Annotated in this window: 31 protein-coding genes and 3 pseudogenes; 23 read left to right on the top strand and 11 right to left on the bottom strand. The window is 72.5% G+C overall.

What is annotated here, in order from left to right:
• Positions 1-141: 141 nt before the first annotated feature.
• Positions 142-729, top strand: a pseudogene (locus ACLQ27_RS27355) (murein hydrolase activator EnvC family protein); the annotation flags it as partial.
• Positions 730-837: 108 nt separating this feature from the next.
• Here the strand turns inward: ACLQ27_RS27355 and ACLQ27_RS27350 are convergent.
• The 5 genes and pseudogenes from ACLQ27_RS27350 to ACLQ27_RS27330 all read right to left on the bottom strand — a co-directional run bounded on the left by ACLQ27_RS27350 (position 838) and on the right by ACLQ27_RS27330 (position 6,450).
• Entirely contained in the window at positions 838-2,019 is a 1,182-nt protein-coding gene (locus ACLQ27_RS27350) for an aminotransferase class V-fold PLP-dependent enzyme (protein ID WP_425869344.1), read from the bottom strand.
• 44 nt (positions 2,020-2,063) lie between these two features.
• On the bottom strand, positions 2,064-3,203 hold the full coding sequence (locus ACLQ27_RS27345) for a tyrosine-type recombinase/integrase (RefSeq protein WP_425869342.1): 1,140 nt from the start codon (positions 3,201-3,203) through the stop codon (positions 2,064-2,066).
• A 153-nt stretch (positions 3,204-3,356) separates the two neighbouring features.
• A complete protein-coding gene (gene dprA / locus ACLQ27_RS27340) occupies positions 3,357-4,544 on the bottom strand; it encodes a DNA-processing protein DprA (RefSeq protein WP_425869340.1) in 1,188 nt (395 codons plus the stop codon).
• Positions 4,541-6,060 (bottom strand): annotated as a pseudogene (locus tag ACLQ27_RS27335) (YifB family Mg chelatase-like AAA ATPase). Before ACLQ27_RS27335 ends, dprA begins: the two are co-directional and overlap by 4 nt.
• Before the next feature lie 30 nt (positions 6,061-6,090).
• Positions 6,091-6,450, bottom strand: coding sequence for a YraN family protein (locus tag ACLQ27_RS27330; protein ID WP_234584233.1), 360 nt, complete (start codon positions 6,448-6,450; stop codon positions 6,091-6,093).
• Positions 6,451-6,646: 196 nt separating this feature from the next.
• Between ACLQ27_RS27330 and ACLQ27_RS27325 the strand changes: the two genes are divergently transcribed.
• From ACLQ27_RS27325 to frr, 5 genes are all read left to right on the top strand, one after another.
• Positions 6,647-7,831, top strand: a complete 1,185-nt coding sequence (locus ACLQ27_RS27325) for a hypothetical protein (RefSeq protein ID WP_425869338.1) — start codon at positions 6,647-6,649, stop codon at positions 7,829-7,831.
• A 311-nt stretch (positions 7,832-8,142) separates the two neighbouring features.
• Complete coding sequence (rpsB, locus tag ACLQ27_RS27320; protein ID WP_234584235.1) at positions 8,143-9,042, top strand: 30S ribosomal protein S2; 900 nt, start codon at positions 8,143-8,145, stop codon at positions 9,040-9,042.
• Positions 9,043-9,179: 137 nt separating this feature from the next.
• Positions 9,180-10,007 (top strand): translation elongation factor Ts, encoded by an 828-nt coding sequence (gene tsf, locus ACLQ27_RS27315; protein ID WP_234584236.1) that lies wholly within the window; start codon positions 9,180-9,182, stop codon positions 10,005-10,007.
• Positions 10,008-10,169: 162 nt separating this feature from the next.
• Positions 10,170-10,937, top strand: a complete 768-nt coding sequence (pyrH, locus tag ACLQ27_RS27310; protein WP_151490294.1) for a UMP kinase — start codon at positions 10,170-10,172, stop codon at positions 10,935-10,937.
• Between the two features lie 71 nt (positions 10,938-11,008).
• Positions 11,009-11,566 carry a ribosome recycling factor gene (gene frr, locus ACLQ27_RS27305; protein ID WP_204943784.1) on the top strand — a complete coding sequence of 186 codons (558 nt, stop codon included), beginning with the start codon at positions 11,009-11,011 and terminating at the stop codon, positions 11,564-11,566.
• An 82-nt stretch (positions 11,567-11,648) separates the two neighbouring features.
• On the opposite strand, the gene ACLQ27_RS27300 is transcribed toward frr, so the two are convergent.
• A complete protein-coding gene (locus ACLQ27_RS27300) occupies positions 11,649-12,092 on the bottom strand; it encodes a hypothetical protein (protein WP_357498015.1) in 444 nt (147 codons plus the stop codon).
• Positions 12,093-12,538: 446 nt separating this feature from the next.
• Between ACLQ27_RS27300 and ACLQ27_RS27295 the strand changes: the two genes are divergently transcribed.
• The 3 genes from ACLQ27_RS27295 (at position 12,539) to ACLQ27_RS27285 (ending at position 16,483) form a co-directional block, all read left to right on the top strand.
• Positions 12,539-13,999 carry a phosphatidate cytidylyltransferase gene (locus ACLQ27_RS27295; protein WP_425869336.1) on the top strand — a complete coding sequence of 487 codons (1,461 nt, stop codon included), beginning with the start codon at positions 12,539-12,541 and terminating at the stop codon, positions 13,997-13,999.
• A 104-nt stretch (positions 14,000-14,103) separates the two neighbouring features.
• On the top strand, positions 14,104-15,261 hold the full coding sequence (gene rlmN, locus ACLQ27_RS27290) for a 23S rRNA (adenine(2503)-C(2))-methyltransferase RlmN (RefSeq protein ID WP_234584239.1): 1,158 nt from the start codon (positions 14,104-14,106) through the stop codon (positions 15,259-15,261).
• 31 nt (positions 15,262-15,292) lie between these two features.
• Positions 15,293-16,483 (top strand): DivIVA domain-containing protein, encoded by a 1,191-nt coding sequence (locus ACLQ27_RS27285; RefSeq protein WP_357498011.1) that lies wholly within the window; start codon positions 15,293-15,295, stop codon positions 16,481-16,483.
• 87 nt (positions 16,484-16,570) lie between these two features.
• On the opposite strand, the gene ACLQ27_RS27280 is transcribed toward ACLQ27_RS27285, so the two are convergent.
• Positions 16,571-16,795 carry a DUF2631 domain-containing protein gene (locus ACLQ27_RS27280; protein ID WP_234584241.1) on the bottom strand — a complete coding sequence of 75 codons (225 nt, stop codon included), beginning with the start codon at positions 16,793-16,795 and terminating at the stop codon, positions 16,571-16,573.
• Between the two features lie 197 nt (positions 16,796-16,992).
• On the opposite strand from ACLQ27_RS27280, the gene ACLQ27_RS27275 reads away from it, so the two are divergent.
• Both ACLQ27_RS27275 and ACLQ27_RS27270 read left to right on the top strand, forming a co-directional pair.
• Complete coding sequence (locus ACLQ27_RS27275) at positions 16,993-18,573, top strand: Rieske 2Fe-2S domain-containing protein (protein ID WP_234584242.1); 1,581 nt, start codon at positions 16,993-16,995, stop codon at positions 18,571-18,573.
• A gap of 127 nt (positions 18,574-18,700) precedes the next feature.
• A complete protein-coding gene (locus tag ACLQ27_RS27270) occupies positions 18,701-19,399 on the top strand; it encodes a TMEM175 family protein (RefSeq protein WP_425869332.1) in 699 nt (232 codons plus the stop codon).
• Positions 19,400-19,465: 66 nt separating this feature from the next.
• Here ACLQ27_RS27270 and ACLQ27_RS27265 read toward each other — a convergent pair whose 3' ends face one another.
• A complete protein-coding gene (locus ACLQ27_RS27265; RefSeq protein WP_425869330.1) occupies positions 19,466-21,067 on the bottom strand; it encodes a phytoene desaturase family protein in 1,602 nt (533 codons plus the stop codon).
• Positions 21,068-21,119: 52 nt separating this feature from the next.
• On the bottom strand, positions 21,120-21,959 hold the full coding sequence (locus ACLQ27_RS27260; RefSeq protein WP_357573091.1) for a YhjD/YihY/BrkB family envelope integrity protein: 840 nt from the start codon (positions 21,957-21,959) through the stop codon (positions 21,120-21,122).
• Between the two features lie 51 nt (positions 21,960-22,010).
• Here ACLQ27_RS27260 and ACLQ27_RS27255 point away from each other — a divergent pair, with 51 nt between their 5' ends.
• From ACLQ27_RS27255 to ispG, 5 genes are all read left to right on the top strand, one after another.
• Positions 22,011-22,562 (top strand): GNAT family N-acetyltransferase, encoded by a 552-nt coding sequence (locus tag ACLQ27_RS27255; RefSeq protein ID WP_425869327.1) that lies wholly within the window; start codon positions 22,011-22,013, stop codon positions 22,560-22,562.
• 395 nt (positions 22,563-22,957) lie between these two features.
• The gene (locus tag ACLQ27_RS27250) at positions 22,958-26,920 is read left to right on the top strand and encodes a CARDB domain-containing protein (RefSeq protein WP_425869325.1); all 3,963 of its coding nucleotides are present in this window, start codon (positions 22,958-22,960) and stop codon (positions 26,918-26,920) included.
• A 517-nt stretch (positions 26,921-27,437) separates the two neighbouring features.
• Positions 27,438-28,649 (top strand): 1-deoxy-D-xylulose-5-phosphate reductoisomerase, encoded by a 1,212-nt coding sequence (gene dxr, locus ACLQ27_RS27245; RefSeq protein ID WP_234584249.1) that lies wholly within the window; start codon positions 27,438-27,440, stop codon positions 28,647-28,649.
• Entirely contained in the window at positions 28,649-29,899 is a 1,251-nt protein-coding gene (locus ACLQ27_RS27240) for a M50 family metallopeptidase (protein ID WP_234584250.1), read from the top strand. The genes dxr and ACLQ27_RS27240 overlap by 1 nt, the downstream gene beginning before the upstream one ends.
• 9 nt (positions 29,900-29,908) lie before the next feature.
• Positions 29,909-31,081 carry a flavodoxin-dependent (E)-4-hydroxy-3-methylbut-2-enyl-diphosphate synthase gene (gene ispG / locus ACLQ27_RS27235; protein WP_130408231.1) on the top strand — a complete coding sequence of 391 codons (1,173 nt, stop codon included), beginning with the start codon at positions 29,909-29,911 and terminating at the stop codon, positions 31,079-31,081.
• A gap of 63 nt (positions 31,082-31,144) precedes the next feature.
• Here the strand turns inward: ispG and ACLQ27_RS27230 are convergent, their stop codons facing one another.
• A complete protein-coding gene (locus ACLQ27_RS27230) occupies positions 31,145-31,732 on the bottom strand; it encodes a PadR family transcriptional regulator (protein ID WP_234584251.1) in 588 nt (195 codons plus the stop codon).
• Positions 31,733-31,844: 112 nt separating this feature from the next.
• Between ACLQ27_RS27230 and ACLQ27_RS27225 the strand changes: the two genes are divergently transcribed.
• Complete coding sequence (locus ACLQ27_RS27225) at positions 31,845-33,068, top strand: MFS transporter (protein WP_357497996.1); 1,224 nt, start codon at positions 31,845-31,847, stop codon at positions 33,066-33,068.
• A gap of 57 nt (positions 33,069-33,125) precedes the next feature.
• Positions 33,126-33,965, top strand: coding sequence for a GNAT family N-acetyltransferase (locus ACLQ27_RS27220; RefSeq protein WP_425869322.1), 840 nt, complete (start codon positions 33,126-33,128; stop codon positions 33,963-33,965).
• 128 nt (positions 33,966-34,093) lie between these two features.
• On the opposite strand, the gene ACLQ27_RS27215 is transcribed toward ACLQ27_RS27220, so the two are convergent.
• Complete coding sequence (locus ACLQ27_RS27215; RefSeq protein WP_425869320.1) at positions 34,094-34,657, bottom strand: hypothetical protein; 564 nt, start codon at positions 34,655-34,657, stop codon at positions 34,094-34,096.
• Positions 34,658-35,759: 1,102 nt separating this feature from the next.
• Between ACLQ27_RS27215 and ACLQ27_RS27210 the strand changes: the two are divergent.
• From ACLQ27_RS27210 to ACLQ27_RS27190, 5 genes and pseudogenes are all read left to right on the top strand, one after another.
• Positions 35,760-36,068: pseudogene (locus tag ACLQ27_RS27210) on the top strand (ATP-binding cassette domain-containing protein); the annotation flags it as partial.
• A 456-nt stretch (positions 36,069-36,524) separates the two neighbouring features.
• Positions 36,525-36,866, top strand: a complete 342-nt coding sequence (locus tag ACLQ27_RS27205) for an ABC transporter ATP-binding protein (RefSeq protein ID WP_425869356.1) — start codon at positions 36,525-36,527, stop codon at positions 36,864-36,866.
• A complete protein-coding gene (locus ACLQ27_RS27200; RefSeq protein ID WP_425869318.1) occupies positions 36,863-39,097 on the top strand; it encodes a YhgE/Pip family protein in 2,235 nt (744 codons plus the stop codon). Before ACLQ27_RS27205 ends, ACLQ27_RS27200 begins: the two co-directional genes overlap by 4 nt.
• Before the next feature lie 10 nt (positions 39,098-39,107).
• Positions 39,108-39,701: a TetR/AcrR family transcriptional regulator gene (locus ACLQ27_RS27195; protein WP_234584256.1), complete on the top strand. Its 594-nt coding sequence runs from the start codon at positions 39,108-39,110 to the stop codon at positions 39,699-39,701.
• 95 nt (positions 39,702-39,796) lie between these two features.
• A complete protein-coding gene (locus ACLQ27_RS27190) occupies positions 39,797-43,378 on the top strand; it encodes an ATP-binding cassette domain-containing protein (RefSeq protein WP_425869315.1) in 3,582 nt (1,193 codons plus the stop codon).
• The last annotated feature ends 82 nt before the right edge of the window (positions 43,379-43,460 follow it).

Raw genomic sequence — 43,460 nt, 5'->3', positions numbered from 1 at the left:
GGTCCGCTGTGCGTCGGGTCGGGACAGCGTTCCCATAACAGATCATCGGGCGGTTCGGTGGTCGTCCACAGGACCCCTGGTTGTCCACAGCTTCGTCAGCCGGGCTGGCGGACGGCCCAGCCTTCGCCGGAGGCTGCCGTCATGCGACCGCCACCCGACGATCGGATCCGCCGCACGCTGCTGCTCTGCGCCGCGCTCCCGCTCGCACTGACCGTCCAGCTCTGCGGGCTGGCGGTGCTGGTCGCGGCGGTGCCCGGCCAACCACCGACGCCAACCGTGCCGGTCGCGGCCGTGACCGACCCGGCGCCTGGACCAGTGCCTGCCGGGCGGTTCCGCTGGCCCCTCGACGGGCCACCTCGTCCGGTGCGCCGGTTCGACCCGCCGCCCCGACCGTGGCTGCCCGGCCACCGTGGCGTCGACCTGGCCGCCCCGCCCGGAGCGGCGGTCCGCAGCGCCGGGCCGGGCACCGTGCTCTTCGCCGGCCTGGTGGCCGGCCGACCGGTCGTCACCGTCGGGCACGCCGACGGGCTGCGGACCACCTACGAGCCGGTCCAACCCGCCGTACGCCCCGGCCAGCCGGTCACCGCCGGCACGCCGCTGGGCGAACTGCTGCCCGGGCACCCGGGTTGCCCGTCGCAGGCGTGCCTGCACTGGGGCCTGCGGCGGGGCGAGGAGTATCTCGACCCCCTCTCCCTGCTCGGCCTCGGCCCGGTGCGGCTGCTCCCGGTGCGCCCGCTCCCAGCGGACCCGCTTCCGGCGCACCTACTTCCGGCGCACCTGCTTCCCGGCGCCCCGATTTCGGTGCGTCCGCTCCCGCTCGGTCCGGGCGGGAGCGGGTCAGCGCTGGGCGAGCAACGCCGGCAGCCGAACGGCCAGCCGTTCGTACTCGTCGGCGGCGTTGTAGACCTGACCGGTGAGCCGCAGCCATCCGCGGCCGTTCCAACTCATCACCGCGACCTCGGCGGCGAGCCGCTCGCCGATCCGGGTCTGCAACGCCCGAGCCGCGTCGATCGTGGTGCCCGTGCCGGGCGGCAGCGGAATGAGGCGGAGAGCCACAGCCGGCCCGCCGGGGTCGGGCAGATCAGCGGGGGCCACCCCCAGCGCGTCCCCCACCACCCGCTGGCCGTACGCGGCGAGCGCGGCGTTGTGCGCCCGTACCCGGTCGACGCCGAGGCTGCGCAGCGTGAACAGTCCCGCCGGGGCGGCCAGCCAGGAGGTGTAGTCGAGCGTGGCCTGCCATTCGAGCCGGGCCGGGAAGCCGGCTTCCTGCTCCCACGAGACCACCAGCGGCTCGATCCGCTCCCGCCACTGGGGGGCGACCACCAGCAGGGCGGTGCCACGCGGGGCGTACCCCCACTTGTGCAGGTTGCCCGCCCAGAAGTCCGCGCCGATGCTCGCGACGGTGGTGGCCAGCATCCCGGGGGCGTGTGCCGCGTCCACCAGAACGGGCACCCCGCTCTCGTGGGCCGCCCCGACGATGGCGGCGATCGGGAAGAGCCGGGCGGTGGCGGAGGTGAGCTGGTCGACGACGAGCAGCCGCGTCCGCCCCGGGCGCAGGCCGGCCCGGATGATCTGCACGATCTCTTCGTCGGTGGCGGCCAGCGGGATCGGCAGGACGCGGCTCTCCGCGCCGGTGCGCCGGCACTCCCGCTGGATGGCCAGGCTCACCGCCCCGTACCCGTGGTCGGTGCTGAGCACCTCGTCACCGGGTCGCAGGCCCACCGACTGCAGCACCACGGCGACGCCGGTGGTGGTGTTCCCGATCAGCGCGCTGCCGTCCGGGTCGGCACCCAGGAACCCGGCGAGGTGCCGGCGGGTGTGCGTGATCCGGTCGGCGAGCCCCTGGGTGAAGAAGCGCAGCGGGTTGGCCTCCATCTCGTCGCGCAGCCGCTGCTGGACTCGCTGCACGCCGATCGGCACCGCGCCGAACGATCCGTGGTTGAGATGGCTGACCGCCGGGTCCAGGGAGAAGAGCAGGCGGGCGCCCGGGATCGGCTCGGGTGGCTGCGGGACGCTCACTCGATGATCGTAACCGTCGACCGGTCCGGCCCCTGGGCCCTTGATCAGGCGCGGGGATGTGCCTGCCGGTAGGCGGCGCGCAGCCGCTCCACCGAGACGTGGGTGTAGATCTGCGTGCTGGCCAGCGACGAGTGGCCGAGCAACTCCTGCACGGCGCGCAGGTCGGCCCCGCCCTCCAGCAGATGGGTGGCGGCGGAGTGGCGCAGCCCGTGCGGGCTGGTCCGCGGAAGGCCGGCCGTCTCGGCGTACCCGCCGACGATCTGTCGCGCCGTCGTCGGGTTGAGCCGGCCACCGCGCGCCCCGAGCAGCAGCGCGTCGCCGGAGCGGGCGCCCGCCACCAGCGGTCGGCCCCGGCGTAACCACTCGTCCAACGCCCGCTGCGCGGGCACCCCGTACGGCACCGAGCGCTCCCGGCCGCCCTTGCCGAACACCCGGATCACCCGGCGGCCGTGGTCGACGTCCCCGACGTCCAGTCCGCACGCCTCGCTGACCCGCACGCCGGTGGCGTAGAGCAGCTCCAGCAGAACCCGGTCGCGCAACAGCACCGCCTCGGCGGCTGCGGCATCCGGCGCCTCGCCGACGGCTCCCGTCGCAGTCGTGCTGTGGGCAGGCGTTGCCGTCGTGGCAGGGTCGTGCGCGGGCGTTGCCGTCGTGGCCGCGTCCGGCGCGGGCGTTGCCGTCGTGGTCCCGCTGTGCGCGGCTGCTTCCGTCGCGGTCGTGCCGTGCGCGGGCGTCGGTTGCCGGGACGGCGCCTCCACCAGGGCGGCGGCCTGGTCGGCGCGCAGGACGCTGGGCAACTCCCGGTGAGCACGAGGGCTGGCCAGTGCCGCGCCCACGTCGGTCGGGAGCAACCCGGCGCGGTGCGCCCAGGCGCTGAACGCCCGCGCTGAGGCGGCCCGACGGGCCAACGACGTACGGGCGGCACCTGTGGTCCGCTGCCGGGCCAGCCAGCTCCGCAGCACCGACAGGTCCAGCTCGGCCAGCTCCAGGCAGCCCATCCGCACGGCGTGGTCGAGCAACGTGACCACATCGGTGACGTACGCGCGGACGGTGTGCGCCGACCGGTTGCGGACCCGGGCGAGGTGCTCGGCGAAGTCGTCGACCGCGTCCCGCAGCGCCGGCGGCAGCGCCTGGTGGGTGGCCCGGGTGCCCCGGCTGGACCGGCTCACGGCAGTCGCGCCCATGGCGGCGTCGCGGTTGCTGCCCGCCGCGCGGCGTGTGCACCCCCACTGACAGCTGGCACGGCACCAGCGTACGGCCGCGAGTCGCACAACGCTCGCCCCGCTGGTGCCGGTGTCGCCACACCCGACGGCCGGGCACCGCGATGGTGTGTCTGCTCATGAGCCGCCCTTCGAGCCGGTTGGCGGGACAAGGGCGTAACCGTCGTCGCGGCGCACCACCATGGACAGCTCCTCCAGCAACGACAGCTTGCGCAGCGCGGTACGCACGGTCACGCCGGCTCGGGCGGCGAGCGCGTCCACACCCCGTACGCCCCGGCGGGGCAACGCCTCCAGCAGGGATCGGGCGTCGTCGTCCAAGGCGTCGGTCGGCCGCTGCGGGCCACGGGCCAGCGGGGCCAGGTCCGCGCCGACCCGGCCCACCTCCTCGAGCACGTGCGCCACCCCGGTGACCAGCCGCACCTCGGCGCACTCGCGGAGCAACTCGTGTGCCCCGACGGACATCGCCGAGGTCACCGGCCCGGGCACGACCATCGCGACCCGCCCGGTGTGGATGGCCCGCCGGGCGGTCTGCGTCGCGCCGCTGCGCGCCGACGCCTCCACCACGACGGTGCCGAGGGTGCCCCCGGCGATGACCCGGTTGCGGATCAGGAACCGGGGACGCAGCGGCTCGGCGCCGGGTGGCCACTCGCTGACCAGCAGCCCCGTGTCGGCGATCCGGTCGAAGAGCGCGGTGTTGCCCATCGGATACGGCCGGTCCACCCCGCAGGCCAGCACCGCGACGGTCAACCCGCCCGCGTTGAGGGCACCCCGGTGGGCTGCCGCGTCGATGCCGAACGCGCCGCCGGAGACCACTGTCCAGTCCCGCTCGGCCAGCCCGTACCCCAGTTCGGTGGCGACGTGCTGGCCGTAACCGGTGGCCGCCCGCGCGCCGACCACCGCCACCGAGCGCTCCAGCGCCTCGCCCAGGTCCCAGGCCCCGCGTACCCAGAAGCAGAGCGGCGGCGCGGTCTCGCCGTCCACCCGGCGGATGGCGTTCGGCAGCCGGAGCGTCTTCAGGCCGGCCACCCGGACCGGCCACTCCGCGTCGTCGGGGGTGACCAGGCGGGCGCCGAGCCGGTCGGCCCTCGCCAACGCCTCGGCGGCGACCGCCCGCGCGTCACCGGCGGCCGACCGGGCGGCCACCGTGCTGTGCAGCCAGCCGTCGGGGCTACCGCCGTCGAGCAACAGATCCAGTGTCGCGACCGGACCGAGCCGGTCGACCAGTTGGTGCACCGCCCGGGTGCCCGGCTCGGCCAACCAGGTCAGCGCCACCCGGGCCAGCCTGCTCTCCTCGTCGGCGCTCATGCCGCCTCCCCCGTTCGTAGTTGGATCGCCTCTCGTACGTCGTCGCGGTCCGGCCGGTCCCGGCCGTCCAGGTCCGCGATGGTCCAGGCCATCCGGATCACCCGGTCGAAGCCCCGCGCCGAGAGCGAGCCGGAGTCGAGTCGGCCGCGCAGCTCGGCGGTCACCGGCGCCGGGAGCCGCCACGGTGGGCGGCGCAGGAGCGGCCCGTCCACCTCGGCGTTGAGTCGCCGCCCGAGGCTTGCCCAGCGGGCGGCGGCCGCGCGGCGGGCCGCCGCGACCCGGGCGGCGACAGTGGCCGATGACTCGGCGTCGCCGACGGACGCCATCAGCTCCGCCGCCCGGACCGGCATCAGCCGCACCTGCACGTCGATCCGGTCGAGCAGCGGCCCGGAGAGCCGGCCCAGGTAGCGACGGCGCACCAGCGGCGAGCACTCGCAGTACGCGTCACCGGACGGCTTCGCGCACGGGCACGGATTGGCGGCCAGCACCAGTTGGGTCCGGGCCGGGTATTCGGTGCCGCCCCCGCTGCGGCTCAGCAGGATGCGACCGTTTTCCAGCGGCTGGCGCAGCGCCTCCAGCGCGCCCTTGCTGAACTCCGGCGCCTCGTCCAGGAACAGCACCCCGCGGTGGGCCAGCGACACCGCGCCAGGGCGGGCCAGCCCGGAACCGCCGCCGACGAGGGACGGGATCGTCGCCGTGTGGTGCGGCGCCTGGAACGGCGGCCGGCGCAGCAGTCGACCACCCGGTGGCAGCAGCCCGGCGACCGAGTGCAGCGCGGTCACCTCCAGCGCCGCGTCGTCGTCCAGCTCGGGCAGGAGCGACGGCAGCCGCTCGGCCAGCATCGTCTTACCGGCGCCCGGAGGGCCGAGCAGCGCGATGTGGTGCCCGCCCGCCGCGGCGACCTCCAGCGCCCGCCGGCCCAGCTGCTGCCCGGCGACCTCGGCGAGGTCGGGTCCGCCGGATACCGGTGCCGGCGCGTCCGGCGGTGGTTCGATCAGCGGGCTGCCGTCGCGGACGAAGGCGACCAGCCGGTGCAGCGTGTCCACCGCCCGCACCCGTACGCCGGGGATGACCGCGGCCTCGGCGGCGTTGCCGGTCGGCACGATGACCCGTTCGACGCCGGCCTTGGCCGCTGCGGCGACCATCGGCAGCACCCCGCGCACCGGCCGGACCGTGCCGTCCAGGCCCAGCTCACCGAGGACCACGACCCCTCCAGCGGGAGCAGCGGCAGCTCACCCGAGCCGCCCAGCAGCGCGGCGGCGATGGCCAGATCGAACGCCGAGCCGAACTTCGGCAGCGTGGCCGGCAGCAGGTTCAGCGTGATCCGCCGGTTCGGCCAGCGTTGGCCGGAGTTGACCACGGCGGCCCGGACCCGGTCCCGGGCCTCGTGCAGGGCCGTGTCCGGCAGACCGGAGATCACCACGGCCGGCAGGCCGGCGGCCAGGTCCGCCTCGACCTCGACGAGGTGGCCGTTGACGCCGACCAGCCCCACGCAGAGCACCTTCGCGTAGCTCATGACGCGTCACCGATCCGTCGGCGGCGCATCTCAGAACGCGCCCTTGAGGTGGTCGACCTGCGCGGGACCGGCGGCGGGCAGTCGTACCGACAGCACGTCGAACCGCACCTCGTCGGCGCTGGTGCCGGTCTCGGCGAGCCAGATCGCGGCGAGCCCGCGCAGGCGACGGGCCTTGGCTGGTACGACAGCTTCGGCCGGTGTGCCGAACACGTCGCCCCGACGTGTCTTCACCTCGCAGAACGCGAGCACCGGCCCGTCCCAGGCGATGATGTCGATCTCGCCTTGCGGGCAGCGCCAGTTCCGGGCGATCGGGCGTAGCCCCGCCTCGCTCAGGTGCCGGGCGGCACACCGCTCGCCGTACGCGCCGACCGCCTGGTTCCGCTTCGTCATGGCCGCGACGGTGCCCGTCCGAGTGCGCGCGTCGCGACCCCACGACGGCCCGGCTGTGGACGACGGGCGTCCTGTGGACAACCGGACGATCAAGCCCGCGCCGTGCTATGCAGCGACCGGGACGAGGAGCTGCACCCTTCACCGGCCGACCGGGCTGAAATGGCGCGGACGTGGCCTGTCGCATACGGTGCCTGACGTGGACGGACGACGGAGCTTTCCGGAAGATCAGGAGTCGCGCTGGTACCCCGACGAGCGGGGTCGCGGTTACGGCGATTCCGAGTGGCGCGGCGCGGGTGAGCCGCGATACCGGGACAGCGAGATCCCCGAGCAGCGCGGCGGCGAAGACGGTCGATCCCTCGAGGACACCGGCATCGGTCGACGCCGTGAGCCGGATCCGGCGCCCTTCGGCGCCATCCCGGAACCGGGCTCGGGCCGCTTCGGCGCGGTGGACGCGGGCCGCTTCGGTGGCCCGCCGGAGTCGGACTCCGGCCGTCTGAACGTGGTGGACTCGGGCCGTTTCGGTGGCCCGCCGGAGTCGGACTCCGGCCGTCTGAGCGCGGTGGACGCCGGCCGTTTCGGTGGCCCGCCCGAGTCGGACTCGGGGCGGTTCGGCGCCGTCGACGCCCAGGCGGGGATGTTCGGCAGCGGCGAGGCCGACTCCGGACGCTTCGGCGCTGTCGACCCGCTTGGTGACGCGCGTACGGAGGGGGACGGTTACCGGGCGACCCGCTCCCGCAGGGCGGATCGGGACCCCTCGGAGATCTCCGGGGAGCTGCCCGGCCGCCGGGCCGCCCGAGAGCCGCTGAGCCCGGCCACGCCCGAGGTGGCGCGGGACGCCACGCCGGAGCTCGCCCGAGACGCCGGGTCGGCGGCCGCCCAGGCCGTCGGGCCGGCGGCCGGTGTGCTCGCCGACCAGGCCCGGCCCGCCCCACTCGCCGGATATCCGATCATCGAGCCGACCCGGGGCGGCGGGGAGCAGCCGCACCCGCTGGAGATGCCGACCGGCCCGATGCCGGGGATCGGCCCGCGGCCCGACCTGTCCGCCGGCGAGCCGCCGGTGTACCCCCAGCCGGCCGACGGTGTCTACCGGACCCGTCGCCCGGCGTTGGCCGCGCTCTTCGCCCTGCTGGCGTTGATTTTCGAGATCCCCGCGCTGCGGGTGTTGCTGGCGGGCGTGACCGGCGACCCGCTGGACGCTGGCAACGTCGTGGTGGGCATCTGCCTGGTAGCCGGGCTGCCGATCTTCGCAGCGGGGCTGTACGGACTCAGAACCGGCGGACTGGCGCTTTCCGACGGCGGACGGGGATGGCTGCGTCCTCCGACGGCGTACCTGACTGTCGGCCTGGTGCTCTTCGTCGCCGCCGCCCTCGCCGCCGGCTGAGTCCCACCCGCACAGCTCCGCCCGACAGACCCGCCGGCGGGCCCCGCCTGGCAGCCGGCCCGGCGGGCCCCGCCTGGCAGCCCCGCCCGCGCTGCACCCGGAGGTCGTCGGGCGGGGGAGGGGCGTACACTGGCCAACTGGCGACCGCCTCGCGCGGTCGACCTCGCGTGCCCTCTTCACGAATCGTCGTGAAGCGACGGCCTCCCTGGTCCCGATCTTGATCGGGCCCACCATGGGCCGGCGACCAGGCGCCAGGACGCCCGGCCACCGGCCGGGCGTGACAACCAGGGATCTTGAGGAGTACCCCACCCATGGCCGTCGTGACCATGCGCCAGCTGCTGGAGAGCGGTGTCCACTTCGGGCACCAGACCCGGCGTTGGAACCCGAAGATGAAGCGCTTCATCATGACCGAGCGCAACGGCATCTACATCATCGACCTGCGCCAGACTCTCGACTACATCGAGAAGGCGTACGAGTTCGTGCGTGGGACCGTCGCGGAGGGTGGCAGCATCCTCTTCGTCGGCACCAAGAAGCAGGCCCAGGAGGCCATCGCCGAGCAGGCGACCCGGGTCGGTCAGCCGTACGTCAACCACCGCTGGCTCGGTGGCATGCTGACCAACTTCCAGACCGTGTACAAGCGCCTCCAGCGGATGAAGGAGCTGGAGGGCCTGGGTGACCTCAGCGGCACCGCCGCCGGTTACACCAAGAAGGAGACCCTGCAGCTCTCCCGCGAGAAGATCAAGCTGACCCGCACGCTGGGTGGTCTGCGGGACATGCAGAAGCTGCCGGCCGCGGTCTGGATCGTCGACACCAAGAAGGAGCACATCGCCGTCGACGAGGCCCGCAAGCTGGGCATCCCGGTGATCGCCGTTCTCGACACCAACTGCGACCCGGACGAGGTCGACTTCCCGATCCCGGGCAACGACGACGCGATCCGCTCCGCCGAGCTGCTGACCCGCGTGGTCGCGGCCGCCGTCGCGGACGGTCTGATCGCGCGGTCGGGTCGTCGCCGGGGCGGGGACGAGAAGCCCGAGGGCGTCGCGAGCGACGAGCCGCTGGCCGAGTGGGAGCGCGAGCTGCTGGAGCCGAAGAAGGCCGACGAGTCGGCCGCACCGGCCGAGCAGCCGGCCGCTGCCGCCGCCGAGCAGCCCGCTCCGGAGCAGCCGGCGCAGGCCGCCACCGAGCAGCCGGCGGCCGCCACCGCGGAGTGACCCGCACCGTCGCTGCCCGTCCGTCCGTTTTTCCGCGGACGGCGGGCAGCGGCGGTACGCCGGGCACGATCCGCCCGGATCCGGGTAACCGGCACCTCTGACCATCCACACGCCGTCTCAACACCGAAGAGAGAGCCATGTCCCAAATCACCGCCGCGGACGTCAAGAAGCTCCGCGACCTCACCGGCGCCGGCATGATGGACAGCAAGAAGGCGCTGACCGAGGCCGAGGGCGACTTCGACAAGGCCATCGAGATCCTGCGCGTCAAGGGCGCCAAGGATGTCGGCAAGCGGGCCGGTCGTACGGCCGCCAACGGCCTGGTCGCCCACTCCGGCAAGGCGCTGCTCGAGCTCAACTGCGAGACCGACTTCGTCGCCAAGACCGAGTCGTTCATCGCGCTGGCCCAGCAGCTGGTGGAGCACGGCGAGCGTTCCGGCGTGAACAACGCCGAGGAGCTGCTCGCCTCCGAGCTGGACGGCAAGGTCGTCGCGGACCTGGTCCAGGAGCAGTCCGCCAAGATCGGCGAGAAGCTGGTGCTGAACCGCTTCGCCAAGGTCGAGGGCACCACCGCGGTCTACCTGCACCGCAAGGCGCAGGACCTGCCGCCGGCCGTCGGCGTGCTGGTGTCGTACACCGGCAAGTCCGACGAGGCGGGCGACGCTGACGCCCGTGGTGTCGCCATGCAGATCGCCGCGATGCGGCCGAAGTACCTCACCCGGGACGAGGTTCCGGCCGAGGTCGTCGAGTCCGAGCGGCGCATCGCCGAGCAGACCGCCCGCGAGGAGAACAAGCCCGAGGCGGCCCTGCCGAAGATCGTCGAGGGTCGGGTGAACTCCTTCTTCAAGGACTACGTCCTCGTCGAGCAGTCGTCCGTCGCCGACAACAAGAAGACGGTGAAGCAGATGCTGGCCGAGGCCGGCATCGAGGTCACCCGCTTCGTGCGGTTCGAGGTCGGCCAGGCCTGAGCCGCCACCGGGCGCCGCGCGCGCCCGTGGGCAGGAAACGTCGACGAGGAGGCCGCCGGTGTACGTGACAGGCACCGCGGCCTCCTCGTCACATAGGGTCGGCAGCGGCAGGTTCGCGGTAACGCGTCGCGCGGGGCGTGCGCGTGGGGGAAGGCGGGGCGGATGACGCAGGTTGTGAGTGACCGGACGCTGGCGGTGGACGATCCGACGGCGCCGCCGCCGGGGCGGGCCCGCCGGGTGGTGCTGAAGCTCTCGGGTGAGGTGTTCGGTGGCGGCGCGATCGGCGTCGACCCGGACGTCGTGCAGGCCATCGCCCGGCAGATCGCCACAGTGGTCCGCCGCGGCGTGCAGGTCTCCGTGGTGGTCGGCGGGGGCAACTTCTTCCGTGGCGCGGAGCTGCAGAAGCGCGGGATGGACCGCGCTCGCGCCGACTACATGGGCATGCTCGGCACCGTGATGAACTGCCTCGCGTTGCAGGACTTCCTGGAGAAGGAAGGCATCGAGACCCGCGTGCAGAGCGCCATCACGATGGCCCAGGTCGCCGAACCGTACATCCCGTTGCGGGCGATCCGGCACCTGGAGAAGGGCCGTGTGGTCATCTTCGGCGCCGGCGCGGGCATGCCGTACTTCTCCACCGACACCGTGGCCGCCCAGCGGGCGCTGGAGATCCGGGCCGACGTGGTGCTGATGAGCAAGAACGGCGTGGACGGCGTGTACACCGCCGATCCGCGGATCGACCCCACCGCCAGCAAGCTCGACTCGATCACCTTCTCCGAGGTGCTGCGCCGCAACCTGCGGGTGGCCGACGCCGCGGCGTTCAGCCTCTGCATGGAGAACGGCCTGCCGATGTTGGTCTTCGGCGCGCAGGGTGACGACACCATCATCCGCGCGGTGGGTGGCGACAAGATCGGCACCCTGATCACCGCCTGAGCGTGACCGGCAGCGGCCCGGACGACTTTCAGCAGAGCCCACGACGAGCACAGAAGGAGGCGAGGAGACCGGTGATCGACGACACCCTCCTCGAGGCCGAGGAGAAGATGGAGCGTGCCGTTGAGCACGCCAAGGAGGAGTTCGGCGCGATCCGCACCGGTCGCGCCAACGCCGCCATGTTCTCCAAGGTCATCATCGACTACTACGGCACGCCCACTCCGTTGACGCAGATGGCGTCCATCGCGGTTCCCGAGCCGCGGATGGCCATCATCAAGCCGTACGACAACTCGCAGATCAACGCGATGGAGAAGGCGATCCGCGACTCGGACCTCGGGGTGAACCCGAACAACGAGGGCAACCAGCTGCGCATCCTGCTCCCGCAGATGACCGAGGAGCGCCGCCGCGACATGATCAAGGTGGCCCGGCACAAGGGCGAGGAGGCCAAGGTGGCGATCCGCAACGTCCGCCGCCGTGGCAAGGAGGAGCTGGACCGGATCGTCAAGGACGGCGAGGCCGGCGAGGACGACGGTCGCCGCGCCGAGAAGGAACTGGACGACCTGACGCAGCGCTACGTCGCCAACATCGACGACCTGGTCAAGCACAAGGAGACCGAGCTGCTGGAGGTCTGAGGCCCGACCCGGCGTCCGCCGGGTGAGCAGCCGATGCGAGGCCCGCCCCCGATCCGGGGACGGGCCTCGCGCCGTCCGAGCGTCAGTGGGGGATCCGGACGGTCCGGGTCGTCTCGGTCAGGGTCGTTCCGACGTACGCGTCGTGCAGCTCGAAGCGCACGGTGGCCCGACCCGGATGCAGCACCGGGTCGGCCCGGTAGAAGCCCATCGAGATGCTGGCGGTGCCGCCGTCGCAGACGATCTCGCCGGCGCCGAGGCCGCCGGTGGCCCAGTAGGTCGGCAGGCCGTCCTGGGTCAGCGACGCCGACAGGAAGTACACGCCGGTCGGGCAGTTGCGCACCTCCCCCCGGGCGGTGGCGGCCGGGAACGCCGGCCCGGTGCCGTCGGGGCTCCCGTCGTACAGGTAGATCTCGCTGGTGCGGTGGTCGATCCTGATGGTGGCGTTCCGTGTCGCCGCGGTGGCCGGTGGGGCCGCCGTCAGGACGAGGGCGGCCATCGTCAGCACCGCCAGGCTGATTCTGCGCACGAACGTTCCTTCCCCGTTGCTGTGGTGCAGACCGCCGGCGGACGCCGGCACACCGACAGCCGACCACCGACGGGTGGCGCGGGTCATCCCCTGTTCGCCCGGATGCTCGGTCGGATAGGCGTCGATGCGCCGGGGGCGCTCGGGCGGGCGGCGGGGCGCGGTTCTCGGGCCGGCGTCCGGCCGTCGCCGTCGTGGCAGCGTGGGCCACTCGCCGGACCCCGCCCACCGCGACCCCGCGAGGGGCCTCGGCGGCCACTGGCGCCATCGTCCGCCTCGCCCCGGCGGCGGGTGCAGTAGGCTCGGCAGGATTCCCGGCCACCGGGCGGTGCGCACCGGGAATCGACCGACCGTCGGGGCGGTCGAGCCGGAGGAACACAGTCGCGCGTGTAGGGGATGCTTGTGGTCTTGCGTCATGTGGTGGTACTCGTGCCGCGTCGCGGTGCGTGATGTCCCACCCCGACCCCTACACCGACGAGCCGCGCGGCTGGGACCGACCCGAGCGCCCGGTGGCCCTGCCCTGGCCCGAGCAGGAGATCGAGGCGGGCCAGTGGAGCCGCCGTCCGACAGCCGGGCCCGAGGTGTACGCCGAGCCACGAACCCGCCCGTACGCCGATCCGTACCCGGCTGACCCGTACGACGAGCGCGGCCGGACGGTCCGCCCGGACGACCGGGACCGCTTCGACGACCGGGATCGGCGCGACCGGTTCGACGACCGGGATCGCTACGACGACGAGCGGAACCAGTCCGACAGGTACGACGACCGGGGTCGCCCCGCCCGCTACGGCGACCGCCCGCCAGCGGGTGACGCGGCGCCACGTTATGCCGACCCGGGCGCCGGCCAGCGTTACGACGACAGTGCCGCGCCGCCGCACTTCGACGACGGTGACGTGCCGCCCTACTTCGACGACCGTGACGTTCCGCCGCGCTTCGACGACGATGCCGGTTTCCCGACGGCGCAGCTCGCGCCCATCGGCGCGGAGATCCTGCCGGACGACGACCCGGTGACCGAGCCGGAGCCCCCGAAGGGCCGGCGGCAGAGGGGCCGGCGACGGGCCAGCCTCGACCGGCCGGCGACCCAGCAGGTGGGCACCGGGCGGGCCGGCCGGAACCTGCCGGCGGCCATCGGGGTCGGGCTCGGCCTCGGCGCGCTGATCGTGGTGCCGCTGGTCTTCTACCCGCTGGCGTTCCTGCCGGTGATCGCCGCCGCCATCGCGGTGGGCATCTGGGAGATGGCCCGGGCGGTCCGCCGCAGCGGCGCCCACCCGCCGCTGGTGCCGCTGCTCGCCGGTGGCGTGCTGACCATCGGGCTGGCGTGGTTCGCCGGTCCGGACGCGCTCAGCCTGGGCCTGCTGGTCACCGTGCTGGGCACGATGGTCTGGCGGTTGGGCGACGGCCCGGCCGGCTTCCAGCGGGATCTCACCGCGGCCACCCTGATCGCTGTCTACGTGCCGTTCCTCGGTGGCTTCGCGGCGTTGCTGGCGGCGGCCCCCGACGACGGCCGGCTGCGCATCCTGGCCACGCTGATCGCGGTGGTCCTCTCCGACACCGGCGGGTACGCGGCCGGCGTGTCCTTCGGCCGCCACCCGATGGCCCCGTCGATCAGCCCCAAGAAGTCCTGGGAGGGTTTCGCCGGCTCGGTCACCGCGGCGGCGCTGGGCAGTGCCCTGCTGCTGTGGCTGATGTTCGAGGTGGCCCCCTGGTGGGGTGCCGTGTTCGGGGTGGCCGTCTCCTGTGCGGCGGTCCTCGGCGATCTCGCCGAATCGATGATCAAGCGGGACCTCGGGGTCAAGGACATGAGCAACCTGCTGCCCGGGCACGGTGGCCTGATGGACCGGTTGGACTCGATCCTGTTCGCGGTGCCGACCGCGTACCTGCTGTTGGCGATCTTCGTGCCGGTGGTGGGGTGAGGCATGGATCACGGTGGTCCGAGGGTTGCCGACCGGCGGTCGGGGTCGGTTCCACACCTCCGCAGGGGTGCCCGGCGCCGGAGGCGTGACACACTGGACCAGCCATGACGAGCCTGCCGTTGATCCCCGCCATCTCGGAAGCCCCCGCCGCACGCCGGGCTTCCATGCCGCCGCAACACCTCGCCGACCTGGATCTGGCCGGCCGCCAGGCGCTTGTCGCCGGGTTGGGTGAGCCCGCGTTCCGCGCCAAGCAGATCTCCAACCACTACTTCGGGCGGCTGGTCCGCGACCCGCAGGCGATGACCGACCTCCCTGCGGCGACGCGTGAGCGGCTGGCCGACCAGCTGCTGCCGACGCTGCTCACGCCGGTGCGCGAGCTGGCCTGCGACGACGGAGCGACCCGCAAGGCGCTCTGGAAGCTGCACGACGGCGCGCTGGTGGAGAGCGTGCTGATGGGCTACCCGGACCGCGTCACGGTCTGCATCTCCAGTCAGGCGGGCTGCGGCATGGCCTGCCCGTTCTGCGCCACCGGCCAGGCCGGGCTGACCCGCAACCTGTCCACGGCCGAGATCGTCGACCAGGCGGTCTACCTGGCCGGGGTGGCAGCCTCCGGAGCGGTCGCCGGCTCACCGCCGCGGCTGTCGCACGTCGTGTTCATGGGCATGGGCGAGCCGCTGGCCAACTACAACCGGGTCATCGCGGCGATCCGTCGGCTGGTCAGCCCCGCTCCGGAGGGTCTGGGTCTGTCCCAGCGGCACATCACCGTTTCCACGGTCGGCCTGGTTCCGGCCATCCGCCGACTGGCCAGCGAAGACCTCTCTGTGACCCTTGCGCTGTCGTTGCACGCGCCCGATGATGATCTGCGCGACGAACTCGTGCCGGTAAACCAGCGCTGGAAGGTAGCCGAGGTGCTGGACGCAGCGTGGGACTATGCCGCCCGGACGGGCCGTCGCGTGTCCATCGAATACGCAATGATCAAGGACGTGAACGACCAGCCGTGGCGAGCTGACCTGCTCGGGCGGCTGTTGGCAGGCAAGTTGGCGCACGTGAACCTCATCCCGCTCAATCCGACGCCGGGCAGCCGCTGGGACGCGAGCCCGAAGCCGGTCGAGCGGGAGTTCGTCCGGCGCTTGCGTGACGCGGGAGTGTCCACCACCGTACGGGACACCCGGGGTCGCGAGATCGACGGCGCGTGTGGCCAGCTCGCCGCCGCCGAGGACACCGACACCTTCACCGACCGCGCCGGAGAGGCACCGGCGTGACCGGGCGTGGCGAACGAGACCAGGAGACATAGTGGCGAGTCAGGGTCAGCGTTTCCGGCGCAAGGCGCTCCGCCGGGGATACAAGGTCGACGAGGTGGATGCCTTCCTCGACCGGGTCGAGGCGACGCTCGACGGCCGGCAGGTGGGTGCGCCGGTGGCCTCCCAGGAGGTCCACGACGTCGTCTTCCGGGTCCGGTTCAACGGCTACGACGAGTGGCAGGTCGACCTGCACCTGGACCGGGTCGAGCGACAGCTGGCCGAGCTGGAGGAGCGCACGAGCGCCGGGCGCGGCGGCGACCCTCGGATGGGTGACCGGATGGGCCCGCCGGACCGGATGGGCCCGCCGCTGCGCGACGACCGTGGGGGCATGGTCCCGCAGCCGATGCCGCCCCGGCCGATGCCCGCGCAGGCCGGTCCGCCCGCCGACCGCTACGGCCGGTACGACGAGCCCACCGGCGCCTTCGCCGGCGGGTACGACGCCCCTCGCGGCGGCGGCTACGACGCGCAGCGCGGCCCCGGCCCCGGCGGTCCGGGCCCGATGGGACCGGGTGGTCCGATGGGCCACGGCGTCCCGCAGCGCGGTCTGCCCGCCGGTCCGGGTGGCTACGGTCCGCCCGACGACCAGCGGATGCCCGGCGGCTACGGTCCGCCCGACGACCAGCGCATGCCTGGCGGCTACGGCCCGCCTGACGACCAGCGTGGGCCCGGTGGCGGCTACCCGCCGGAGGAGCCCCGCTTCGACGGCTTCGAGGCCGGTCGGCACGGTCGCACCGACATGACCGCCGAGATCCGGATGCCCGAACGGGACCTGCGCGACATGCGCCGTGGCCCGGGCGGCCCGCCGCCGATGCCGCAGCAGGGCCTCGGTGGCCCGCCGATGGCGGGTCCGCCCGCCGTGGCCGGCCCGCCGATGGGTGGTCCGCCGATGGCAGGGCCTCCGATGGGTGGCCCGCCGATGGCCGGCCCGCCCGGCAGCGACCTGTACCGGGTCGACCAGATCCGCCGCAGCTTCCAGGTGCGCCGGTTCGGCAGCGGGTACGACCCGGACCAGGTGGACCGGTTCTTCGAGACCCTGCTCGGCGGCATGCAGCGCCGTAACCCGATGCCTGTCGACCCGAAGGATCTGGACACGCTCCGGTTCGGCCTGGTGCCCGGCGGCTACTTCGAGGCCGAGGTCGACGCCGCGCTCAAGGACGTACAGGACATCCTGTTCGGGCGCTGACCCCGAGCCGTACGCGAACGAGGGCCCGTCCCCGGGTGGGGGCGGGCCCTCGGCGTACGTCGGCCGGTCGTTCGGCGGTCGGTCGGGTCAGGAGCGCAGACCGTTGCGCCGCAGCACAGCGTCGCCGATCACGATGACCAGCAGCAGCGCGGCCAGGCCGATCAGCCAGATGTCCTCGACCCTGCCCTCGTGGTTGCCGCAGAACGCCATGACGACCAGCGCCAGCGCGGACAGCACGGCGCCGATGCGCCCCGACTTGCGGTGCCCGGGCTTGTGCTGGTCCGGCGACGTTACCGGCTCGCTTCCTGCCACTGTCGGTCCTTCCTCGCGATCGGATCTTTGGTTAGTCTGGCACGCCTCCTGCCCGGGGCGGTGCGGTGGGGGTTTCCCCGACTTCTGGCCCTGCCCGCCCAGGCCGGACGGCACTACGGGCGTCGCGGGGTGGCGGTCAGACTCCCTCCGGTAGCGTTTGGCGTACACCTGATTGTCTGTTTGAGGGGGACTGTGCGGTGCGAGTGACCGGAACCGGGCACGCCAGCATGCGGATCGACACGGCCGCGGGCAGCATCCTGTGCGACCCGTGGGTCAACCCGGCCTACTTCGCCTCGTGGTTTCCCTTCCCGGACAATTCCCTGCTCGACTGGGAGACGCTGGGCCAGGTCGACTACCTGTACGTCTCCCACCTGCACCGGGACCACTTCGACGCGAAGCACCTGCGGGACTTCGTCTCGAAGGACGCGACCGTCCTGCTCCCCGAGTTCCCGACCTCGGAGATGGAGGACGAGTTCCGGGCGCTGGGCTTCACGAAGTTCCTGAAGGCGCCCAACGAGCAGGTCGTGGAGCTCGACGGCGGCCTGAAGATCATGATCCAGGCGCTGACCAGCCCCACGGACGGCCCGATCGGCGACTCCTCGCTCTGGGTGGAGTACGACGGTGTGCGGCTGCTCAACCAGAACGACGCCCGCCCCACCGACCTGAGCGTCTTCGCCGAGCTGGGGCACGTGCACGCGCACCTGCTCCAGTTCTCCGGGGCGATCTGGTACCCGATGGTCTACGAGTTGCCGCAGGCGGCGAAGACCGCGTTCGGCAAGCAGAAGCGCGACCGGCAGTTCGACCGGACGTGGCGCTACATCGACGACCTGAAGGCCGACCACGTCTTCCCGATCGCCGGCCCGCCGTGCTTCCTCGACGACGAGTTGTGGCAGTTCAACGACATCCACGGCGACGAGGGCAACATCTTCCCGGACCAGTCGGTCTTCCTGAGCGAGTACGCGAAGGTCGGCGGCACCAACGGCATCGTGCTGCTGCCGGGCAGCGTCGCCGAGGTCACCACCGAGGGCGCGAGCACCACCCACCCGGTGCCGGTGCAGGAGTTCTTCGCGAACAAGGTCGCTCACCTGGAGGAGATGCGGGAGCGCAAGCGCCCGATCATCGAGGCGGAGAAGGCGTCCTGGCGGCACCCCGAGGTGGACGTGCTCGGCGAGATGAAGCGCCGCATCGAGCCGCTGCTCGACGAGTCGATCTACCTGGCCAAGGGGGTCGGCGGCCCGGTCCGCTTCGACCTGGTGGGCTACGACGGCGAGAGCGTCGAGTCGATCGTGGTGGACTTCCCGGGCAAGGAGGTCCGGCCGTACGCGGACGAGAAGGTCCGCTACCGCTTCCGGACCGAGCGGTCGCTGATCGAGCACCTGCTCTTCATCGACGAGGTGGACTGGGTCAACTCACTCTTCCTGTCGTGCCGGTTCTCGGCGGCCCGGATCGGCCAGTACAACGAGTTCGTCTACGCGTTCTTCAAGTGCCTCTCCGAGGAGCGCCTCCAGTACGCCGAGGGTTGGTACGACGAGCACGAGCGCACCACCGACGCCGAGGACATCACGCTGGGCGACTGGGTGGTGCAGCGGCGCTGCCCGCACCTGAAGGCGGACCTGACCCGGTTCGGCATCGTCGAGGGCGACCAGCTCACCTGCCAGCTGCACGGCTGGCGCTTCGACCTGCCCTCTGGCCGCTGCCTGACGAGCGTCGGCCACAAGGTCCGCGCCCACCGCGTCGACGCGGAGACCCCGGCCCCGGCGGGCGAAGCCCTGAGCTGACCCCCTCCACCCCCTTCCGCCCTCGCGATCTTGCACTTTCGGTCGGCGCAAAGTGCCGCAATCGCCCCAGAACGGCGACCGAAAGTGCAAGATCGCGGGGTGGGGTGGGCGACGAGAGCGGGGCGGCGTGGCGGGGTCGGACGCGCGGGAGAGCGAGTACCGGTACGAGCGCGGCCGGGAGAAGGCCCGGGACGCCGCCCGGGTGGAGACGTTCAGCGACGGTGTCTTCGCGGTCGTGCTGACGGTGATGGCCGTCGAGCTGCTCCAGACCGGTCCCGCCAGGGAGAGTGGGCGGGCGCTTCCGGACGCCCTGGCCCACGCCTGGCCGTCCTACCTGGCGTACGTGATCACCTTCGCGCTCGCCGGGCAGGTCTGGCTCGCCCATCACAACCTGTGGCGGTACGTCGTCCGGGTCGATCAGATGCTGCTGGTCTTCAACCTGGGCGTCCTGCTCTTCATCGCCACCATCCCGTTCACCGCCGACCTGCTGTCGGACAACCTGCGCGGTGGAACGACCGAGCAGCGACTGACCGCCGCCCTGTACCTCGGCACCGTGCTCGGCGAGGCGATCTTCGTCAACCTGAGCTGGTGGTGGGCCCGCCGACGTGGGCTGCTGCACCCGGACCTGGATCCCCGGCTTGCCCGGGCGATCGCGCGTCGGGTGCTGGTCAAGCCCCTGCTCTACCTCGTCGCCTTCGCCGTCGTCTTCATCGACCCGATCCTGAGCCTCTGCGCGTACCTGCTGCTGGTCGGCTACTACCTGATCGGCGGCCCGGGCGACCTCCGGCCGTCCGCCGGCACGAGCGAGGGCCGGTCAGCGGCGTAGGGCCTGTTTCCTGAGAACGCGCCCTGCCGGATCGCCGCCCGGCCTCCGCCTCGGCTCGACCGCCGTTCAGGAAACAGACCCCAGGTCGGCGAGGATGCGTCGGGCGGCGTTGTGGCCGGCGGCGCCGATGACGCTGCCCGCCGGGTGGCAGCCGGCGCTGCCCGCGTACACGCCGTCGATGCCTGTGGCGTACGGCATCCGGTCGGTGAACGAGACGGTGTTGTCGACGTGGTGGATGTGACCGCCGGTGATGCCGAAGTGCTTCTCGATGCCCGGTGGGGGCAGCGGCACCGCGTCGGCGATCAGGTCGGCGGTGCCCGGCGCGTACCGCTCGACGATCGCGACGAGCCGGTCGACGTAGCCGGGCAGTTCCGCCTCCCAGGTGGTGCCGGCCAGCTCGTAGGGGACCGACTGGACGAACAGCGCCGACGAGTGGTGCCCGGCGGCGTCGGACAGCGACGGGTCGACTGTGGTGTGCAGGTACCACTCGATCGTCGGTTCCGCCGGCAGTCGCCCCGCCTGCACGTCCGCCCACATGTCACGCAGCGCGGTCATCGGCGAGGCGGAGTCGCCGCCGACCAGCGACGCGGACCCGGGCAGCAGGTGGATGGTCGAGCCGAACGGGCTCGGCGTGCCCGCCGGCAGGCAGGAGAACCGCGGCAGGTCGGTGAGCGCCAGGTTGAGCTTCAGGGTGGTGCCGGGGCGGCGGACCGCCGACATCCGTTCGGCGAGCGACGCCGGGAGCGCGCCGTCGGGCACCAGGTCCATCAGCCGGTACGGGTCGCACGCGCCGAGCACCACAGGCGCGGCGACCTGCCGACCGTCGGCCAGCACGACTCCGCTGGCCGCGCCGCCGTCCAGGGTCACCGCGCGCACCGGCGTACCGGTCAGGATCGTCGCTCCGGCGGCGCGTGCGGCGTCGGCGAACGTGGCCGAGACGGTGCCCATCCCGCCCTCGGCGATCATCCAGGTGCCGCCCGAGCCGGGCAGCCGGCACATGTTGTGCACGAGGAAGTTGTGGCCGGTCCCGGGGTCGTCCGGGCCGGCGTTGAGGCCGGAGAGCCCGTCGGTGACCGCGTACATGCTGACCAGCAGTTCGGAGCGGAACTCGAACCGGGCCAGGTAGTCCGCGACCGAGCCCCGGACGAGGTCGACGAAGACCTGCCGCAGCGCCGGGCGGACGTGCCGCTCGGCGGTCTCCTCGGCGCTCAGCGGCTCGGCCAGCCAGGCCGGGGCGAGGTCCTCGCGCAGCGCGGCCAGCTCGGCCTGCATCGCGTCGTCGGCGGCCACGTCGGCGGGGGAGAAGAACTCGGCGAGCTGCGCCCGGGTGGCGGCGGTGTCGCTGCCGAAGAGCAGGTACGGCGAGCCGAGGCCGCCGGGCGTCGGCAGGAAGTAGTGCGGGTCGCGGCGCAGCACGGGGATCCGCACGTCGAGGGTGGCGAGCAGCTCCGGCGGCATGAGCCCGAGCAGGTACGACCCGGTGGAGTGGCGCAGCCCCGGCACCTTCGGGAACGGGTTCTCGGTGCGGGTCGCGCCGCCGATGACGTCGGCAGCCTCCAGCACCAGGACGTCCAGGCCGGCGCGGGCCAGCAGGATGGCGGAGACCAGACCGTTGTGCCCGGCACCGACGATCACGACGCCGGCCCGGCCGGGAAGTTCACTGCTCATGCCGCCGCAGCCTAGCCCCACCACCGCGCGGGGTCAGCCCACCGCGCGCTGATCAACTCGGCCGGGGAGCGCGTTGGGCACGCCAGCGGGAGAGGGCCAGGGTGGCGGAGTAGCCGGCCAGGACGATCACGTGGAACAGGTACAGCCACAGGAGCACGGCCACGCCGGCGCCGATCTCGTCGAACCCGCCGAAGGGTGCGCCCAGATCCAGCGGCAGGGACGCGAACAGCACGAAGCCGTGCATGAACCCGGAGAGGTTCGCCGCGGTGAACGACCCGAGCCCGAGGGTGGAGAGCCAGTCCGGCGATGCGGGCCCCACCACCCGGAACACCCACACCACCACAGGTGTGAGCACCAGCCACACCGCCAGGAACGACAGCACCACCCCCAGAGCGCCGAGCCAGCCGCCCTGGGTGACCAGGTGGGTGGTGACCGGGAGCGCCAGCAGGATCGACAGCAGCAGCGCGGGCGCCGGCGCGAGCAGCGGCAGCAGCAGGAGTCGACCTCGCCAACCGACCAGGTGCTCGTCGCTGCGCGGGGCCGCCACCGACACGAAGGCCCGGCGGAGCCCCTCGCCGTACAGCGACGCGGGCAGCAGCGAGGCAAGGGCCAGCACGGGGGTCAACTCCACCCCGGCGTCGACGAGCGCGGCCACCGCCCGGGGCGCCCCGATCGCCGTCGGCAGGGCCTCCACGGCGTACGACGTGAGCCGGCGTACCCGATCGGCGCCCGCGATCAGTGCGGTGAGCCAGAGGGCGAGCAGTGCCACCGGGACCACGGCGATCGCCCCGTAGAAGGTGATCGCGGCCGCGTGCAGCGACAGGTCCCGCCCGCGCACCGGACGGAACGCGGCACTGGTGATCCGTTTCGCGCGCTGCCATCCGTTGCCCATCGGGTTCTCCTTCCCTGTCCTCGGGGCGGTCACTCCTTAAGATCGCCGGTCATGACTGTTGTCACCACCGAACGTCTCATCCTGCGCGACTGGACCGACGATCCGGCCGATCTGGCCCGTATCTACGACATCTACTCCCGCCCGGAGATCACTCGCTGGTTGGGCGCCTCGCCGGGCCTGCCGATGACCGACCCGGCCCAGGCCATCGAGCGGCTGCGGTTCTGGCAGGACCGGCACGCCGACGACGGTGGCCGGTACGGCACCTGGGCGGTCGAGGTGCGCGAGACCGGTCAGGTGGCCGGTACCGCGTTGCTCAAGCCGCTGCCGGGTCGGGACGAGGCGGTGCGGACCGAGGACATCGAGACGGGGTGGCACCTGCACCCGGACTCGTGGGGTCACGGCTACGCCACCGAGGCCGCCCGTGCGCTCGTCGCGCGGGAGTTCGCCGCCGGCACCCGGGAGGTCTACGCGGTCGTGTCGCCGGGCAACGAGCCGTCGATGGCTGTCGCCCGGAGGCTGGGCATGATCCATGTGGGTCAGCGCACCGACTGGTACGGCGGGGAGCTGTTGGAGACGTTCGTCCTGGCGGCACCAGACGCCTGATCGTTCCCGCACGTCCTGACGCAGCATCGGCGAAGGTGCGGCCTCCAGTCGTCGGGGGCCGCACCTTCGCCGTGTGTGGGGACGGCGCGTCGGGCGTCGGGGCAGAAGAGCCCATCAATAGTCACGGCCGTCGAAGTGTTGACGCTCCCGTAGCACGTCAGTAACCTTTGGCCAAAGTAACGCAAGATTTCGACAAAGACGTGCACGATTTCGAGCACGTGTGCGGAAGATTCAGCGGGCCGTCCTGGGGCCCGTTGCTGGTCGTGCCCCGCGCCGTCCGTACCCCCGTCTCTCTCGACGCCGGCCCACTCCCGCGTGGGCCGGCGCTGCACCGCCGCACCCCCACCCCGTGGTCACGCCGCCGCGGCAACCGTCCCCCGACGACAAGGACAGTGATGAGACGAACGAATCTGTTCAGGATGGTGGCGGCCATGGCCGCGGCCACGCTGATGGCCACGGCGGGGGCGACCGCGATCGCGAGCCCGGCCGGCGCCGCCCGCCCCGCCGCCCCGGCCAGCAGCGCCTTCGCCCCGGCCGCCACCAACCTCGCCCAGGGCCGTCCCACCCAGGAGAGCGGCCACGCCGACGTCTACGACTCGTCGAAGGTCGTCGACGGCAACGCGGGCAGCTACTGGGAGAGCCTCAACAACTCGTTTCCCCAGTGGGTGCAGGTCGATCTCGGCTCGTCGCAGTCGGTCAACCAGGTCGTGCTGAAGCTGCCGACCTCCGGTTGGGCGACCCGTACGCAGACGTTGAGCGTGCAGGGCAGCGCCACCGGGTCGTCGTTCACCGACCTGGTCGGGTCGCAGACGTACACCTTCAACCCGGCGAGCGGCAGCACCGTCACCATCAACGTCAGCTCGGCCTCCACCCGCTACGTGCGGATCACCGTCACCGCCAACAGCGGCTGGCCGGCCGGGCAGCTCTCCGAACTGGAGGTGTACGGCAGCGGCGGCACCACCCCGGACACCACAGCACCGAGCGTTCCGGGCAACCTCTCCTACGCCCAGTCGGGCACCACCATCACCCTCAACTGGGTCGCGTCCACCGACAACGCGGGCGGCAGCGGCATCGCCGGCTACGACATCTACCGCAACGGCGCGTTCCTGTCGTCCGTCGGGAACGTGACCACCTTCAACGACACCCAGCCGGCCACGGCGACAGTGTCGTACTTCGTCCGGGCGCGCGACGCCGCTGGCAACCTGTCTGGCAACAGCAACACGGTCACCCGTACCGGCAGCGGTGACACCACCGCGCCGAGCGTGCCGGGGACGCTGTCGCAGAGCACGTCGGGCAGCACGATCACGCTCACCTGGGGCGCGTCTACCGATTCCGGCGGCAGCGGCCTGGCCGGCTACAACGTCTACCGGGGCGGCAGCCTGATCGCGACGCTGGGCACGGTGCTGACCTATCAGGACACCCAGCCCGCGACGGCGACCGTGTCGTACTACGTGCGCGCCCGCGACGGCGCCGGCAACCTCTCCGGCACCAGCAACACGGTGACCCGGACCGGCAGCAACCCACCCGCGTGCACCAACGTGGCGCAGGGCAAGAGCATGACCGCGAGCGGTTCCACCTTCAGCTTCACGCCGGACAAGGCGAACGACGGGCAGCTCACCACCTACTGGGAGGGCGCGGCCAGCTACCCGCAGAACCTGACCGTGGCGCTGGGCGCGAACCACGCCATCTCCGCTGTCACGGTGAAGCTCAACCCGGACCCGGCCTGGGGCACCCGTACCCAGACCATCCAGGTCCTCGGCCGCGACCAGGCGTCGTCGGCGTACACCAGCCTGGTGTCGGCGGCGGCGTACCAGTTCGCCCAGGGCACCAACGTGGTGACCATCCCGGTCACCGCCACCACCGCGGACGTGCAGCTGCGGTTCACCGGCAACACCGGCGCCCCGTCCGGCCAGGTCGCCGAGCTGGAGGTGTGCGGCACCCCGGCACCCAACCCGGACCTGGTCGTCAGCTCGCTGACCTGGTCGCCCTCGTCGCCCAGCGAGGTCTCCCCGGTCACCCTCTCAGCCGTGGTGCAGAACATCGGCTCCGCGTCCGCCGGTGCTACGACCGTGAACTTCAGCCTGGCCGGCGCGGTCGTCGGCAGCGCCACGGTGGGCGCGGTCGCCGCGGGCGGCTCGACCACCGTGTCGTTCAACGCCGATACGCGGCCGATGGGCAGCTACGCCGTCTCGGCGGTGGTCGACCCGACGAACACGATCGTCGAGCAGAACAACGGCAACAACAGCCTCACGGCAGCGTCGCCGCTGGTGGTCGCGCAGGCCCCGGGCCCGGACCTCCAGGTGCTCAGCATCGCCTCGAACCCGCCGAACCCGGCCGTCGGGGCGTCCGTCACCTTCACCGTGACGGTCCGCAACCGGGGCACCACCGCGACCGGCGCGACCACAGTCACCCGGCTGGTGGCGGGCGGCACCACGCTCAACACCACCACCGCCTCGATCGCCGCCGGCGCGACGGTCACCGTGGCCGTCACCGGCAGCTGGACCGCCACCAGCGGCGGCGCCACCCTCACCGCCACCGCCGACGCCACGAACGTGGTCACCGAGACCAACGAGAGCAACAACACGTTCAGCCAGTCGATCGTGGTCGGCCGTGGCGCCGCCGTCCCGTACGTCTCCTACGAGGCCGAGGCCGGCCGCTACCAGGGCACGCTGCTGGAGACCGACCCGCTGCGCACCTTCGGGCACACCAACTTCGCCAGCGAGTCCTCCGGCCGCAAGTCGGTACGGCTCACCAGCACCGGCCAGTTCGTCGAGTTCACCTCGGCCAACCAGGCCAACTCCATAGTGGTACGCAACTCCATCCCGGACGCGCCCGGTGGCGGCGGCATCGAGGCGACCATCAGCCTCTACGTCAACGACGTGTTCTCCCGGAAGCTGACCCTGTCGTCGAAGCACAGCTGGCTCTACGGCAACACCGACGGGCCGGAGGCGCTGACCAACACCCCGCAGGCCGACGCCCGGCGGCTCTTCGACGAGTCGAACGCGCTGCTGGCGCAGTCGTACCCGGCCGGCACCCGGTTCAAGTTGCAGCGCGACTCGGGTGACACCGCCTCGTTCTACGTGATCGACATGATCGACCTGGAGCAGGTGGCGCCGCCGGCGAGCCAGCCCGCCGGCTGCACCTCGATCACCGCGTACGGCGCGGTTCCGAACGACGGGCTCGACGACACCGCAGCCATCCAGCGGGCCGTGACCGACGACCAGAACGGTGTCATCGGCTGCGTCTGGATCCCCGCCGGGCAGTGGCGGCAGGAGCAGAAGATCCTGACCGACGACCCGCAGAACCGGGGCATGTACAACCAGGTCGGCATCAGCAACGTGACGATCCGGGGCGCCGGCATGTGGCACTCGCAGCTCTACACGCTCACCGAACCGCAGAACGTGGTGGGCGGCATCAACCACCCACACGAGGGCAACTTCGGCTTCGACATCGACAAGAACACCCAGATCTCCGACATCGCCATCTTCGGCTCCGGCCGGATCCGCGGCGGCGACGGCAACGCCGAGGGCGGCGTCGGTCTCAACGGCCGCTTCGGCACCGGCACCAAAATCAGCAACGTGTGGATCGAGCACGCCAACGTGGGTGTCTGGGTGGGCCGCGACTACGACAACATCCCTGAGCTGTGGGGCCCGGCCGACGGGCTGGAGTTCACCGGCATGCGGATCCGCGACACGTACGCCGACGGCATCAACTTCAGCAACGGCACGCGCAACTCGCGGGTGTTCAACTCGTCGTTCCGCACCACCGGCGACGACGCGCTCGCCGTCTGGGCCAACCCGTACGTCAAGGACCGCAGCGTCGACATCGCCCACGACAACCACTTCGTCAACAACACCGTCCAGTTGCCCTGGCGGGCCAACGGCATCGCCATCTACGGCGGCTACGACAACTCGATCGAGAACAACCTGATCTACGACACCGCGAACTACCCGGGCATCATGCTGGCGACCGACCACGACCCGCTGCCGTTCTCCGGCACGACGTTGATCGCCAACAACGGGCTCTACCGCACCGGCGGCGCGTTCTGGAACGAGGACCAGGAGTTCGGTGCCATCACGCTCTTCCCCGCCACCCGGGACATCGTCGGGGTCACCATCCGCGACACCGACATCATCGATTCGACGTACGACGGCATCCAGTTCAAGAACGGTGGCGGCAACATGCCGAACGTCGCCATCACCAACGTACGGATCGACAAATCCAACAACGGTGCCGGCATCCTCGCGATGAGCGGGGCGCGCGGTAACGCCAACCTGACGAACGTGACCATCACCAACTCGGCCGACGGCAACATCGTCATCCAGCCGGGCTCGCAGTTCGTCATCAACGGGGGCTAGTCCCGGTCGGGGGCCGCTCCGGCGGTCCCCGGCCGTTCCAACCATCGCCTGATCAACACGCTTTCACCGAAGTCGGGGTATCCGCGTGCTGCGGATACCCCGATTTCCAGAACCCCGAGTTGATCACCTGCTGGTCGGCGAGCGTCCGTACACGCACGACACCCGGCACGGTCGGCGCGATGCTGCCGGTCCTGCTCGATGACCTCCCGGTGGTCGCGACCAGGCCCGCCTGGCGGCCGCCACTCCTGCAGATCTTGGACAGTTTCCGTCCGCACGAGACGGAAACTGTCCAAGATCTGCGTGTGTCCCTGCTGCGGGCCGGAACCTGCTGGGCGAGGAAGCAGTCCCGGAAGAGCCCGGCACCGCTTGATCGACACAGGTTCGGCGATGTCGGGGTGTCGGAGAGCTGCGGATACCCCGACATCGGCGATCTGGAGTTGATCATTGCCGGGAGTGTCGGGAGGGGGCGGCTGAGGCTCCCAGTGGGCGTACAGCGGGGGTGGGGGAGAATGGCCTCGTGACTTCCCCCCGCGACCTTGTTCTGCTCGGGTCCACCGGTTCGATCGGCACGCAGGCCATCGACATCGTCCGGCGCAACCCGGACCGGTTCCGGGTGGTGGCGCTCGGCGCCGGCGGCGGCAATGTCGAGTTGCTCGCCGCGCAAGCCCTCGAACTGGGCGTCGAGGCGGTCGGGGTGGCCAAGGCGTCCGCCGCGCAGGACCTGCAACTGGCGTTCTACGCGGAGGCGAGCCGGCGGGGCTGGGCCACCGGCGACTTCAAACTTCCCAAGATCGTGGCCGGGCCGGACGCCATGACCGAGTTGGCGCAGTGGCCGTGTGACGTCGTGCTCAACGGGGTCGTCGGCTCGCTGGGCCTCGCTCCCACGCTGGCCGCTCTGCGCGGTGGTCGTACTCTCGCGTTGGCCAACAAGGAGTCGCTCGTGGCCGGCGGCCCGCTGGTCAAGGCCGCGGTGACGCGGCCGGGGCAGATCGTCCCGGTCGACTCGGAGCATTCGGCGCTGGCCCAGTGTCTGCGCTCCGGGGCGCGCGGCGAGGTGCGGCGGTTGATCGTCACGGCCAGCGGCGGCCCGTTCCGGGGGCGGCGGCGCGACGAGCTGACGCAGGTCACACCGGAGCAGGCGCTCGCGCACCCGACCTGGAACATGGGGCCGGTCGTCACGATCAACTCGGCGACGATGGTCAACAAGGCCCTTGAGGTGATCGAGGCGCACGAGTTGTTCGACGTGCCGTACGCCGACATCACGGTGATGGTGCACCCGCAGTCGGTGATCCACTCGATGGTCGAGTTCGTCGACGGGTCGACGATCGCCCAGGCCAGCCCACCGGACATGCGGCTGCCGATCGCGCTGGGCATCGGCTGGCCGGACCGGGTGCCCGAGGCCGCCACCGCCGTCGACTGGACGGCTTCGCACACCTGGGAGTTCGCGCCGCTGGACGATCAGGCGTTCCCGGCCGTCGCGCTGGCCAAGGCCGCCGGGGAGGCCGGACGCTGCCGCCCGGCGATCTACAACGCGGCGAACGAGGAGTGCGTGGCGGCGTTCGTGGCGGGTCGGCTGCCGTTCCTCGGCATCGTCGACACCCTGGAGCGCGTGCTGGAGGACGCTCCGGACTTCGCCGAACCAGGTACCGTCGGGGACGTGCTCGCGGCCGAATCGTGGGCGCGCGCGCACGCGCAGGAGATCATCGCGGGTTCGGTGGAAGGAGCTTGATGTCGTACCTGCTCGGGGTGGTCCTCTTCGCCCTGGCCATCCTCGTCTCGGTGAGTCTGCACGAGGCGGGGCACCTGCTCACCGCCAAGATGTTCGGGATGAAGGTGACGAAGTACTTCGTCGGCTTCGGCCCCACCATCTGGTCGTTCCAGCGGGGTGAGACCGAGTACGGCCTCAAGGGCATCCCGCTCGGCGGCTTCTGCAAGATCGTCGGGATGACTCCGCAGGACGACGACGTCGAGCCGGGCGACGAGTCGCGGGTGATGTGGCGCTACCCGGTCTGGAAGCGGACGATCGTGATGGCCGCCGGCTCGATCACGCACTTCGCGCTCGCGCTGATCACCATCTGGATCCTCGCCGTCTCCGCCGGCCTGCCCAACCCGGACTTCCCGACCACCGACGCGCAGGCCCGCCAGGAGCCCGCGGTCATCCAGCTCAGCGACTGCGTGGTGCCGGAGAACGCGGTGCGGGCGTGCACCCCCGCCGACGCGGCCAGCCCGGCCGCCCAGGCGCAGCTGCGCGACGGCGACCGGATCACCTCGATCAACGGCACCCCGATCGCCAACTACGGCGACCTGCTGACCACGCTGCGCAGTCTCAAGCCGGGCGACACCACGCGGATCGAGTACGTCCGCGACGGGCAGGCGGGCAGCACCAGCACGGTGCTCGCGCAGACCCAGCGGCCGCCCCTGGACGACCCGAAGGGCGCCGCCGCGCCGGTGGCCGCGCTCGGCGTCGGTCTCGTGCCCAGCACCCCCACCCGCGTGACGTACGGGCCGGGGGCCGCCTTCGGGGCCACCGCCGACTTCACCGGTCAACTTGCCGTCGGCACCGCGCAGGCGTTGCAGCGCATCCCGCAGAAGGTCCCCGCCCTGTGGACCGCCCTCACCGGCGGCGAGCGGGACGTGGACACCCCGATCAGCGTCGTCGGCGCCAGCCGGCTCGGCGGGGAGGCCGTGCAGAACAACGCCTGGCTGGTCTTCTTCATGCTCTTCGTGTCGCTGAACTTCTTCATCGGGGTGTTCAACCTGCTGCCGCTCCTCCCGGTGGACGGCGGCCACATCGCCATCGCCTGGTTCGAACGGGTCCGCTCCTGGGTCTACGCCCGGATCGGCCGGGCCGACCCGGGCCGGGTCGACTACCTCAAACTGATGCCCTTCACGTACGCGGTGATCCTGATCGGCGGCGCGTTCACGCTGCTCACCATCGCCGCGGACGTCGTCAACCCGATCACGCTCTTCTCAAGGTGAGTGCCTGAAGTGACCGCTATCAGTCTCGGTATGCCCGCCGTGCCGCCCCCGCCGCTCGCTCCCCGTCGGGCCAGCCGCCAGATCATGGTCGGTTCGGTCCCGGTCGGCGGCGGTGCGCCGGTGTCCGTGCAGTCGATGACCACGACCCTCACCTCCGACGTCAACGCGACCCTTCAGCAGATCGCCGAGCTGACCGCGTCCGGCTGCCAGATCGTCCGGGTGGCGGTGCCGTCGCAGGACGACGTCGAGGCGCTGCCCGCGATCGCCAAGAAGTCGCAGATCCCGGTGATCGCCGACATCCACTTCCAGCCCAAGTACGTCTTCGCCGCGATCGACGCGGGCTGCGCGGCCGTCCGGGTCAACCCGGGCAACATCCGCCAGTTCGACGACAAGGTCAAGGAGATCGCCCGTGCCGCCGGGGACGCCGGGGTGCCGATCCGGATCGGCGTCAACGCGGGCTCGCTGGACAAGCGGCTGCTGAGCAAGTACGGCAAGGCCACCGCCGAGGCGCTCGTCGAGTCGGCGCTGTGGGAGTGCTCGCTGTTCGAGGAGCACGGCTTCCGCGACATCAAGATCTCGGTCAAGCACAACGACCCGGTCGTGATGATCCGCGCGTACCGGCAGCTCGCCGAGCAGTGCGACTACCCACTGCACCTCGGCGTCACCGAGGCCGGCCCGGCCTTCCAGGGCACCATCAAGTCGGCGGTCGCCTTCGGCGCCCTGCTCGCCGAGGGCATCGGCGACACCATCCGGGTGTCGCTGTCCGCCCCGCCGGTCGAGGAGATCAAGGTCGGCAACCAGATCCTGGAGTCCCTCGGCCTGCGCGAGCGCGGTCTGGAGATCGTCTCCTGCCCGTCCTGCGGGCGGGCCCAGGTGGACGTCTACAAGCTCGCCGAGGAGGTCACCGCCGGCCTGGAAGGGCTGCCGGTGCCGCTGCGGGTCGCCGTCATGGGCTGCGTCGTCAACGGTCCGGGCGAGGCCCGCGAGGCCGACCTCGGCGTCGCCTCCGGCAACGGCAAGGGCCAGATCTTCGTCAAGGGCCAGGTCGTCAAGACGGTGCCCGAGGCGCAGATCGTGGAGACGCTGATCGAGGAGGCGCTGCGCATCGCCGACGAGATGGGCGCCGAGCTTCCCGAGGAGCTGCGTGGGCTGGTCACCGGCCCGACCGTCACCGTGCACTGAGTCGGTTCGAAGAATGCGGGCCGTTCCCCCTCGGGGAGCGGCCCGCATTCGTTCCGGTGCATCTCACTCGGATTCGGCGAGGATCGCGTACAGCTTGCGCCGGGTCTCGTCGAGCACCTGGGCGGCCCGCTCACGCTGGTCGTCGGTGCCGTTCATCATCACCTGACGCAGGGCGTTCATCGCCTGCGCGCCGGAGTCGCGGATGTCGTGCCAGCTGCTCACGGTGCCCTGGGCGACGTCCGCCCAGGCCGGGCTCTCCGCAGCCGCGGTGGCCTCCGCCTGCCCGGCCTCGGTGACCGTGAACCGCTTGCGCCCACCGCTGGACTCCTCGGTGCTGGCGGCGATCACACCCTCGTCCTCCAGGAGCTGGAGCGTGGGGTAGATCGAACCCGGGCTGGGCCGCCAGGCGCCGCCGGTGCGGGAGTCGATCTCCTGGATCATCTCGTAGCCGTGCATCGGCCGTTCGGTGAGCAGGGCCAACACCGCGCCCCGGACGTTGGGGCGTCGGCCCCTGCCCCGCCCGCGACCGCGTCCGCCCCAGGGGCCGCCGTGCTCGTGGCCGTGGCCGTGCGGGCCGGGCGGGACCGGCGGGAAGCCGAACCCCCGCATCCGGGCCTCGTGCATCGGGTGGTGCTGTCGATGGAACCTCATGGGGTTCTTCCTTCCTTCGTACTGTCGCTGATGCATCAACGATATATCGGCAATGCATCGCCGACAAGCCGCTATTTACAAACCGTACGTACGTCTTGTTAAGGTGACGGCCATGCGCCTGCTCCCACCACCCGGCCCGGCCCGGATCCTCACCCTCGGCACCCTGGTCAAGACCGTCGGGCGGGGCCTGTGGCTGGTCGCCAGCGCGCTCTTCCTCACCCGCTCGGTCGGCCTCTCGGCCACCCAGGTCGGCGTCGGGCTGACCATCTCGGCACTCGTCGGCGTGCTCGCGAGCGCGCCGAGCGGCTACCTGGCCGACCGCGTCGGGCCGCGCGGCGCACAGGTCGGCGGGCTGATCGCGGCCGGCATCCTGACCGCCGGGCTGGTCACCGTCCGCTCATTCGCCGCCTTCCTGCTGGTCGGCGCCGCCACGGCGCTCGCCGACGCCGTCGAGCGCGGCGCCCGGGGAGCGCTCATCGCCGGCGCGATCCCACCCGACCAGCGGGTGCACACCCGCGCCTACCTGCGAGCCACCACCAACGTCGGGATCTCCGTCGGCGCCGTCCTCGGCGGCTTCGCCATCGCCGCCGACACCCGCGCCGGCTACCTCACGCTGATCCTGACCACGGCTGTGGCGTCGCTGGCCGCAGCGGCGATCTCCGCCCGGCTGCCCACCGTCGCACCCGTCGCCGCCCCGACGCGAGGACCCCGGCTGGTCGCCCTACGGGACCGCCCGTTCCTCGCCTTCACCCTGCTCGACGGGCTGATGTCCATGCACTTCAGCCTGCTCACCCTCGCCCTGCCGTTGTGGATCGCCGGACACACCACAGCGCCGGCCTGGATGATCTCGGTGCTGACGCTGGTCAACACCGCACTCGTGGTGCTCCTGCAGGTACGCGCCGCACGCAGCGCCGTCACCCTGCCCGGGGCCGCCCGCGCGTCCCGCCGGGCGGGAGTCGTCATCGCGCTCGCCTGCGTACTCTTCGCCGCCAGCGGCGCACTGCCCACCCCGGGCGCCATCGGCCTGCTCTGCTGCGGGTCGCTGGCGCACGTGATCGGCGAGCTGTGGCACTCCGCCGCCGGATGGGGGATCTCCTTCGGGCTGGCGCCCGCCGACGCCCAGGGGCAGTACCAGGGGACGTACGGCATGGGCTACGAACTGGGCAAGATGCTCGCGCCCGTCGTGGTGACCAGCCTCGCCCTCGGTTGGGGCGTACCGGGATGGCTCACACTCGGCGCGCTGTTCCTCCTGCTCGGTGCCCTGGTGCCCCCGGTCGTCCGGTGGGCCGGCCGGACCCGCCCACCCAGCCCGGTCGCCGAGCCACTGACCGTCTGACGGCGGGCTCGCCACTCGGCCGGCGGGGCGGGGGGTCGATCTGGCAGGCTGGTAGTCGTGCTGACGGTGCCGGTACGGCAACTGGGGGAATCGGAGCGCCGCGCGGTCGAGCGCCTCCTCGACCGTGACCCGTTCGCGGGCGCGCAGGTCGCGGAGCGCATCGCCGCGCGCGGGCTCTCCTGGTGGCGGGCCGAAGGGCGGATCCTGGGGTACGGCGCCCGCCGCAACCTCGAATCGCTGTGCTGGCTCGGTGGCAACCTCACACCGGTGCTCGCCAACGGCGCCGCCGTGTCCGCCTTCGCCGACCTGCTCGCGGGGGAGGAACGACTCTGCTCGTCAATCGTCGGCCGCGCCGACGCCGTCCTCGGCCTCTGGGACCGGCTCTCCGGCACGTGGGGCCCGGCCCGCGACGTCCGCCCCAACCAGCCGCTGCTGGCCACCGACACACTGCCGGCCGTACCGGCCGATCCAGAGGTACGCCGCGTCCGCTCCGGCGAGGTCGACAGGCTCTTTCCGGCTGCCGTCGCCATGTACACCGAGGAGGTCGGTGTCTCCCCGCTCGCCGAGGACGCCGGCCGCAGCTACCGCCGCAGAGTCAACGACCTGGTCCGCGCCGGTCGCGCGTACGCCCGCTTCGTCGACGGCAAGGTCGTGTTCAAAGCCGAGCTGGCCGTGGTGACCAAACGGACCGCCCAGGTCCAGGGCGTCTGGGTCGCGCCGGAGTGGCGGGGCCGCGGCATCGCCGCCGGCGCGATGGCCGCCGTCGTCCGCGACGCGCTGCTCCGGGTCGCCCCCACGGTCAGCCTGTACGTCAACGACTTCAACCTGCCGGCCCGCAGGGTGTACGAGCGCTGCGGCTTCCAGCCGGTCGGCACGCTCGCCACCGTCCTCTTCTGATCGACCAGCGCTCGCGCCTTCAGATCTTGGACAGTTTCCGTCAGCTGGTGACGGGAACTGTCCAAGATCTCCCGGGCACGACGATGGCCGGCACCCTTTGGGTGCCGGCCATCGGTCGGTGCGGTGGGTCAGCTGTTCCAGTGCTGGGCGACGAGGTCGGTGGCCTGCTGCTCCCACTGGGCGTACGCGTCGGGGTAGGCCGAGACCTGGACGGTCTGCGCGGCGTCGGTCAGGGGCATGTCCTGCCAGCCGTCAACCTGGCGCAGGCCCTTGAGGAACGCGGTGGTGGAGTACTCGGGGTTGGTGATCTGCTCCGGGGTGCCCCAACCGGAGGTGGGGCGCTGCTGGAACAGGCCCAGCGAGTCGTGGTCGTTGGCGTCGCCGAGGTGACCCAGGTTCTCCAGCTTGGACTCCTGCAGGCTCGTCGCGATCGAGATGACCGCGGCCCGCTCGGGCAGGCCGGCCTTCTTCGTGGCGGCGATGATCGCCTTGACGTTGGCGGTCTGCTCGCCGTTGAGGTCGATGTGCGACTGGTCGCCCTGCGGCTTCGGCGCCGCGGTCTGCACCGCGGCGGCGGCGGTGGGCTTGGCGTCGACGGGGTTGGCGTGGGCGGCGATCGGGCCGGCGAAGACTCCACCGGCGAACGCGAGACCGGCAACGGACAGCATGCTCTTACGGAAGATCGTGTTCATGGGGGTAGCTCCTTCGGGGGTAGGAACACCACACGCACCACCAAGGGGGGTCGGTGACGTGGGGTGTGAGCACCTCGTCCGGCGCTGCACAAAACAAGGAAAAAGTTTGGGGGCCTGCGAGCCGGGGGCTCGCGGCGCGGCGACCTTGCGAGCGGGGCTCGTGGCGCCGGGACCGGGTGTAACGACCCGCAGTCCGGGGTCATTCCCGGCGGCCCGCGAGGGGGGCTCGCGGCGCCGGACCGTGTGTAACGGCCGGCCGTCCGGGGTCATTCCCGGGGCGGCCCGCGAGCGGGGCTCGCGGCGTCCGGACCGTGTGTAACGGCCGGCGGTCCGGGGTCATTCCCGGGGCGGCTCGCGAGCGGGGCTCTCGGGGCCCGGACCGTGTGTAACGGCCGCCGGGCTGGGGTCATTCCCGGGCCCTCGCCGGGGCCCCGGGGGTCACGGGGTGTTCGGGGGTCTGCGACGACCCGGCCCGACCGGCCATTTCCCACCCGGTCGAGCGGGCGGGGGCGGGCCGTGGTCCTGCGATCGTCAGGGTATGTAACGACCCCCGGCCCGCCACGATTCCAGCCCACGGATGCGACCGGTCACACCCCAACCATCGCTCAGAAAGGGACATCCCGCCTATTCGACGCAGCGGACGCGGCTTGGCGGGGTGTGTCCGGGTGGTGATCGACTCGGGTTCGCCGATATCGGGGTATCCGGGGCGGGTTGATACCCCGATATCGCCGATCTCGTGTTGATCACCGCCCAGCGGCTGGCCTCGTCGCACCGGTCGAGATGAGTCAGGCCACCCCCAGCGACCTCATGGGGGCGGACATCTCGCCCATTCGAGGCAGCGTACGTGGCCGAGGCGGGGGCTTCCGGGTGGTGATCGACTCGGGTTCGCCGATGTCGGGGTGTCCGGGGCGGGTTGATACCCCGATTTCGCCGATCTCGCGTCGATCAAGGCCGGAGTGGTGGGGTCCGGCTCGGTGGCGCCATCCACGCTTCCGTGATGACGGGGATCACGCGTCCCGGACGGGCGCAAACCCGGCCATCGCGCCTAGGCTGGGCCATGTTTTTAGACTGACCAGTCAGTACAGTGATCGGGGTGGGCGTGATGGTGGTCGAGGCGAGGGGTCTTGGCCTGCGTACCTCTCGGGGGTGGGTTTTCCGGGGTGTCGACCTTGCGGTGGACGCGGGTGAGCTGCACGCGATCGTCGGGGTGCCCGGCAGCGGACGGACCTCTCTGCTCCTCGCCCTGGCGAACCGCTTCCCCACGAGCGAAGGCCAGTTGGAGCTCCGTACGGCGGCGGCGCTCGGTCACGTGGCCGGGGTGCACGAGCCCGACCCGGAGTTGACGGTCGCCGAGCACATCTCGGAACGACTGTCGCTGCTCGGGCGGCGAGCTGACCGTGCCGGGCCCATGGCCCTTCGTGGCGGTGCGGCAGGCGAGTTCCCGGCTGCCGAGTTCGCCGACGCTGCCGAAGCCGAAGCCGAAGCCGAACCCGAAGCCGAAGCCGAACCCGAACCCGAACCCGAACCCGAAGCCCAGGGCCAAGCCCAAGCCCAAGCCCAAGCCGAGGGCCAAGCCCAAGCCGAAGCCGAAGCCCAGGGCCAAGCCCAAGCCCAAGCCCAAGCCGAGGGCCAAGCCCAAGCCGAAGCCGAAGCCCAGGGCCAAGGCCAAGCCCAAGGCCAAGCCCAAGCCCAAGGCCAAGGCCAAGGCCAAGCCCAAGCCCAAGCCCAAGCCCAAGCCCAAGCCGACGGCCGAGGCGGGCGCGACCGACGGTCGACGGGCCGGCGAGGGTTCTTCGGCACGGTGGGCGGTCGACCGATTGGCCGACGCGGGTCGCCGAGGCAGGGCCGGCGGGACGCGGTCGCCGCCGTGATCGAGGGCGCCGGACTGGGCACTGTCATCCCGCTCGACCCGGCCAGCCGGGGACGGGACCTGACGCCGGTGCAGCGCCAGATGCTCGGGCTGGTGCTCGCCACCCTCGCGGGGCCGGGGCTGATCCTCGCCGACGACGTCGACGCGGGCACGGACGGTGCGGACCGTGCCCTGCTCTGGGACCTTCTCGGTCGGCTGACCGAGCGGGGCATCGCGGTGGTGGTGACCGCGCGAGAGGTGGAACCGCATCTGCCGTCGATCGTGCACCGACTGGGTCCACCCACAACCGCCGTCGCCGTCGGGACCGCCACCGACCAGGACACCGAGGGGAACCGATGAGCGTCGTCCGACTGGCCTGGTTCGAGCTGCGCCGGATGACCCGGGGGCGGCTGCCGCGCGCCGCGCTGGCCGTGCTGACCGTCGTGCCGCTGCTCTACGGGGCGCTCTACCTCTACGCCTTCTGGGATCCGTACGGAAAGATGGACCGGATTCCGGTCGCCCTGGTGAACGCCGACCGGCCGGCGACGGCAAGCGACGGGTCGGTGGTGCACGCCGGGCAGGACCTGACCGACGAGCTGATCGACCGTCGGGTGTTCGGCTGGCAGGTCACCGACGCCGACGACGCCGACGCGGGGCTGCGCAGCGGCCGGTACCACCTGGTGTTCTCCATTCCGGCGGACTTCTCGGCGACGCTCGCCGCGAGCCCCGAGCCCGGCCAGCCGGCCCAGCGGGGCGAGCTGAAGGTGGTCAACGACGACGCCACCAACTACCTGTCGGGGCTGCTCGCCCGTTCGGCGTTCAGCGAGATCCGGGCCGCCGCGTCCGAGAGCGCCGCGTCGGACTACTTCTCCCGGATGCTTGTGGGCTTCACCGATGCCAAGGCCGAGACTCATCGGGCCGCCGACGGCGCCGGTCAGCTCGCCGACGGGCTGGGCAGCTCGAAGGAGGGCGCTGGTCGTATCGCCGACGGGTTGGACAGCTCGGCCGACGGCGCCGGGCAGGTCGCCGACGGGTTGGACAGGTCCGCGGCCGGGGCGGGCCGGCTCTCAGCCGGCCTGGACGCGAGCACGCGGGGCGCCGACGAGTTGGCCACCGGATTGGTCCAACTGCGAACCGGCGCCGCGCAGCTCGCCGACGGCACCGCGCGCGCCGCGACGGCGACCCGCGCGGTCGCCAGCAAGGTGGACGGTGCGGCCTCGACCATCGAGCCGGTGCTGCGGGAGAACGCCGAGCGGATCGAGCGGTCGGCCACGGCCATCGCCGACGGGGCGCAGGCGCTCTCCGACGGCCTGGACGCGCTGCCGCAGCGGGCGCGGAAGGCCCAGACCCAGGCCCAGGTGGTGTGCGATCGGCTCGACGCCCTGGTCGCCGCGCACCCGGAGCTGGCCGACGACCCGACTCTCGTCGCCGCCCGGACGGCAGCGGCGGCAGGGGTCGAGGCGGCGCGGGCGGTCGTCGACGGTCTCGACCAGGCCGACCTGACCGCGCTGCGCGAGCGGATGACCGCGGTGGCCGCCACGGCCCGGCAGATCGCCGCCGCGGCGCCGCACCTGGCCGACGACGTGGCCGCCGCACGCGCCAAGGTCGACGAGCTGGCAGCCGGGCTGGGCACCCTCGCCGATGGCAGTGCCCAACTGCGCGACGGTCTCGGCGACGCGGCGACCGGGGCCGAGCAGCTGCGCGGCGGGCTGTTCCGCCTGGCCACCGGGGCCCGCGAGCTGGACGGCGGGCTCGACCGGCTCAGCACCGGCGGCGACCGGCTCGCCGACGGCCTGATCCGGCTGGAGAGCGGCGCCGGCGAGTTGGCCGACGGGCTGACCCGGCTGGGCGGCGGGGCCGGCGACCTCGCCGACGGCCTGGCCGACGGCGAGAAGAAGATCCCGGGGTACGACGACGCGGACGCCCGTTCGGGCATCCTCGGCGATCCGGTGTCCCTGGACCGTTCGGCCCGCCACCCGGCCGGCTCGTACGGGGTTGGCTTCGCGCCGTACTTTCTCGGTCTGGCGCTCTGGGTCGGCGCGATGATCACGTACATGCTGCTGCGGCCGGTCAACCGACGGCACGTCATGTCCGGCGCTCCCGCCTGGCGGGTCGCGCTGGCCGGCTGGATGCCCGCCGCGGCGGTCGGGTTGGCCCAGGCCGGGGTGCTCTTCACAGTGGTGACGCTGGTGCTGGGGCTGGACCCGGTGCGTCCCGCCGTGACGCTGGGTCTGCTGGCGCTGGTCTCGCTCGCCTTCACCGCGATCATGCAGTGGCTGGGGGCCCAGCTCGGCCCCGCCGGGCGGCTCGCCGCGCTGGCCCTGTTGATGCTTCAGCTCACGTCGTCGGGCGGCACCTACCCCGTCCAGACCTCGCCCGGCTTCTTCCAGGCGATCCACAGCTGGTTGCCGATGAGCTACGTGGTGGCGGGGCTGCGGCACACCATCAATGGCGGCCCGGCCGGCCCGGTGGTGACGGCGGTGCTCGTGCTGCTCGGCTTCACGGTGGCGGCGCTGGCCCTGACCGCCGCCGCGGCCCGTCGCTCACGCCGGCTCACCCCGGCGAAGCTGCATCCCGAGCTGACCATGTGAGGATGGGCCGGTGACGGACGGACGGTCGAGGCGGCGGGAGGACACCCGTCAGCGGCTCTTCGTCGCCGCGGTGGACCTCATCGCCGAGCGCGGCTTCTCCGCGACCACCGTGGACGACATCGCGGCCCGGGCCGGTGTCGCGAAGGGCACGGTCTACTACAACTTCGAGTCCAAGACGGTGCTCTTCGAGGAGTTGTTGCGCCACGGCATCGGCCTGCTCACCGCCGAGTTCCGGGCGGCGGTCGCCGGGCAGCCGCCGCGCGCCGCGCTGGCGGCCCTGGTCCGCGCCGAACTGGAGTACATCCGCCGGTACCGGGCCTTCGCCCAACTGCTGCTGTCGGAAATGTGGCGGACCAACCGGGAGTGGCAGCAGACGTTGCGGCTGCTGCGCGGCGAGGCGATCGAGGTGATCGCCGAGACCGTACGGGCCGGGGTGGACAGCGGGGACCTGCCGGCCGATCTGGACGTGCCCACCGCCTCCTCGGCGCTGTTCGGGGTGGGTCTGGTGGTGGCCGTGGACTGGCTGGTGTTCCAGCCCGACCGGCCCATCGCCGACGTGCAGGAGGCGCTGCTCGGCATCGTGCGCCGGGTCGCCCAGACCTGACCGCAGGGCCTGCTCAGGGCGGGTAATTCGGTTGAGTCGACGGGTCTGCTGCCGGCACGCTGGGTGTTCCGCCACCCACGTCCGGAGGAACTCCGATGCGCCTGCTCCGTGATCTGTGGGGGACCTCGCCGCGCCGTCTGACGCTCGTCGCCGTCCTGATCGTGCTCGGCGCGGCCGGTCAGGCGGGCGCGTCGGCGCTCGCCGGCGCGGTGCTCGTACACCGGTCGACGAGTTCCTTCGCGGTCCTGGCCGTGGCGCTGGCCGCCGTGGTCCTCAGCGATCTCGTGGTGAGCCTGTTGATGGCCGGGCTCACCGCCGACTGGTCCGCGGACGTCCGTCGGCGGCTCTGCCGGGTCGCGCTCGGGCAGGACCTGCCGAGCCTCGAGACCACGCCGGTGGGGGAGCTGCTCGACCGCATCGACGGGGACGTGTACCAGGTGGCGTCGGCGGTGCGTAACCAGGGCTCGCGCCTCGCCCAGGGGCTCTGCGTCGGCCTGCTGTCGATGCTTGTGGCGCTTGTCGTGTGGTGGCCGGCCGGGATAGCGATGCTGCTGCTCACCGTGCTGCTGGGGGTGGGGCTGCGCCGGCCCACGGCGCGGATCGGCCCCGCCCGGATGGTCGAGGAGGAGGCCTGGTCGGACCTGGCCGCCGTGATGGAGGAGGCGGTGCACGGTCAGGACGACGTGCGGACCAGCCTCGCCCAGCCGTACGTGCTGCGGCTGTACGCCCGGCGGGCCGCCACCGTGCTGTCCCGCGGCAACCGGGTCTGGACGCTGTCCGCCCGGGTGGCGACTGTCGCCACCGCGACGATCCGGGTCGGCGTCGGCGGGGTGGTGCTCGGCGGGGCCTGGGCCCTGGCCACCGGCCGGGTCGACGCCGCCAGGCTCACCGCGATCTGGCTGCTCGCCCTGGCCTTCGGGGCCACCGCCGAACACGTCAGCCGGATGGTGCCCGAACTCCAGGAGGCCCTCGGCGCGTGGGCCCGGGTGCAGCTGCTCCAGAAGGCCCGGCAGGAGCCGGTCGGCGGGATCAGCCCGACCGAGGGTGACCTGCGCATCCGGGACCTGACGTTCGGCTACGAGGTGAGCGGCCCGGAGAGCGGGCGGGGTCCGGCCCTGCGCGGGCTCAGCCTGACCTTCGCGCGCGGCCGGTCGTACGCCCTGATCGGGCGGACCGGGTCGGGCAAGTCGACACTGGCGAAGGTGCTCACCCGGGCCGTGGACGTGCCGCCCGGCACCGTGTTCCTCGGCGACACCGACCTGTGCGACCTCGACGTCGAAGAGCTGCGCCGCTGGGTGGCGCTGGTGCCGCAGCGCACCGAGATCCTGGCCGGCACGCTCGCCGAGAACGTCGCGCTGTACGACCCGGAGCTGCTCGACGCCGCCGCCCGGGCATTGGACGAGCTGGGCCTGGCCGGCTGGATCGCCGAGCTGCCCGACGGGCTGGCGACCCGGCTGGGGGAGGGCGGGCACGTGCTCTCCGCCGGCCAGGAGCAGCTGGTGGCGTTCGCCCGGATCCTGGTGCGCGATCCGCACGTCGTGATCCTCGACGAGGCCACCGCCCGGCTGGACCCGGTGACCGAGGCGCGGGTGCAGCGGGCCACCGAACGACTGCTGCGCGACCGGATCGGCATCGTCATCGCCCACCGGCTCTCCTCGGTGCGTCGCTGCGACGAGGTGGTGGTGCTGGCCGACGGCGCGGTGGTCGAGGCCGGCCCGCTGGAGACGTCGACGCGCTTCGCCGAGCTGCTGGCGACCAGCCACGCCGCCGTGTACGCCGGCGGGGCCTCGACGTTCCGGTCCGGCGGCGGCACCGACCTGTTGACCGGTCCGGACGCCGCCGGCACCGACCTGCTGGTCGGCTCGCAGGCCGCCGGCGTCGACCTGTTGAGCGGCTCCGAGACGCCCGGCACCCGCTCGGGCGCTGGTCCGGTCGACCCGGCGGTGACGGGTGAGCCGGGGCCGGCGGGACGGGCCGAGCCGCCGCCGCTGCCACCGACCCCGCCCGCGCGCACCTTCCGGGAGATCCTCCGGCTCTGTACCAACGACCCCCGGTACGGCGCGGCGGCGATCGTGCTGTTCCTCGCGCTCAGTCTGCTCGGGCTGGACGGCCCGCTGCTGCCGTGGCTCTGGGCCGATCTGGTCGACGGGACCGGCAGCCCGTACCTGCCGGCGCTGGGCATCGTGACCGGGCTGCTGATCACCCTCCCGCTGCCGTACTACACGCACGTCTGGTTCCCCCACTGGTGGGTGCGGCAGATGCTGCGGATCGGCCTGCGTCTGGTGCACGGCCAGACCGGCCCGCGCCGGGTCAGCTCGCACACCCCGGCCGAGGTCGTGGCGCAGGGCGGGGACACCGAGCGCGTGGTGCAACTCGCCGACAACGTGCTCGACCAGACGGTCGCGCTGGTCCTGGTGGTCGCCATGACCGCGGTCACCGGCAGCGTCGTACCGGGGCTGTTCTTCCTCGGCACGATGATCGTCTCCGGACTGGCCGCGACGCTGTTCGGCCCGAAGCTGGAGCGGGCGGCCCGGGCGACGGTGACGGCGCGGGCGGCGTTCGCCACCGCCCTGGTCTCCGCGCTCTCCGCGGCGCGGACGGTGAAGCTCGCCGGCGCCACGGCGGCGGTGCTGCGTCACCTCGCGGTCCTGGACGCGCTGCGCAGTGACCGGCAGCGACGGGAGATCTCGGTGCAGGTGTGGTCGCGGTCGACGCCGTCGGTGGCCAGTGGCCTGCTGCCGATCGGCGCGTGGGCCCTCTACCTGGGCGGCGAGCTGTCGGCCGGCGCGGTGCTGGTGGCCGTGTCCACGCTTGGCGCGGCCCGCTGGTTCGCCTGGACCACCGCGTCGTTGATCTCCCAGCTGCCGTCGGCACGGGTGTGGACCCGCCGGACGGTGGCGATGACGGGCGTGGGCGCGTACACGGCGGCGGTGCCGGCGGTCGACCTGGCCGCCGGGACCGCGCCCGCGCCGACGTCGCCGCCCCGCAACCCGCTGCGCCGGTTGGAGCTGCGCCGCTTCTCGGTGGTGCACTCCGACGGCACGGTCGCTGTCCGGGACGTGGACCTGACGGTGCAGCGCGGGCAGCTGGTGCTGGTCGTGGGGCCGGTCGGGTCGGGCAAGTCCTCGCTGCTGCGTGCGCTGGCCGGCATCGTGCACCACACCGGCGAGCTGTCGTGGAACGGCGACCCGGTCACCGAGCCCGAGCTGTTCCTGCGCCCCAACCAGGTCGGCTACGTCGGCCAGTTGCCCCGGGTGCTCTCCGGCACGGTGGCCGACAACATCGCGCTCGGCCACCAGGTGGACGCGGCCGGCGCGGTCAGCACCGCCCAGCTCGACCACGACCTGGCCGCCGCCGGCGGTGGGCTGGGTCTGCTGATCGGGCACAAGGGCACCCGGCTCTCCGGCGGCCAGCTTCAGCGGCTGGCGCTGGCCCGGGCGCTGGCACCGCGTACCGAACTGCTGGTCGCCGACGACGTGTCGTCGGCGCTGGACGTCACCACCGAGCTGGCGCTGTGGCAGGCGCTGCGGGCGCACGGGGTGACAGTGGTCGGGTCGACCGCGAAGCGTGCCGCGCTGGTCCGCGCCGACCACGTGGTGGTGCTGCACGCCGGAGCGGTGGCGGCGCAGGGCACCTGGCAGGAGCTGGAGGGCGACTGGTCGCACCTGGCCGGTTGACGGTCGGGGGGGGGGCCGCGCCGGCCCCCCCCCCCCCCGCGGGGATGACCCCGCGCCGGCGGGCGTGGGCGGGCCCCCGGTC

Origin of the sequence: Micromonospora sp. DT63 (assembly GCF_049841615.1) — a bacterium.
GTDB lineage: Bacteria > Actinomycetota > Actinomycetes > Mycobacteriales > Micromonosporaceae > Micromonospora.
Note: the sequence above shows the minus strand (reverse complement) of the source record. Positions and strands in the feature narration are given on the sequence as shown.

Excerpts from the sequence above, each read along its gene's own strand:
- ACLQ27_RS27345 (WP_425869342.1), bottom strand. The coding sequence starts at position 3,203 with ATGGGCGCGACTGCCGTGAGCCGGTCCAGCCGGGGCACCCGGGCCACC.
- dprA (WP_425869340.1), bottom strand. The coding sequence starts at position 4,544 with ATGAGCGCCGACGAGGAGAGCAGGCTGGCCCGGGTGGCGCTGACCTGG.
- ACLQ27_RS27330 (WP_234584233.1), bottom strand. The coding sequence starts at position 6,450 with ATGACGAAGCGGAACCAGGCGGTCGGCGCGTACGGCGAGCGGTGTGCC.
- rpsB (WP_234584235.1), top strand. The coding sequence starts at position 8,143 with ATGGCCGTCGTGACCATGCGCCAGCTGCTGGAGAGCGGTGTCCACTTC.
- tsf (WP_234584236.1), top strand. The coding sequence starts at position 9,180 with ATGTCCCAAATCACCGCCGCGGACGTCAAGAAGCTCCGCGACCTCACC.
- pyrH (WP_151490294.1), top strand. The coding sequence starts at position 10,170 with ATGACGCAGGTTGTGAGTGACCGGACGCTGGCGGTGGACGATCCGACG.
- ACLQ27_RS27295 (WP_425869336.1), top strand. The coding sequence starts at position 12,539 with ATGTCCCACCCCGACCCCTACACCGACGAGCCGCGCGGCTGGGACCGA.
- rlmN (WP_234584239.1), top strand. The coding sequence starts at position 14,104 with ATGACGAGCCTGCCGTTGATCCCCGCCATCTCGGAAGCCCCCGCCGCA.
- ACLQ27_RS27265 (WP_425869330.1), bottom strand. The coding sequence starts at position 21,067 with ATGAGCAGTGAACTTCCCGGCCGGGCCGGCGTCGTGATCGTCGGTGCC.
- ACLQ27_RS27260 (WP_357573091.1), bottom strand. The coding sequence starts at position 21,959 with ATGGGCAACGGATGGCAGCGCGCGAAACGGATCACCAGTGCCGCGTTC.
- ACLQ27_RS27255 (WP_425869327.1), top strand. The coding sequence starts at position 22,011 with ATGACTGTTGTCACCACCGAACGTCTCATCCTGCGCGACTGGACCGAC.
- ACLQ27_RS27250 (WP_425869325.1), top strand. The coding sequence starts at position 22,958 with ATGAGACGAACGAATCTGTTCAGGATGGTGGCGGCCATGGCCGCGGCC.
- ACLQ27_RS27240 (WP_234584250.1), top strand. The coding sequence starts at position 28,649 with ATGTCGTACCTGCTCGGGGTGGTCCTCTTCGCCCTGGCCATCCTCGTC.
- ACLQ27_RS27230 (WP_234584251.1), bottom strand. The coding sequence starts at position 31,732 with ATGAGGTTCCATCGACAGCACCACCCGATGCACGAGGCCCGGATGCGG.
- ACLQ27_RS27225 (WP_357497996.1), top strand. The coding sequence starts at position 31,845 with ATGCGCCTGCTCCCACCACCCGGCCCGGCCCGGATCCTCACCCTCGGC.
- ACLQ27_RS27215 (WP_425869320.1), bottom strand. The coding sequence starts at position 34,657 with ATGAACACGATCTTCCGTAAGAGCATGCTGTCCGTTGCCGGTCTCGCG.
- ACLQ27_RS27200 (WP_425869318.1), top strand. The coding sequence starts at position 36,863 with ATGAGCGTCGTCCGACTGGCCTGGTTCGAGCTGCGCCGGATGACCCGG.
- ACLQ27_RS27190 (WP_425869315.1), top strand. The coding sequence starts at position 39,797 with ATGCGCCTGCTCCGTGATCTGTGGGGGACCTCGCCGCGCCGTCTGACG.